The organism is Bifidobacterium thermacidophilum subsp. thermacidophilum DSM 15837, assembly GCF_000426425.1.
GTDB classification, from domain to species: domain Bacteria; phylum Actinomycetota; class Actinomycetes; order Actinomycetales; family Bifidobacteriaceae; genus Bifidobacterium; species Bifidobacterium thermacidophilum.
In genome coordinates this window covers 1-57,671 of record NZ_AUFI01000012.1, presented here as the reverse complement: position 1 = coordinate 57,671, position 57,671 = coordinate 1, and the positions used below count along the sequence as shown (strand labels likewise).

Sequence of the window (57,671 nt, the reverse complement as noted above, 5' to 3'; positions counted from 1 at the left end):
ATACGGAAGTCGCCGTGCAGCTTCTCGAGAGCGGGCAGGAAATCCTTGCGCTTCATATGGCGACGCTGCGAACGTTCGATCTTCGTGCCGTCGTTCCACGTGACCATGATCATCAGGATCAGCAAGGTCAGCAGCATCGTGAACCAGCCGCCGTGCATGAACTTCGCCATCGAGGCGATGAAGAACATGATCTGGATGGACAGGAACACGATCGAGAACACGATTGCCCCGACTTTATGTCGGTTGTACCACATGTACACGGCGAGCAGCACAGTCGTGGTGATCATCGTGATGGTCAGCGCGAGGCCGTAGGCGGCGGAGATATGCTCCGAATCGCGGAACAGGAACAGCACGGCGAGCGTGGAGACGCACAGCACGCCGTTGACCACCGGGATATACAGCTGGCCGCGTGTACGGGCCGGGTAACGCACCTGCAGATGCGGCATCCAGTTGAGGCCGGTGGCTTCGGCGACCATGGTGAACGCGCCGGTGATCAGCGCCTGAGATGCGATGATGCCTGCGGTGACCGACAGCGCGGCCGCAAGATAACGACGCACACCCGGGCTCATCATCTGGAAGAACGGATTGAGGCTGTCCACATTCTCCAGAGCGGGATTGTGCTGGTTACGCAGCATCCACGCGCCCTGCCCGAAGTAGTTGAGCACAAGCGCGATCTTGATGAATGGCCAGGTGAAGTAGATGTTGCCGCGACCCACGTGGCCCATATCCGAATACAGCGCCTCGGCGCCCGTGGTCGACAGGAAGACCGTGCCCATCAGGGCGATGCCGGCGGCGTTATGCGGGCTGAACAGGAAACGGAGGCCGTACACCGGGTTGAGGGCAGCGAAGACGCTCCAATCATTGCCCAGGTTGAACACGCCCACGACGGCGAGGAAGCCGAACCACACCATCACGATGCTGCCGAATACGCGGCCGATGCTTTCCGTACCGCGTGATTGCACCGAAAACAGCAGCAGGATGATGATCGCGGTGATGATCATCGTCAGGTTCGTGTTCTCCCGGAACAGCGGTTCGAACACGGGGATGGTCTTCAGACCTTCGACTGCCGAGGAAATCGAGACGGCCGGGGTGAGTACCGAATCCGCGAGGAACGCGGCGCCGCCGAGCATCGCAGGGATCGCTAGCCAGCCGCCATACTTACGAATCAACGAATACAGGGCGAAGATACCACCTTCGCCTTTGTTGTCGATGCGCATGGCAATCAGCACATATTTGACGGTGGTAATCAGGGTGATTGACCAGAATACCAACGACAGCACACCGAGGATCGCTTCCCTGTCGGCGTGCTGGATGCCGCCTTGGCCGTTGAGGAAGGTCTGCATCGTGTACAGCGGCGAGGTGCCGATATCGCCGTACACCACGCCCAGCGTGACAACCGCCATCGCGAAGGTGACCTTGTTCGGACCGGATTGCACCCGGGTCCACCAGCGGCCGATAGCCCCCTTGGTCGCTGTTTTCGCGAGCTTTTCTGCTTCCTTATGTTCTTCTTCTTGCTGCTGGGCGATTACCTCACGCTCTTCTTTGGTCGTCGTCTTGCGAGAGACCTTGGGCGCGTTGGTGAAGGTATCGGCCTTCAGCAACGTCTCACGCATACGTTCATCAGCTTGCTGCTCTTCTGATTGCTTGGGCTGATTGGCGGTATGCGAAGATTCACGCTGCCGTGATTCCGCCATAACATTCCTCCATTGGCAGGGACCCTCCCCGCTCGTGAACACTCATGCCTGGCAAGCGAATCGTAGTACCATCACGATTCCTTTACAGACAGCCGCAAGTCTATACGACGGTCACGAGATATTGCAACAATCCGGACGCAAAATGGTGGTATTTCACGGTTCTGTCTAATTTTCATGGTGATTGGAAGATCCGCGCGCAACCGCTCAATGCCGACGACACCGGCATGCAGGAACCCGCGACCGCGAGTGCAACCGCCGATTCCCCCAAAGATAGAGACCCGACCCACCGTCCCTGAAACGCCAGGAAACCGGCGATTCGAAGATACACACGCAACCGCCGGTTCCCGGCGACGCCGATGTACAGGAACCGGGAGACACCAGCGTAACGGCCACTATCTGCCGTAGATACGTGCGCAACCCGCCGTTCCCGTGGCACCCGTCACACGGCCACCCCGAGATACCCTCACAACCGCCGAACCCCGGCAATGCCAACGCACAGGAACCCACAGATGCCAGCACAACCACCACAACCCGCCGCAAATACGAGCACAACCCGACGCCCCTGTGACCCCCGCCACGCAGCAACCCGAAGATACGCCACCATCGGCAACTTACTGCGCATCCCTGAGGCGCCGGGCAATCCGCCGCTCAGATGCCGTACACCTTACGCGTAGTGCGACGGGTGGCGCGCGCGACCTCAGCCACCGGCAGGTCGAAGACCTCAGCGAGCGCGGCCAGCGTGTACGGAATCATGTACGGCGCGTTGGTACGCCCGCGGTAGGGCATCGGGCTCAGATACGGAGCATCTGTCTCCACCATGATGTGGTCGAGACCGACGAGCCGCGCCGATTCGCGGATCCCGTCGTTGCCCTTGTAGCTGACGGTTCCCGAAAAGCTCAGATACCAACCGTGTTCGGCGGCGATGCGCCCCATCTCGGTGTCGCCGGAATAGCTGTGGAACACCGTGCGTTCGGGGCTGCCGTCCGCAAGCAGCGTGTCGATGACTTCCCGATGCGAGTCGCGGTCGTGGATCTGCATGGGCAGGCCCAACTCCTTGGCGAGCGCGATATGGTCGCGGAATGCTTGTCGTTGCAGCTCTTTGGCGCCTTCACCAGTACGGAACAGGTCCATGCCGGTCTCGCCGATCGCTACCACTTCGCGCGGGTGGTCGAGGGCCAGCCGGTGCACTCTCGCGAGCGCATCCTCGAAACTGACGTCATGGTAGGGCTTGTAGCTCAGTGGCAGACCGTCCGGCCCGGGAACGCCGCGGTGACCGTGCAATACGGCCTCATTGGGGTGGATGGCGAGCGCCGCATGCACGACACCCGGGTGGTCGAGGGCCATCTGGACAGCGGTGCCGAGATTCGGATATTCGCAGCCGACATCGATGACCCCCTCAACGCCGACGGCCTGCGCCTGTGCGAGCAACTCATCGACCGAGTACACGGGCACCGGCGGCTGGTCGCGTTCGATGGCCTGCCGGTTCATTTCGCGGGAGAAGGGGACGACGCTCGCCACATGCGTGTGATCGTCGATGACGCGCGCGTCGGTGGGAAGCGGCTCAGGGGCTGGCGCCCAGCTGCGGTCGCGATGGTGATGCTTGGACATGGCTTCCAGTCTAATCGGGGGCGGCATTGATGGGCCATGGTATTGACTGATTGGCTGATTGGCTCCCTGACCGCTTGACTGTCCAACTGCCTGATTGCTTGGCTACCTGATCGCCCAGTTGTCCAGCAGCCCAACTGCCCAGTTGCCCGAAATATTCCGCCCGGTTGCGCATGTGATGTCATACGCAACCATGCGTAAGTCACGAACGGACGGCGAGGCCCCTTGATATCCGTCGGCTCGCGCATGTCCGGACATACGCGGCAACGCACAAGCGACATCTGAGGGCTGCCGGACGCTTGCTTTGACGCGCGACGTATGTCCTGACATACACGCGATACCGCACGCAACCGACAGCACACGACCGACAGCAAGCAACCGACAGCCCGGAACCAGCCCGGAGTACGATGAAGGTTTTGGACATATACGCATGGCACGCGTACACACTCAACACCGACACACACAAGCAAGGAGCATCATGGCGAAGAACGACACCACCAATCCGGCCGATTCCAAGGCGTTGCGGCCCGAACAGCTGCACGAATTCTCCCAGCGGTTCAACGCCGACCGGGCGAACGCGGTCGCGGCGAACGCAGCCACCAGCGTGGGCGTGCTGAAGGCCGCCACCGATTACCATGGCGTGCGTGCGCTCCCGCGCGACTTCTCAATCGAACTCAAGCAGGGGTCGATCACGAATCAGGAGCATTCCGGCCGCTGCTGGATGTTCGCCTCGCTCAACACCCTGCGCTATGAGCTCATGCATCGTTGGAAGCTTGAGGATTTCGAGTTCTCCGGATCCTACCTGTTCTTCTGGGATGCGATCGAGAAATCGAATACGTATCTGGAGAACGTGCTCGCAACCCTTGACGAGCCGACCGACAGCCGCGTATTCGAAATCATCAACGATACTGTTGCCGACGACGGCGGCTGGTGGCAGATGTTCGTTGCGCTGGTCAACAAGTACGGTCTGGTCCCGAAGTCCGCATACCCGGAATCCGCGAATTCCCGCAATTCCGACGCATTCAAGCAGTATCTGAACACCAAGCTGCGCGAGTTCGCCGCCGATTTGCGTGACCGTCATGCGGCGGGCGAAAGCCTGGAAGCGCTGCGCGCGGCGAAAACCGAGGATATGGCGACCGTGTACCGCATCTGCTGCATCGCGCTGGGCGAGCCGCCGGAACGCTTCGATTTCCTGGCCCGCACCAAGGGCGACGATGACGCCGACAGCAAGAAGACCGCCGACAAGTCCTCCAACACCACCGTGGACGCGCAACCCGACAAGGATTCCAAAGGCGAGGACGGCCGCGATGACCGCCCGCAGATTCGCGAATACGGCATTACGCCACTCGAGTTCATGCACAAGTATGTGCCGGTGGATGTGAATGACGCCGTCACCCTGTGCAACGCGCCGATGACCCGCACCCCGTTCGGCAAGCGCTACCGAATCAAGTGGACGGCGAATGTGGCGGAAGCCGGGGATATGGAGTTCGTCAACGTGCCGCTCGACGTGTTCCGCAAGGCGGCCATCGACCAGCTCAGCGCGGGGCATCCGATCTGGTTTGCGTGCGATTGCATGCAGTTCTCGCTGCGCGACGCCGGGATTTTCGACCGCGGCACCGTGCGCGTGGACCAGCTGTTCGACACAGAGTTCACCTTTGATAAGAGTCAGGGCTTGGAATACTGGGATTCCGCAAGCAATCACGCGATGACGCTGACCGGCGTGAATCTGGACGCCGACGGCAAGCCGAATCGTTGGAAAGTCGAGAACAGCTGGGGCAAGGACGCCGGCAAGGACGGCTATTATGTCGCGTCGGCCGACTGGTTCGACCGGTTTGTCACCGAGCTGATCATCCGCAAGGAATATCTGGACGAGGCGACGAAGGCGATTCTCGAAACCGAGCCGGTGGATATCGAGCCGTGGCAGCCGCTGACCCACCGCTGCGACTGAAATCCCCGTCATCCTCACAAACTGGCTACGCTGAGCGAAATCCCAGCGTAGCCAGTTTGTAAAAGGGAACGGCGGTCTGGCACTCGACGCCACACTTGGCTGTCGTGCCGCCGCGTGACGTGCCGCCGCGTATCGCGTCACTACGTGCCATGCCGCCGCACGTCATGTTGTCGCAAGAAAGAAGAAACCCGGCGGTGAGAAGCCGCCGGGCGAGAGAGAAGAGAGAAGAAGGGGTTCAATTATGGGGCCGACCTATGGGCCTCGCCACCGGTCGAACCGTTGACATGTATTATGTAACCGCTCGATTCTTGGAATAACGATGCGCGTTTCTGAAAAAACTCTGGCAAATATGTAACGAAACTGTGTAGACGTGGTCACATTCCAGCATGTTGTCGCATTTACCAGCCCGAAACACACTACCGCCCGGCGGCAATCCTCTTCTTATAGGCCGTGCCCCACTGCTCCATCGCGTCGAGGACCGGCTTCAAGGTGCGCCCCAGTGGCGTCAGCGAGTATTCCACACGAGGAGGCACTTCCGCGAAGACATGCCGCTCGACCAAGCCGTCGGCCTCCATCTCACGCAGTTTCGACGTCAGCACTTTCTGCGAGATGCCGCCGATGGATTGTTTGAGCTCACCGAACCGCTTGGTGCCGGGCATCAAATCGCGCAACACAAGCACTTCCCACTTGTTGCCGATCAGCTTGAGCGTGGTTTCGACCGGGCAGGCCGGCAAATCCTGGGGCGACACGCCGAGAGCCGTCTTTTCGGTCATGATTTTTGCTCCTCGTTTTCCTTGAAACTATCAAATTGTTACCGATTAGTACCCAAGGCACTTTCCCTTGCTTGGTTTCTTTTTGTAACTATACGCGCTATAGTCAATAGTGCCAAAAAGAAACAGAGGTTCAAAAAGATACTGACATGCTTCGCAGCGCGGTCGTCCGACCGGCAGCGCGCCACGGATCGGACTTGAGCCAACAAACAGTAAGGAACACCAATGACCTCCACCGCAGTTGTTGCAGCAAACGGCAAGGCCGGCGAGCTCATCGTCAAGGAAGCCGTCGATCGCGGCTTCGACGTCACCGCCGTCGTGCGCGGCGAGAACAAGACCGCCGCCCAGCACGCCATCATCAAGGACCTGTTCGACCTGACCGCCGACGACCTCAAGGGCTTCGACGCGGTCGTGGACGCCTTCGGCGCCTGGACCCCCGACACCCTGTCACAACACTCCACCTCGCTCAAGCACCTGGCGGACATTCTCTCGGGCACCGACACGCGTCTCATCGTTGTCGGCGGCGCAGGCTCGCTGTACGTGGACCCCGAGCACAAGACACAGCTCGTTGACACCCCGGACTTCCCGGACGCGTTCAAGCCGCTCGCCAAGGCACAGGGCAAGGCCCTCGCCGAGCTGCGCGAGCGCAAGGACGTGCGCTGGACCTTCGTTTCTCCGGCCGCCGATTTCCAGGCTGACGGCGAGCGCTCCGGCAAGTACATCCTCGCCGGCGAAGAGCTGAAGCTCAACGATCGCGGCGAATCCATCATCAGCTATGCCGATTATGCCATCGCCATCGTTGATGAGATCGCCGAGGGCAACCATATCGGCCAGCGCATCTCCGTGGTGCGCGCCTGAGCCTGAGCCGCGTTCTTACCGCTCTTCGCGGTAATCGACATCAAGCCAATGCCCACCTTCCACGACCGGTACGATACCGTCATGAGAGGTGGGCTTGTCTGTCACGCGATGTTACGAGCACGCCCCGGACACGAGACACACCAACACGGGAGCCCCACCCCCAGAAAGGCATGACATGAACCAGCTTGCGCAACGCTTGACACCGCTGGTGAGCTACCTTGCCAACGAACGCGCCCACACCGGCGGCTGGACGCCGGGTATCCGCACCGATGAAGCGGCCCTGTCCGCCATGACCGCGCAGGACCTGTGGGCGCTGTTCCGTGCGTTCGTGAACACGCGCGAACCGATTGAGCCGGACAGGGGGTGGCTCAAGGACCAGGACGCCCTGTTGCACGATATCATCGCAGACCGGGGTGTCACCGCCATCGACGACGCCTGCGTTATCTCTTCCGCGACCGACCCGCGGCTGCGGTTGTGGCGCGGCGATATCACCGCGATCCGGGCGGATGCCATCGTCAACGCGGCCAACAGCGAGATGCTGGGGTGCTGGGCGCCGGGGCATCTGTGCATCGACAACGCCATCCACACCTTCGCAGGCGTCGAACTGCGCTTGGAATGCGCACGGATTATGCGTGAACAAGGCACGCCCGAGGCGCCCGGACGCGCGAAAATCACGCCGGGGTACAATCTGCCGGCGGCGCATGTCATCCATACCGTCGGCCCAATCGCCGCCGGACACCCCAGCGACCGCGACCGCGAACTGCTCGCCTCGAGCTATCGCAGCTGCCTTGACCTCGCCGCCGCACACCGCCTGCGCAGCATCGTGTTCTGCTGCATCAGCACCGGGGTGTTCGGCTTCCCACAGCAGGAGGCGGCTGAAATCGCCGTGCGCACCGTGCGTGCGTGGCTTGACCGGCATGCGGACACAAGCGCCAGGGCCGACCGCTCAGGCGAACCGGCCGATTCAGACCATGACAGCACTCCGACAACGCCGACCGTCGTCTTCGACGTCTTCGGCGAGACGGACGAGCATATCTACCGCCAGCTGCTCGGCATTCCCGGGAGCCAGGCGGCATAGGCGGCAAGCACACCGCCGGACCCTACACCGCGCCGGCACCCATCACAACCCCGCGGAACCCGCAGAAAGAAGCCACCATGCCGTTCACGTCACTGTTCACGTCATCAGCTATCAATCCACCGGCAACGGACAACCGTGCCACATGCGAGGATGCCATCACCCGTCTCACGAATGCCATCCGCAATGCGGACACCATGGTGGTCGGCGCAGGTTCGGGCATGTCCACATCCGCCGGATACACGTATTCGGGCGAACGCTTCGAGCGGTATTTCAGCGATTTCGCGAACACATACGGCATCGGCGACATGTATTCCGGCGGGTTCGCCGAATACCCGGACCTCAACACCTACTGGGCGTGGTGGAGCCGCCACATCTACATCAACCGCTATATGGCCCCGCCCAAGAATACGTACGGGCTGTTGCGCAGTCTGCTCGACGGCCATGACTACACGGTCATCACCACGAATGTGGACCACTGCTTCCAGCGGGCCGGCTTCCCCGACGACCGCCTGTTCTGCACGCAGGGCGATTACGGGCTGTTCCAAAGCTCACGCACCGGCACCTCCCGCACGTACGATAACGAGCGGGATGTCAAGCGCATGCTACTCGCGCAAGGCTTCACCTTCGCGCACATGACCGCCGACACCGCCGACGACTGGGGTGAGCTGATTGCGCCAGACGAGGCCAGCGGATGGGCCGGCATCGGCATGACAATTCCGGACGACCTCATCCCGTATTGCCCGGATGATGGATTCCCCATGGCGCCGACCCTGCGCTGCGATGACACCTTCGCTGAGGACGAGACATGGCATGAGTGCGCGGAACGATACCAGACTTTCCTCGACACCCGCCGGGCATGCGAGGCTGACGGCAGTCAGACGCTGTTCCTTGACTTGGGCAGCGGCGGGAACACGCCGATCATCTTCAAATTCCCGTTCATGCAGTGGACTTCGGTCAACCGCAACGCAACCTACGCCAGCATCAATCTCGGCGAGGCCGTCACCGCGCCGCAGATCGTCGACCGGTCGGTGCTGATCGACGCCGACATCGACGCCACGCTGCGCGATGTGGCTTCGAGAAGGTGAATCGGTTCGCAGAATATCAGGCTGAAAACCATCATAAAATCAACCAGGCGGCGGGACCCACCTCACAGGGCAGGTCCCGCCGCCTGGCATATTCGCATGATTTGCGTGATTCACGCAATCCGCAATTGTTCAGCCGGCGATTATTCAGCCGTCTTGGCCGGCTTGTCAACGGCCTCTTCCTCAGCCAGCTGCGCCTTCGCCTTGGCCAGACGCTCGGCTTCCGCGGCCTTGCGCTGGGCGAGCTGCTCCTCGAAGCGGTCCAGCTCCTCCTGCACGGCCTCCTGCGGAATCTTCGCGAAAATCGGCTTCGGCTTGGCGACCGGAACGCCGGTGTCAATGGCCTCGCTCTTCCACGGGTGCACGTTCACGCCGAGCTTGTAATCGCCGGTGATCACCGGGTAGTGGAAGTCCGGATTATCAAGATCCTCGACCTCCTCGATATGCGGCAGCGGCGAGAACGTGCCCTTGCCGCCGAGCGCCTCCCACACCTTCTGCGCGGAATGCGGCAGGAATGGAGCGAGCAGGTGGTTCGCGTCCGCCACGGCCTGCGCGGCCACATGCAGCACGGTGGCGAGATGCTTCTCGTCATCCTTGATCTTCCACGGTTCGGTGGCGGAAATGTACTTGTTGATATCGCCGACCACGCGCATCGCCTCGTTCAGCGCATTCTTCTGGTGGTGGCGCTCAATCAGCCCGCCAACCACGTCGAAGGCCGCCGACGTCTCCTCGAGCAGCGCACGGTCCTCGGAGGTCATCGAATCCTCGTCGAGCTCCGGAATCGCACCGAAGTTCTTATAGATGAGGTTGGCGACACGGTTGACCAAGTTACCCCAGCTGGAGGCGAGCTCCTCATTGTTGTGCCGCACGAATTCGGTCCACGTGAAATCGGAATCCGAGGTTTCCGGGCCGGCCACGGAGATGTAGTAGCGCACGGCGTCCACCGGGTAGCGTGCAAGAATATCCTTCACGTAGATCACGATGCCGCGCGAGGAGCTGAACTTCTTGCCTTCCATAGTCATGAACTCGCTGGCCACGACCTGCTCCGGCAGGTTGAGCGGGCCGAGCTTGCCGGTCTCGCCACCCTTTGAGCCGGCGCCGTTGTAAGCAATCATTTCGGACGGCCAGATCTGGGAGTGGAAGGTGATGTTGTCCTTGCCCATGAAGTAATAACCCGGGGTTTCCGGGTCGTTCCACCAGGCGCGCCACGCCTCGGGATCGCCCTTGCGACGGGCCCATTCAATGGATGCCGACAGGTAGCCGATCACCGCGTCGAACCACACGTACAGCTTCTTGTTCGGGTTGTCAATCCAGCCCTTGACCGGCACGGGGATACCCCAGTCGATATCGCGCGTGATGGCGCGGGGCTTGACTTCCTTGAACAGACCAAGCGAGAAGTTGATGACGTTGGTACGCCAGCCTTCACGCGTCCTGAGCCAAGCGAGGTTCGCTTCGGCCAGCGCCGGCAGGTCGAGGAAGAAATGCTCGGTTTCCTCGAAACGCGGGGTTTCGCCGTTGATTTTGGAGACCGGGTTGATCAGCTCGTCCGGATCGAGTTCGTTGCCGCAGTTGTCGCACTGGTCACCGCGTGCACCGTCGGCGCCGCAAATCGGGCAGGTGCCTTCGATATAGCGGTCTGGCAGGGTACGCCCGCTGGACGGGGAGATGGCGACTTTCTGCGTGCCCTTGTAGATGTACCCGTTCTTCAGGCACTGTTTGAACAGTTCCTGCACGACATGCTCGTGGTTCGTGGTGGTGGTGCGGGTAAACAGGTCGTAGCTCAGGCCGAGATCGCACAAATCCTTGCCAATCACGCGGTTGTAGCGGTTCGCGAGTTCCTGCGCGCTGACCCCTTCTTTATCGGCCTCAACGAGAATCGGGGTGCCGTGCTCATCGGTTCCGGACACCATCAGCACGTCATTGCCCTTCATGCGCTGATAGCGCGCGTACACATCCGACGGGACGCCGAAGCCGGCGACATGCCCGATATGGCGCGGACCGTTCGCGTACGGCCACGCAACATTGACCAAAATATGACTCATACGCCCGATTATCAGGCCCAGCGCGGACAGAGGGAGCCGCGCACAAGGGCGCGACAGACGCCACGCGTGCCCCGCACAGGCTTCACGAGGGCCTCACACACGCTCGGCATGCCTGATACGGGTCTGACACGGTCGCCACGCTGCGGTGCGTTGACCGGAACGGACCGTCACGACGGCAACCCTGCCAAGCGTGCGGAATCCGCATCAGCAATTTTGCGCAAAATACCGCCAATCCGTTCTGCGGCTCGCAAGTTATCCACAGGGCAGACGGTTGTCGTACAACGGGTAATCACGGTTATGCACATTTCGGTCCGACGTCGTTGCCGGCGTGAAATCCCGCCGGTATCTTTCCTCGTATGACTATGTTGACAGGAAACGCACCGCCAGGGTGCACACAGGCACACCGCCGACCGGAGGTATCCGAGCGGCGTCATCAATCATGTCCGGCGGCATCGGGGCACGCCGGCGATTACGAGGGGGATGCGCGATATCGTTTGGGCGGCGAGGGGACGCCGGAACGCCGTCGCGTGATTCAGCGCGGTCATCCGATCATCCGCACATGCCGCCTGCCCGGCCCGATGTGCGTCACGCGCATGACCGATTATGGCGTGCTGCACAATTTCGATGACATCAGCGCATATCTGGGGGAACATTCCGATACTCCTGACGGCAGAGGGCTGATTTGCCGGCATGCGTCGCCGATGAACGTGGTCGCCTGCGCATCGCTCGCCGCTTGGATCTGGGTGGGAGGGGACTTTCCCTCGACCATCGACGTGGTGTCCGACGCGCATTACCGTTCGCCGGCGCACGGGCGCAGAATCCGGCCGTTCAACCGGCAGATCGACAGCCAGTACATCATCACGGTCGGGGGTATGAGAGTCACGTCGCCGGCGAGAACCGCGTGTGACCTCGCATTGGTGCAGATCGACGCGTCAGACGAACAGCTTGAGGTGGGAGGAACCATCCGATGCCTGATGAACCGCTACTCATTTGGCATGGCCGAATGCCTTGCCATCTTCAATACGGACAGCCGACACTGGCCGAATATCCGGCAAGCCCGCGAGCTGCTGACCGCCGCGGTGAGCACACCGAATGGCAGACAGGAGCCGACATGAGCATACGACGACGATTATCGGCGACATCCAAACCGAACAGGACAGCTGAGGCGGCGGGAACGACGGGACCGGCGCAACGGTTGCGACAACAACGATGGACGCCTGCGGGCTCTGCGGGACATCTGGGTGCGGACCTGGATGCCGTGCCGATCGCCGCGACGGATGTGCTGTCTCCCCCGCCTCCGCCGCTGGTGGTTACGCCCGCCATGGCTTGCGACCCCGATACCGATATGCCCACGCTGTGGCTGATTGCACGCGAGCACCCGCATCTGCGAAAATGGCTCATCGCCAATCCCAAGGCGGATGCCGCCCTGCTTGAATATGTGTCGCAAGCGGGCGGCCCCGGTATCCGCGACGCGTTCGGCATCTTGTTCGGGGAGGCCACGAGCGGGGAGGCCACGGGATGAACATGACCGCATGATGGACAAAACGTGAGACGGGCATGGTTGCTCAAGACGGTCGGACGGGCAGACGGCCGATTGCCACAGAGACGGGGCGGACGGGAGCGACCGGCACACAGTCGGACGATGCCGGGGACGCGCCGCAAGACAGCGCAATCAGCGAGCGCACAGGTCAGGAACGCATCTCAAGCACAGCAGAATACACCTGCTTGCGATTGGCGAGTGAGCCGTCCGGCAGTGGGTGTTCCTGTACAACCTGCGCGATGGCGTCCTTGATGCGCAGCCCGTCTTCGCGTGCGCGGTCTATTGACAGCACGGCCAAATCCTCCACGCTCAACGCGGAAGGCGCGCTATCCCGCGCCTCGTCGTCGCTCGCGCCTTCAATGACCAGCACGATTTCGCCGCGCGGCGGGTCGTCATCCACCGACTGCTTGATCTGCGCAATCGTGCCGCGTCTGATTTGCTCATAATCCTTGGTCAGCTCGCGGCACAACGCCATCCGACGATCCGGCCCGAATTCCCCCAGCAGGTCAGGCATGGTCTCAGCAATGCGGTGCGGCGTCTCATAGAACACGATGGTGCGCTGCTCGGCACGCAGCGAACGCAGACGCTGCATACGTTCGGCATGCTTGCGCGGCACGAAACCCTCATAGCAGAACCGGTCTGTAGGCAACCCCGACAGCGCGAGCGCATCCAGCACGGCGCTCGGCCCGGGTGCGCATGTCACCGGCAGGCCACGCTCGATGGCTCGGCGCACAATCGCGAGGCCGGGATCGTTGATGGTGGGCATGCCGGCGTCCGAAACCACCAGCACCGTGGCACCCTCCTCAACACTGTCCAGCAGCCCGTCCGCCTTGTTGCGCTCATTGTGGTCATGGTAGGCGACGACTTTGCCGCTGACATGCACGCCGAGGCGGTTCGCCAAGTCGTACAGACGCCGGGTGTCTTCCGCGGCGACGATGTCCGCGCGCTCCAGCAGGGCCACCAGCCGCGCCGATGCGTCGCCCACATTGCCGATCGGCGTGGCTGCAAGTACCACCGTCCCGGCGGGCACTTCGACACGCACACCGGCGGATGTCTCCGTGCCCATGTCGTTTTCCGCGTGTTGGGGTCTATCATGTAAGGACTGCGGCGCCGACTGGCGTCCTTCGATGTCACTGGTCATATATCCAGTATCCTCTACCTTTGGGAGTGATGGTGTTGAGTTCCGTGAATTCTGGGCGAACACGCCCGTCGGCGAGCGTCGGCGGAGCCCTGCTCCGCTTGCGTGCGCGGCTCGCTGCCGCACCCCGTCTGGTTTCCTGGCTGTTGACTGTGCTGGTGGCCTTCTTCGGCGGCCTGCTGAGGTTCATCCGGCTCGGCGAGCCACGCGCTGTGGTGTTTGACGAAACCTATTACGTCAAGGACGCGTGGACGATGCTGCTGACCGGCGAGCCGCGCAACTGGCCGGAGTTCTTGACACGCCGCAAGCTGGATTTCCCTGTCGATACCTTGTTCGCGCAAGGCGACACGAACCGGTGGCTGAGCAGCGCCGAATATGTCGTGCATCCGCCAGTCGGCAAATGGTGCATCGCACTCGGGCTGAAACTGTTCGGCGGCGCCGGCAACACCTTCGCATGGCGTGCGAGTACGGCGATTGCGGGAACAATCGCGATCATCATCATGATCCGCGTGGCGTTGCGGCTCTTCAACAACATGTCGATCGCGCTGTCCGCGGGCCTGCTCATGTCCGTCGACGGCGTGGGCATCACACTCAGTCGCACCGGCCTGCTTGATATCTTCATCATGGTGTTCGTGCTCGGCGCGTTTGATTTACTGCTGATGCACCGCGATTGGGCGCGGGTCAAGCTCCGGGCGCATTACGCGGTCGATGCCGCGCGTCGGGATGCGCACTGGGTCCCGGACACATCCAGTCGTGCACGGCGGGCGCAGCGCAAGGCAGCAGACGGCGATTCGAGTGTTGCCGGCGGCGACGCCAACGATACGACCGGTACCGCCGGCGCCGCAGTATCGTCATCGGCCAACACGGCCGGACGCAACCAAAGCATGCTGCTTGACGCGCGTGGCCCGGTCATCGCGTTCTCCTGGTATCGTGCCGCCGCCGCGATTCTTATCGGTCTGGCGACCGGCGTCAAATGGTCCGGCATCTACTTCATGGCAGCGCTCTGCGTCATCAGTGTGCTTTGGGACGCATGGGAACGCTACCGCGCAGGCTACCGCAGCTGGCTGTCCACCGGGCTGCTGTGCGACGCGCCGCTGACCGCGCTGTATATGCTCCCGCTATGGGCGGGCACGTATCTTGCCGGATGGATCGGCTGGTTCATCCACCCGGATTCGTACATGCACGACTGGGCGCGCAACAACCCCGGCCAAGGCATCACCTGGCTGCCGGAGGGATTGCGGTCGTTTGTCGAATATCACGTGGAAATGTGGCAGTTCCACACCACGCTCGACACACCGCATGATTACAAGGCGAACCCGCTCACATGGCCATTGCAGGTACGTCCGACCAGTTTCTACTGGCAGGAGCTTGACGGGCATCCGGGGCTATGCTCATTGGCACCCCACTCCAAATGCGTTGCAGCCGTGACATCCCTGGGCAATCCCCTGATTTGGTGGCTTGGCTCCCTGTGCGTGATCATCGGAATCATCATCGCCATCGTCAAGCACGGTGACTGGCGCATATGGGCGGTGCTCGCCGGCTTCATCGGCGGGTGGCTGCCGTGGGCGCAATACCTGCACCGCACCACCTTCACGTTCTACTCGATTGTCATCTTGCCGTGGATTATTCTCGCGATCTGTTATGTCGGCGACCATGTGCGCCGACGGGTCAGCGCCGGAACATGGCGGATTACGCTGGCGGCCACGCTGCTGCCGATCCTGCTGGTGTCGGTGTTCTTCTACCCGATCTGGACGGCGATGCCCGTTCCGTACGAGTTCTGGCTGAGCCACATGTGGTTCAAGTCGTGGATCTGACGGGCTGGGCGCAGCCTGTCAGGACGGCGGGAAACGCCGGGACGCTCGGAGACACTGGACGCTTGCTAGGCTGCGGCGCTAGGGAGCGCCGGCCATCAGGGCGCGCCCATTTCTTCCCAAACTGGTTACGCTAACGAGGGTCCCAGCGTAACCAGTTTGAATGAAGCCAGCAATCGCACCACAACCAGATATCTCACCACACCAAGCCACAACCCGCGGCAACCAGCCCGTCATGCGACACCCCAGTCGCACCGCAGCCAGATGATACCAGCCAACCGACGGCTCACACCGGACGGGATTCGTAAATCATCTTGCGGTCGCCGAAATACAGCACATCCTTCCACGACGGATTGTCCGTCTTCCTGGCCTTCACCGGCTGTTTGACCGGCACAAAGAACCACCGCACCAAACCGACGACCATATCCTGGATGGAATGCCAAATGCCGATATACGACACCAACGCCCACGAGGTCACCACCGCGTTGAATCCGGCGAAAATCGCATTGCCCCAGTTGGCAGACAGGTAATCCGCATACAGCACAAAGCACGAGAACACCACAATCGCCCACGGCATGGCGACATACAACGGCGGCGAGGCGGTGCGATTGCTGACCTTCGGCGTGCGCACGAATGGGATCTTGGTGTTGGTCATGCCCTGCTGGATCGATTTCAGCGTGCCCGCAAGATTCACGGTCAGCAGCACAATATTGAACCCGTAAATGCGGAAGATGTCAGTACGCTTGTATCCGTTGGATTTCAAGTCGTTCGCATACGTAATGAAATAGGGCATAGATGCGGCGACCACCCATGGGCTGAGCAGCCGCTGGTCGAATGGGTATGCGAGCAGGAACAGCAACCCGAAGCTTGACCATGCGATCGAGGCCATATAGTTGACCCGCAGGCACCATTCGCCCAGCCGTACCGGATTGCCCTGCCGCCGCCTGGCGCGTACGATCCGGAAGAACTTGCCGATGATCAATAGGCCGCCGTTCGCCCAACGCCGACGCTGGACCACCAGGGAGCCGAAATCCGGCGGCGTCGAGCTGTAGCTCAACCGCTCCGGATAGTTCACCAAATGCCAGCCGTAATAGCCGAGGTCCACACTGGATTCCGTGTCCTCGATGACGGTCCTGTCCTGAATGTACGTGCGTACGGTTCGCATGCCTTCCGTCGACACCACGCAGATGTCATCGAGCGCGCGCTTGCGGATCACGGCGTTCGCCCCCACCCAGAAGGTGGCGTCGTAGTAGGTCATCCCCTGATGCAGCACATGCTGGATGTCGGTGGTAGCCGCGGCGATGCGCTCGATACGCGTCGGCGCCCCGCGGTACGAGGAGTACGGTGTCTGAATGACCGCCACATGCTCGTTTCCGGGCTGCTCAAGCTGGTAGACGAGCCGGATGCAATAGTCGCGCAGCAGCATGGAATCGGCGTCCAGGGTGAGCACGTATTCGGAGTCGCGCAGCACGAAATCGGGCACTTCCCCAGGCCTGACGTCACGCAGCACCACGCCGTCGGCGATTTCCTCACGTTTGACGCGGTGACCCATCAGCCCGATGAACGAGTTGAGGTTCATCGCCTTGTTGCCTTCCTGCGACAGGGAGATGTACTGCTTGCGCTCGAACGACCAGCCTTTGACGGTGAAGATCCATACGAGCCGGTTGTACAGCTGCACGATACGCTCGGCGGGGACCGGGTCGTGTAGGTTCACCGCGTCGTTTAGCGCGTCCTCAGTCTGTCGCAGGTCGCGTGCCAGACCACGCAGCACCTGATCGCAGAAGAATTCATCGGTATGGTCCTCAATCGGCCAATAGTCGGCTTTCGCATCCAGCCAGCGCACAGCCGCACGGTAGTCGTCCGCGCATCTGGCGACGATGCTGCGCCGGGCGTGCACCTGCCCGGCGAGCGCCTTGGTGGCCAGATTGCGATGTTCGGTGAACCGTTTCGCGGGACGCGCGAGTTCGTCGAGAATACTGGGGACCAGTGAACGGCAGGCTTCGAGGATTTGTCTGGATTCGTCGTTCTTCGGATGCGGCGGATCGTCGATCAGCAGGACGACCGCAAGGTCAGGGAATTCCTGCAATGCCGCGGACCATATGGTTTTCGCGACGACTTTCGGCTGTTCCACGTATGAGGGGATCAGCACGGTAATGCCTTTGTCGTACCCATGCGCGTAATGCTCGTCAAGCACCGCGCGCGGCACCCGCTCATGGGTGAGGAACCTGCGCATCGCTCCCTGCCGGGTCACGAGATACACCATGGCGCTGAAAATCAGCGTGGTGACAATGACCAGATACAGCACATCCTCGATAACGAACCGCAGGGTGATATCAGGATTGTTGACGAACATCGTCAAAATCATGGTGACCATGTACACGGTGTAGGAGATGACGGTGGCGCCCATCGCGACATATCCGAGGATGATTCGCATGCCGGATGGCTTCGCGTGCATGATGGCCAGCGGGCGCGTCGAAGTCTCTGCCCCCCATTGTCTGCCATGCCGTGCGTTCTTGTGTTCTGCCGTTTTCCTCATACCTGCCGTATCCTGTCTTCGCCATGCGAACGCATCCGATGCCCTGTGAAGCGCGCAATCCATACACGAATCACATCAACAAACCGCCTGCGTATCGTTCCACCTGAATGCGACGAATGCTTATCCAACGGTATCGCGAATACTGGTCACTCGAGGTGTCTCACCGGTCATTGCGGACGAATACTCCCACATTCCCGACACTTCTTGGCATAGTGTCGAACCCGTTCGCTGTACGATAGGGATATTGGCCCCCGTCGATGCCCCCATCAATACCCCCGATGGGATTGCCAATCCCGTCTGCAGGCATCACCACCGGGTTGCAGGACAACGAAAGGAACGCCCTATGAGCGCACGGAAACCCCTGTTCCCCGGGCGTCGTTTCTCGTTTCTGAGACTGGGAATCGCCCTCATCTCCACCGCCCTGATTGTGACCGGCGTGTGGGGGTGGCTGACATACACACAGACGGCATCGAAAAAGCTGCCTGCGCCATGGTTCGGCGGATACGCCGACGTGACCTCGACACCCAGCTACACCTTCGAATCCGATGTCGGTTCCGCCTACAACAACGTGATTCTCAGCTTCATCACTGCCCCAGACGGCTGCACGCCGACATGGGGCGGGTATTACTCGCTGAACGAGGCGTCATCCCAGCTTGACATCGACAGCCGCATCGCCCACGCATTCCGCGCCAATCGCACGGTCACCATCAGTTTCGGGGGCCAGCAAGGCACCGAGCTCGCCGAACAATGCACTACGGTGAGCTCGTTGAAAAAGGCATATCAGACGGTCATCTCCCGGTATCATGTCACTTCGGTCGACTTCGATATTGAAAACGACAATCTTGATGGCTACAGCGAATCCGCGGTCAGACGCGCACAAGCCGTCGCCGAGATACAAGATGAAATGAAGTCGCGCGGGCAACCGCTTACCGTCTCCCTCACCCTGCCCGCAAGCACGTCAGGTCTGACGCCCGACGGCCTCGACACCGTATCCTCCTTCATCGACGCAGGAGTAAACCTGTCGACATTGAATCTGATGACCATGGACTTCAATATTCCGTCCAATGTCACGGCACAGTCCGAGCTCATCAAGAAAGCGCTGAATGCCGGGCACAAACAGTACAAACAACTGCTCTACAGCAAGCGGAAGCTGTTCAGCGACTCGCAAATCTGGGAGATGATGGGCGCGACCGTCTTGATTGGACAGAACGACACCGACAACGAATATCTCACGCTTGACGACGCCCAAAGAGTCAACACATTCGCCATGCAGACGAATCTGGGCCATCTGGCCATGTGGTCACTCAACCGCGACCAGCAGTGCGGGGAGAATTCCGTCACACAGACCATCCAGACCGGATGTAGCGGCATGAAGCAGACCGCGGGCGAGTTCGCCACCCTGCTCAGCTCGGGCTTCAAGGGCACCCCCGGCACCATAGTCGATATGGATTCCGCGACCTGGTCCACGCCCAGCGGCAAATACGAGCAGTGGAACGTCACCACCGAATACACCGAGGGTGACAAGGTGGTCTGGAAACACAACTTGTATGAGGCGTTGTCAGACAACACCGGCGAGCAGCCCGACAGCACCGCATCCGGCGCGGATTCCCCGTGGCGGCTGATCGGGCCGGCATGATGACACCGGCAACGACGACAGCGGCAACAACGGTCGCAACAGCGGCAGCGACGGCAGAAGCGGCGCATCCCGATAGAGCACATCGTCAGCAACAGCACATCGATACATCGACCAAGAGAAGCTGAAGGAACAGGTACCATGACAGCACAACAGCAGGGCGTCATCACGACAAGCCCGGACGACACGCGCAGGCCGCGCCGCACCAGAACCACCATCCTCGCCGTGATGTGCCTGGTCATTTTGGTCGCGTTGTTCATCGGATATTTGCCGGGGCTCCAATACGCCATTCACTGGACTTCCACCGACGTGGTGCTCGCGGGGATCAGCTTCCTGATTTGCATGGCATACAGCACCGAGCTCAGTTCAGTGCCCGTAGCCAGCCGCCACACCGCGATTCCGCTGTTGACCACCATGCTGCTCATCACCGGTGGGTTCGATCACCTGTTCAGTCTGCTGATTGTCATTACGCTGATTTGCACCACGATTCCGGCACGCAGCCTGAGCATCGGCGCCATTCGCGCATGCACCGCGCTGGTGCCGATACCTGTGGTACGACTGGTGCTCGGTGAATTACCAGCACATCTGCGCGAAATCTTCACCTCGTCGGTGCCAAGAGCGGAAGCGTTGAACTACATTCAATCCGACTGGGTTTTCCCGCTCATCGTCCTCACAGCGCTGCTGCCTGTAGCGCGGTTGTTGTGCGATATCGTCGTGTATCTCATTAGCGGCGTTCCGGTAGCCAAATCGCTCAGCGAATATTCCATCACCCGCATCACCGCATTGTCGTTGGCCGATCTCGCCGCCATTGTGCTGACAATCCTGCTGCCTGCCGTATTCCAGTATTCGGACGTGCAGATAATCGATTCGTCCTTGCGCTCGACATTCTCCATCTTGCTGGATATCTATGCGCTGCTGCTGATGAGCTTCTACATGCTGCGGCGCATGATGCGCGCGGAGAATTCGCTGCGCTGCCTGCTCAACATCAGCGACGCCCTGCCTCTGCCGAACGCCCGACCGGAACACGAAGTGGCGGAGATCATCACCGGATCCCTGCCAAACATCCGCTGCATCATGATGACGGACGACGAGATGCACCACCGGCGATTCCACTCGTACCGCCACTCCCAGCGCATCAAGGAACAGGGCAGCCAGTACTCCATCGTGTTCGAGCGCAGCATGCTAAACCGCCCATTCCTGCCTGCGGACGAGGAAGTGCTCGCCGCGGCCACGTCAATCCTCAATGAGGAACTGCGTGTCAACCGCGAAGTGAGCACGCTACGCTCGGAATCCGAGACGGACCCGCTGACCGGCGCATACACGTATCCCGCGTTCATCGCGACCCTGAAGAGCCTGCAAACCGAAAACGCGAGCAACAAGGTCGCGGTGATTTACCTGAACATCGACCAGTTCAGGCGCATCAACGAACGCTACAGCCGGCTCGTGGGCAATCTGGTGCTGCGGACCACTGCGGACCGAATCCGCGAAATCCTGCCGGAAGACGCGTTCCTGTCGCGTATCGGCGGTTCGGAATTCGCCACCGTGCTCACCGAATCCGCCAGCGAAGACGATGTCGAGAACCTCGCCGATCGCTTGCGCGACAACACTTCCCTGCCCATCCAGACCGACAACGGCACGATTTCGATCGCCACGACCACATCGCTGTCCTTCGCCTCGTCGGAGGAAGGCGCTACACGGCTGCTGATTGACGCCGGCCTCCATGAGCTCACTCCGGCCATGGCAGAGCAGAACCAGGAACAGTCAGCGAAAGATCATCTGGAGATGTCCGACGCGCTGCGCGACGCCATTGAGAAGAACCATCTGGCGCTGCTCTACCAGCCGATATTCTTGCTGCAGCAGCATCGTATCGGCGCGCTGGAGATGTTCCCGCTCATCACCGACAGTCGTAATCATCGTCTCGATTTCGATTTTGTCCTCTCCGAAGCGCAGCGGCTCGGCCTGGGATGCGAACTGTCGATGGGTATTCTTGACCGCGGTGTCAAGGATCTGCTGGAATTCCGCAAAATCGCGCCGGATCTGAACAACATCTGCTTGACGCTCAACGGCAGCGAACTCGGCAACTCCCAGTTCTACGAGCATCTCGAATCCTTGCGCGAGCGCCACCCTAACATCTCGGTCTGCCTGCAATTCGGCCAAGCCGCGTTGAACACGGCGAGAATCCAGTTCGACGATGAGCTGGAGGATCTCACCTCCATGTCCAACGTGCACATCGCCATCACCCAAGCGGGCACCACGTACTCCGAGGTTTCCGCGCTGGGGAACATCCCGCTCGACATCATCAAACTCGACCCGAGCATCGTCAACGGGTACAGCAATCCGCTCGCCGTGACCATCATGAAGCGTACGGTCCAGTTCGCGCACCGGGACGGCATCCATCTCGTGTTCGACGGCATTGACACCGTTGAACAGACCCGGCTGCTCCACGAAGTCGGCGGCACGGAGGCCCAAGGCACGATATATGCGAGCATGATGACTGCCTCGGAGATGCGTATGCGGCTTGAGACCATGGGGATTGATATGGGTTCTGCGGAATCTGGAGAAGCCGACGTACCGTCCGGCATTTCCGACGTACCCGGTGCAGCCGGTGTCGCGGGCGTTTCCGCTGCGGCCGATGCATCCGGCTCGACTTCGGCTGATGCATCGCCGGAAGCCGTCAATCGTCCGGGTGAGAAAAACGACGGGAACGACATCACCAAACCCTCATACGATTTGTAACCCCAGCAGCACCAAGGGTTTACCCGCAATTGCAATACGATAATCGTGTGAAACTGCGGGGTGTCGCGGCCGCGAAGCCCCCTGCGCGCGATAGTCTTGAACGGCAGTCATGCAATCGACAGACATACCCGAACGACGGATGGGTACTGCCGTCGAGTATATGGCACCAACATCCGGCAAGGACATTCGACAAGGATATTATGGGGTTCATTGATTTTCTGATCCGGCTGCTCAAGGATCCGCGCGCGGCCATCGCATCCTGGATCGCCATGGGCGTCGCGCCCACGTTGGGGTTCATCTTCCTGATTGTGTTCATCGAGACGGGCGTGGTGTTCTTCCCGTTCCTGCCCGGTGATTCGCTGCTGTTCGCCGCCGGGTGCTTCGCCGCCGCGGATGCGACGACAGGCAAGGCCGCGCTCCCGCTCAATATGCTGCTGCCCGTCGTGTGGGCCGCGCCGATCATTGGCGACCAGTGCAATTACTTCATCGGTCATTTCTTTGGTCGGCGGATCATCGAATCCGGGAAAGTCAAGGCGATGACGCCGGAACGCCTCGCACGCACCGAAGGCATGATCGACAAGTGGGGTCCGCTCGCCGTGTTCCTGGGGCGTTTCTTCCCGTTCATCCGTACGTTCATGCCGTTTATTTCCGGCATTTCCGGCATGAAATGGCGTCGTTTCACCCCGTTCTCCGTGCTGGGCGGCCTGACCTGGTCGACCCTGTTCACGCTGCTCGGGTATTTCTTCGGCGGGATTCCGTTCGTGCAGAACAATTTTGAGCTGGTGATCGTCGCGATTCTGCTGATTTCGTTGACGCCAACCTTCGTCGGGCTGATGAAGGCGCGGACCGGCAAACAGCGCGGACGCGGACGCGATGCGGAACCGGCCAGGCATGCGGCCGCTGACGCCGGTATCGGTGCCGGTGCCGAGATGCTTTCCAGTGACTTGTCAGGGGCAAACGTGCTCAGCGCGGAAACCATCGCCGCTGCAACCGTCAAGGACGCCGCCGACCTGACCGAAGCGACGCCGCAGGACTGACACAGGCGAGCTCATCGTCGTCGTTGACGCGATGGCGACTTTGTGCATGGCCATTGTTGTGTTGCGGCTGGTTGCCGGTAACCCGGGCACAGTCAGACGCAACACGCCTATGGCACCGTGCTGGATTGCACTTGGCGGCATCTTGTACTAGACTTTGGTGAGTTGTCTCGATGAGCAATCACCGGACACGGGGCTGTAGCTCAGTTGGTAGAGCGCTTCGTTCGCATCGAAGAGGTCGTGGTTTCGATTACCATCAGCTCCACGAAGAACCCTTCTGCATTCCACCGCAGGAGGGTTTTTCTTTACCTCTTTTCAGAACAGCAGCATGTGCAACGCCAACATGCCGGGACTATGGGTGGTGGTGTCAGTCGTCGCGGGAGAGGACGTCGATGTCGCGCACGCCGTCGACTTGCGCGATATCGCCGATGCAGTCGTGCAGATCGCTTTTGTTGCCGGCAAGCCGCAGTTCGACCGCAGCGCCCTGCCATGAATCCCCGTCGACATCGTGCGTGGAGACGACCTGCGTCTCGAACCCATGCCGCGCGGCAATCAACAAGGCTTGACGCAACGCACCTTTGCCGTCCTGGTAGGTGACCCGAATCACGTAGTCGCGGTCGCGCTTAAGCGCCCAGACCACAAAAGGCGCAATCGCCAGCACCACCACGAAATACAGTCCCGTAATCAGTAACGCCAGCGGGAACATCCCTGCCCCGCACGCCATACCCACGGCCGCCGCAATCCAAATCGCGCATGCGGTCGTCAACCCGCGAATCGTATCGTGGTTGAAGAAAATCACGCCCGCACCGAGGAATCCGATACCCGTCACCACCTGAGCGGCGATACGCGAAGCATCCCAAGTGACAGAAGCCCCGACGACCGCCGGCACACCCTCAATCGACACCATGGTGAACAGGCAGCTGCCCAGACCGACCAGAATATGTGTGCGGATTCCCGCGTCCTTGCGCCGCGCCTCGCGCTCGAAACCGATGAGACCACACAACACCAGCGCCGCTACGACGGCGACGACATCCATCCATGACAACGACACCACTCGCATATGGTCACCTCCGCTTGCTTGACAGCAAACCTCCTGATTCCAAGCCTAGCGCGGATTCGAAGCCGCCCCGGCTGCCCCGGACATTCCAGCAGTTCCGGACGCTCCAGCAGTTCCGGACGCTCCAGCAGTTCCGGACGCTCCAATCACACGCTCCCGCACGAACCGTTCGAACGTTTCGGTAGTGACTCCCTGATAGCCGCGTATCGACGCATACTGCGGTCCGTTGGACGTATCCGCCCGCATATATCCAGTCTGGGCGACGGTAGTCGCCCCGGATGCGGCGGCCGAACGCAGACCACTCATCGAATCTTCGACGGCAACGCAGTACGGCATCATATCCGCCCCGATACCAAGCAGCTTCCCTGCCGCAAGGTAAGGCGCCGGATCTGGCTTCTTCGCGACATCATCATCCCCGCAGATATAGCCGGCGAACACGCCCTCCGGCGCCTGCGCGACCAGGTTTTGTGCAAGATTGCGCGGCGATGTGGTCACCAGCACCGAGGGGATTCGCGCGTCAGCCAGCGAGCGCAGTACATCCAACACGCCCGGAATCCAAGGCATGCGCAGGCGCTCCTGCTGGGCAACATAATCAACCATACCTTTGGAGATTTCCTCAACCGTCAGCGCCGTCCCGCGTTCGATCATCTGCCGGGCGACTTGGGGCACGGGGGTTCCGGAGCCTTGCCAGGCGAGGTCCTCGTCCCAATAGCCGCCGTGCGCTGCGGCGAGACGCAGCTCGGATTCATGCCAGTACGGTTCTGAGTCGATAAGCGTGCCGTCCATATCCCAGAACACTGCTTGCAACATGTCTGCCTCGCTTGTGGAAAGTCATGCGGATGCGCGGCCGCCTGCGGGACATTGCCCGGGCAACCCACCGTCGCCATCTTCTCATATGGCACGTAGAAGCTGGTTCGGTTAAGCTGTCAGGGCGTGCAGGAGCCATCGGCATGGACAGCAGCCCCGCACAAAGCCTTGCAGACGTAATTCTTCCGGGAGAACTGGCGGATTTTCCCGATCCTCGCACAAACTCCCACATCGAGCGCGGGAGATTGCAGGGAATCGGCCATCCTACGGACAAACTCCCAACAAGAACGTTGGAAATCCGCGATTCAAGAAAAACACCCCAGAAACCCAAAACGGGAGAACACCGACGAATCAGTGCATCCGCGACAAACTCCCGCACAAATCCGGGACTTCATCACCCACCAGCCCATCTCAAGGCCATCTCCCGAAACCATCCGGGACTTCTTCTCCTGCCCGCAAACGCCCTACATGCCCAATGCCCCAAGCCGATGCGGCAACAAAAAGCCGCACACCCGAATGGGTATGCGGTAGATGCACGATGAGACTGCCGGGACCACCAACGGCATTCGACGCGTCAGCGACATGCGGTTTCCCCATAGGCATGGATTACCGGTACCCCCAGATGACCATGGACCGCGATGTGGAGCGTTGCACGTCCGTCCCGCTTGACGGCAATGCACGGGTGTCCTCGTGAATATCGCGCCGCCACATACGGGCACGTCGTGAACGCTTCACTTGCATGATGCCACCATCCGCGTCAGCTGCGAAGATACTGGAATCCTTCGGCTCACGCAACCGTTTGTTCTGTCGGCGCAATTGGCGGTTTTCCTCTTCAAGCTCCAGAATCCGCGCGACACCGGCCAGATTGACACCTTCATCCTGGCTGAGCCGCTGCGCCTGAACCAGCCGGTGGATGTCGCGCAGCGAGTACCGGCGGGCGCCGCCTTCCGTACGTTGCGGCGTGACCAGCCCCAGCCGATCGTACTGCCGGAGCGTCTGCGGGTGCATGTCCGCGAGCTGCGCGGTATGCCCGGCGGTGAACAGCGGCATGTCGATATCGAAACCCACATCGTCCGCGCCATCGAGGTCGGCACGACCTTCGACCAGCGCTATCGCACACATGTCGTACAGCGCGCGCACCTGTGGTGTCACCTGTGCCATGATTCCTCTCTTCATTACGAGTCGGTATGTGCCGCACGTATCGCCACGCATCGGCACATATCAATGTCAACGTCTCAGCGTCCTTCGGCGAGTTTGTCCACGAAATCGCCGGTCGCGGAGTCGAATTCCTTCGCCGCGCGTTTGACGCCCAGACCCGGCTTCGACGGCACCTGGATCTGTACGCGGGCGACCAAATCGCCGTCATGCCCGGGAACGCCATGTCCACTAATCCTGATTTCCGTGCCGCTCGAGGAGCCGGCAGGCACCTTGAACGTCACGTCATTGCCGTCAATATCCGTCGCGCTGATTTTGCCGCCGCACACCGCCTGGCCGACGCTGATCGGCAGGTCCATGACGATGTCGTGCCCACGCAGCGAGAACTTCGGATCCGCCTTGACATGGACGGTGAGGTACATGTCGCCCGGCTTGCCGCCGTACAGTCCCGGCTTGCCTTTGCCGGGGATACGAATCTTCTGTCCATCTTCGACACCCGCCGGCACATGGGTCTTGAACTGCTTGCCGTCCACGCGCAAGGAGACCGTGGCGCCTTTGACCGCTTGACGGAAGGTCAGGGTAATCTTCGACTTGCGGTCGGCACCCTGCTGCGGGCGAGGCGTCTCCTGGTATTCGCTGCGCGCCCCGCCGAACGGCGAACCTGCGCCGGCGCCTGCACCGCCGCCGAACATTGAGAAGATATCGTCCATATTCGGCTGGCCGCCCCCGGATGTCGAGAACCGGATGCGCGTGCCTCCGTTGCCGGAACCACCTCCGAACATTGACCCGAAGATGTCGGAGAATCCGGACGCGTCGAATCCGCCTTGCCCGGAGCCGCCGGCGAACCTCGCACCACCCATACCGAACTGCCTGATCGCGTCATACTTCTGACGCTGATCCTTGTTGCTCAGTACGTCGTACGCTTCGGAGATGTCCTTGAACTTCTCCTCCGCTTCCTTGGTCTTGTTCAGATCAGGATGATATTTGCGCGCCAGCTTGCGGTACGCCTTCGTGATATCGGCTTCGCTGGCGTCCTTGGAGACACCGAGGACTTTGTAGAAATCCTTGCTCAGCCATTCATTCTCAGCCATCTATGCCTCCAATCCCCATAGATTTGCGCGGTACGTGATTGCGTTTCCGCTCCTGTTGTTCCACACGTGTAGTGTTTACTTGTTTGATGCCGGGCCGCGCCAATCCGTTGAGCTGGATCGGCGCGGCCCGGCGAACGTATATCCGGCCGTCGGCCGCATCTGTCAGGAAGCGTATGGCGCCACCCGCGGGATGCGCGGCGACCGGCATGGCGGGAATATGGTTCCCGCCACTTCGGTCAGTTCTGAGGCATGGACACCACGACGCGGGCCGCCCTCACGACGCGATCGCCGATTCGGTACCCCGCCTCGACGACGGTGTCTACTGTCTCTTTCTTGGCTTCGGGATCCGGCTTCTGCAGAACCGCCTCATGCTTGGTCGGATCGAAATCCTCGCCTTTCTCGCCGAATTTCTCGACGCCGAATTTGGCGAAGGTCTTGTCGATCTTGGTGGCGACGGCCTTGAACGAATCGTCCATCTGCCCGTGTTCACGGATTCGGTCGATATCGTCCAACGCCGGCAGTAGCGAGGTGAGCACGTCCACAATGCCGTATTGGCGGCTTTGTTCGCGCTCCTTGTCCATGCGGTTGCGGTAGTTGATGAACTCCGCCCGCTCACGCTGCAACGCCTCCAAGTACTCGGCGGCTTCCTTCTTCGCCTGACCCAGAGGGGTCAGGGAGCCGTCCTTATCATGGTCGGCGTCACCGTCCTTGCCGTTGTCGGCAGCACCGGCGGAAGCATGCTGCGCGTTATCTTGCGCATGTTGCGCGGCTTGCTTCTTGCCGTCTTCATCTGCGGCAGACTTGGCGTCTGATGACGCTGCACTGCCCGCCTTGGCGGTGTCCGATGCCTGCTCGTGCGACTGATCGGCGGCGCTGCCGGCACCTGCGGACTGTCCGCCCGCGGATGCCGACGCATTCTGCTCATGCGACCCTCCGGCCTGGCCGGACGCGCCCTCGCCGCCGAGCGAGTCGACATCCGGCAGGTCCTTGAGGTAATCGTCCTTGTTGAAGTCGGACATTACTTGTTGTCCTTCTTGTCGTCGTCATCGTCCACGACTTCGGCGTCAACTACGTCGTCGTCGGAGGACGAAGCCGCACCGGAAGCCTGGCCTGCTGCACCAGCGGCACCAGCGGCACCTTCAGCGCCCTGCTGGGCGTACAGCGCCTGGCCAATCTTCTGCGCGGAGGTCATCAGCTCGCTCTGGGCGGTCTTGACCTTCTCGATGTCGTCGCCCTTCAGGGCTTCCTTGAGGGCGTTGACCTTCTCGGTGACTTCCTTGACCACATCGTCGGACAGCTTGGCCTTGTTGTCGTTGACGAGCTTCTCGGTGGAGTAGGCGAAGGATTCGGCCTGATTACGGGTCTCGGCCTCTTCCTTGCGCTTCTTGTCCTCGGCCTCGTGAGCCTGCGCTTCCTTGACCATGCGGTCGATCTCGTCCTTCGGCAGGGCGGAGCCGCCGGTGATGGTCATGGACTGCTCCTTGCCGGTGCCCTTGTCCTTGGCGGACACGTGCACGATGCCGTTGGCGTCGATATCGAAGGTGACCTCGATCTGCGGGACGCCACGCGGGGCCGGAGCGATGCCGGTCAGCTCGAAGGTGCCCAGCGGCTTGTTGTCGCGGGCGAATTCACGCTCGCCCTGATAGACCTGGATGAGCACGCTCGGCTGGTTGTCCTCGGCGGTCGAGAAGATCTCGGAACGCTTGGTCGGGATGGCGGTGTTGCGGTCGATGAGCTTGGTCATGATGCCGCCCTTGGTCTCGATGCCGAGGCTCAGCGGGGTCACATCGATGAGCAGCACGTCCTTGCGGTCGCCCTTGATGACGCCGGACTGCACGGCAGCGCCGACGGCGACAACCTCATCCGGGTTGACGGACTGGTTCGCTTCCTTGCCGCCGGTGAGTTCCTTGACGAGCTCCTTGACGGCCGGCATACGGGTGGAACCGCCGACGAGCACGACATGGTTGATGTCGCTCACGGAGATGCCCGCGTCAGACAGCACGTTGTTGAACGGCGTGCGGCAACGGTTAAGCAGGTCGGAGGTCATTTCCTCAAAGTGCGCACGGGTGAGCGTCTCGTCGAGGTGGACCGGGGTGCCGTCAGGCGTCATGGCCAGGTACTGCATGGAGATCTGCGTGCTGGTGGCGCTGGACAGTTCCTTCTTGGCCTGTTCGGCGGCTTCCTTGAGCCGCTGCAGTGCGATCTTGTCCTTGCTCAGGTCAACGCCGTACTTGTTCTTGACTTCGCCGACGAGCCAATCGATGATCTTCTGATCCCAATCGTCGCCGCCGAGGTGGTTGTCGCCGTTCGTGGCCTGCACCTGAATGGTGGAGAAGCCGTCGTCGTCCTTGCCGATTTCCAGCAGGGAGACATCGAAGGTGCCGCCGCCGAGGTCGAAGACCAGGATGCGTTCATCTTCCTTGCCCTTTTCGAGGCCGTAGGCCAGTGCCGCGGCGGTCGGCTCGTTGATAATACGCAGCACGTTGAGGCCTGCGATCTTGCCGGCGTCCTTGGTGGCCTGACGCTGGGCGTCGTTGAAGTACGCCGGGCAGGTGATGACAGCGTCGGTGACGGGCTCACCAAGCTTCTGTTCGGCGTCCCTCTTGAGCTTCATCAGGATCTGCGCGGAAATCTCCTGCGGGGTCCACTTCTTGCCGTCGATCTCGACCGTCCAGTCAGTGCCCATGTGGCGCTTGACGGAGCTGATAGTGCGATCGACATTGGTGACGGCCTGGCGCTTGGCGACTTCGCCGACCAGGATCTCACCGGACTTGCTGAAGGCGACCACCGACGGGGTGGTGCGAGCACCTTCCGCGTTCTCGATAACGGTGGGCTCACCGCCTTCCAGCGTTGCGATGCAGGAGTTTGTCGTACCCAAATCGATACCAACTGCGCGTCCCATATATTCTCCTTTATTGGTTGTTCTGTTGTCTACGTCTTCGCTCAATCGGCACCGCCCGGAGGCCGTGCCGTTGGATGCTTCCAAACTTGAGCCTACATCGCTCAACTTTGGATGGTCAACTTTTATTCCCACGTGTCACGATATTTTTTTCGGCTCCGCCGAAACGTCGAGATAAACGACGCAAACGCCGCCGACACGCCGAAACAGACACACCTCGGGGAGGCCTCCGTTCCGCCGCCACGACAGACAGCAAACGCCGGCCGCCCGCCACCGCAAGGGCGAGGGCGAGGGCGACCATGACCGTACCGAGGATGCGGGTACCGGTCGTACCGAGGGCAACCCACCAGGGCGCCGCCCAGGCCGGCCTGCTTCGCGTTGTCAGCGGCCTTGTCACCGGTCTTCGGCGCGATCACGACGTTGCTCGCGCCGTTGCCGGTGAGGCCGAACTCGGTCGCGATCTTCGTGCCCGACTGCTTGCCAGTGGCGGTCAGCGTGTAAGTCGAGGCGCTCGGGTCGAAGCCCTTGACACCGTTGAAATCGATGGTCGTGGTTGTGCCGGTGTCGACTCGCACGCCGGAGACCGGAGTGTCGTCGTTCGAAGCGGCGAGCACGGTGCCGGTTTCCGTGTCCTGCAGCTGATAGCCGAGCACCGCGTCACCGTCGAAGCCGGTGACCTGCGCCACGCCGTCCTTGACGGACACCTTGGCGCCCGAGGACAGCGCGTTGATTTCCTCGGTCGAGCTGGCCAACCCGAGCGTCTTGGCGCTGGTGGCGTCGGCCTGACCGATCTTGTCGATACCCTCGAGCGTGCCGCCGGGGCCATACAGATAGTCACGGGCAACGGTGATTTCGGAGTCGCCCATGCCATCGCCGATGAACAGGATTACGTTCTTCGCCTTGCCGGCCGCCGGCGTATTGGCGATGCGCTGCGCACCACCGTGGCTGCTCAGCGTCGCAAGGCTCGGGGTGCCCGCCGCGAGCGCGCCGGGGGCCAGGGCCACGCAGACGGCGCCGGCCATCAGGGCCGAGACACCCGCCATGATCTTTGATCGAATTGGTTGCTTCACTTCTATTCCTTTCCTCGACGGAAACCGGCAGGCTCCTGTTCGTTCGCCTACGAACCATGTGGTTGTCGATCCGGTTTTCGTTCCGGTTGCACGCTATGACGGCAAAGCATCGGGCAACGTTCGCACAGTCGAAGGGCATCCCAACCCTTGGTGAATTCTCAGAGAATTCGTGCTTTCTCGCGATTTTTGAAAGATGGTGACGCAACCATCGGCGCCGAAAGCTGACAACGTTTGCAAATATTATGAAACAGCAGTACAATAGCGAGACGGAATCAGCGTTGAATCTTGATGGCACGAGCATGAAGCAAAGGGGCAGGAATGGCAAAAGCTGGCATTCGAGATGTCGCCAAAGTGGCGGGAGTATCCATCTCAACGGTTTCGCGCGCCTTCACGCGCCCAGAGCTGGTATCGGAGAAAACCCGACGGAAAGTGCTCAGTGCCGCGGACAAGCTGGACTTCAACATCTCCCGCTCCGCCACCGCTCTGAAAACCGGTCAGGCATACCGTGTCGCGCTCCTGATGAACGAGGAGATCACCAGCTGGTTCAACACCGAAGTCTTCGCCGGAATCAACGACATCCTTCACGATGCCGGATATGACATCTCCCTGTTTCAGCACATCGACACAGCCGAGAACCGCAAGGAGTTCTTCACCACTCTGCCGGTCCGGCGCAACGTCGACGCCGTATTCGTCAACTCGTTCTCCATCGACCCTTACGAGGTCGAACAGCTCAAACGCATCCACGTCCCGATCATCGGCATCAACACGCCGTCCACCTCGAATTTCGACGCCTCCGTCAGCATCAATGACGAAGAGGGCATGTTCATGGCTGCCCAGCATCTGATCAATCTCGGGCACCGTCACATCGTGTACACGTGCTCGGAATCTGCCGAAGGCATCACATCAAGCATCGACGACCGCGGGCGCGGATTCATACGCGCGTGCAAGGCCGCCGAACACAATCACGACTTGCAATGGCAGGTATTGTCCGTCCCCCGCGGCCGTGAGTTCGCCGATTCCGCGCTCACGGCGCTGCTTGCGCTCGACGAATTCCCGGACGCCATCTGCTGCCAGATGGACATGATGGCCATTCCGCTGGTGCTCAAGCTCGAGCATTACGGCCACTTCACGCCGAAGGACTACTCAATCATCGGTTTCGATGACAGCCCGTACGCCGACACGATCAATCTGACCACCATGCGGCAAAATCCGCGCGATATGGGACGGAACGCCGCCATGAAGGCGCTCAAGCTCATCGCCGACGAACCGTTGGACAACCCGCACGAGACGATACAGCCCCAGTTGGTGCTGCGCGGGGCGGACGCCGTGTTCAAGAAGTAACGGCAGCGCAGCTCGGCGGTTCACACCACCGGCAGCGCGCACAGCAGCAGCGTCACCGGGTACAACGCGTAGAACACCCACTTCGTCCACGGATGGCTGTATCCCAGTTCGTCGCGCCGCGTGTGCAGCATCGCCACGCCGACCGCCGGCATGATGAAGAACACCGCCCCGAGCACACCTGCGGTCATCATCATCGTGTTCTCGTGCGCGTCCAACGCGTAAAACACCAACGCCATGCCGATGAGCAGCACACCCATATTGAACATGCCTTGGCGCAGACCGACATGCAGGAGCAGCGCCCAAGCGAGCCCTGCGGCGGCAACCAGCACAATGGCAGCCCATTTCGCCGCACCTTGTAGGTTCTCGCGCACCCAGTCGACCGCCGCGATCACGATCAGCGCAATCACCAGCGCGAACACCGGGTTCTGCGAGTTCATATCCCAGACTTTGCCAGATGTCGCCATATCGTATGGAACTTCGGAGATGATGGCGAGTGCCAGCAGACGTATCCCGTATTGCACGACGCTATGCGTGTGGCGATACCCTTGCACCAGCAGCCACGCGTACAGGGGCACGGCGGTCCAAGAGACCACTTCGCAGATGACCAGAACCGTCATCGCGACCATGTCGTCGGATCCGGGCTGATACCCGAGCATGGACGGCAGGATGGTCGTGCCGATGGTGGCAAGAAGCACAAACAGCCACCCGACGGTTTTCACGCGGAATGTCGTCATTCCCCGCCGGCGGTTACGCCCTCCGCGCGCCGCCTGATTGTCCGCGTATTCCTCCGTCACGGTGTCTTCCATATCCGGTTTGCACCACCTATCCGTCAGTCGTGTCCATGACTCCGGCGGCGTGGCCTGAATGCCGCGGCCGCCGGCAACTGGGGGACATTATCCCATACAGTACTGGAGGCCGTCTGCAAATGCGGTGTTTTCACTCGCCAAGCACAAAAGCGGTCAGCGCACCGTAATCGGCGCCGTTGAGGGAAAGCACCGCCTGTTCGCAGATTTCAGGATCGTCCTGCCGCGAAATCGCGGTGTGCAAGTAGACCCCGTCGATGCCTACAGAGGCGGCACCCTGGATGTCACACCGCTCCTCGTTGCCGACCATCAGCGCACGATCAGGCGTCGTGTACTCGTATTCCAACGCGCGCAGGAAGAACTTCGGCGATGGCTTGCGCATGCCTTCCTCACTGGAGATGACAATGCGGTCGAGGGCCTTGTTCAGTCCGGTCACCTCGATTTCAGGACGCGTATAGCAAGCTTGCGCGTTGCTGGCGAGCACGGTGCGGATGCCGGCTTCGCGCAGTTTGCCGAGCATCTCGAGGGCGCCGGGGTACAGGCCGAACTTGCTGGTGCTGGCCTTGCGGAACACCCACGCGGCCTTCGCAGCGAGCTGCGGCGAAGCCATTGAACCGCCGGCCGCATACAAGCGCTGGAAGACCGGTAACACGTCAGGCTCCACCCAATCGGGGTGTTCCGCGCCCTTGCGCGCTTCCTGTACATTGACCGCATTGAGCTGGTCGAAACTCGCTTTCAAATGGGCTGCGTCATCGTAATGGGCGCCCGTGGCATCGAGGAACTCCCACAACTCCTGCCACGGCTTCGCCGCCTGTTCGTCCGTGTGGATGTCAATCAATGTCCCGTACAGGTCGAATAGCACCACCTCGTATCGCATAGTCACGCTCCTCGCTCCTCCAAATCATGTGCTTTGCAGTACCCACCAGATGACGGACGTCGTGACGGCCCGCTTCAATTCAACCGGTTTTCCTGCCATTGTACGCAGAACAATGATGTCATGACGCGCATATGGGCGGTTTTGTGGAATGACGGCGGGCGGATGCATGTTAGGTCTGAACGGCACCATGCACCAGACCACGCTGGAACACTGGCCGAACCGTGTGGCATACCGCCGGGACCTGCGCATCCGCCCGCAATCGGACGATCAAACGACCAAACGGCCAATAACGGCCGAACGGTCGCAAACAGCCAGGCAACCGTCACACGTGTACAATCACGAAACTCTGCGGTCCCAAGGTCACTTCGCTGCCGCGCGCCTGCGCATTGCCCAGACACAGCAGAACGGTCGGGTCATTGGCCTTGTCGCCTTGCGCGGGGACGGTGATTGTTTCGGTATTCAGCCCCGGGTTCATCGCGACGACGAGACGCTCCGAACCGTCTTCCGCCACCCGCGAATAGGCGAAGGACCGCCCCTGCTCGGGTTGGGCGAGCACGACGAGCGGCGCCTTGGCCCGCAGCGCGCGATGGTCGGCACGCAACGACAGCAGAGCGCGCACCCATGCGAGCATGGAATCGGTCTCCCGCTCCTGTTCGGCCACGTTCGGCGCATCCTCAGCCGGGTCGACCGGCAGGTAGAGCAAATCCGAGTCCGCGCTGGAGAATCCCATGTTCTTCGACCTGTCCCACTGCATGGGCGTGCGGCTGCCGGTGCGCGCGTACCCGCCTTCCTTGGTCGGCAGATCGCGGTAGCGCATGCCGATTTCGTCGCCGTAATAGATGAACGGCACGCCCGGCATGGTCAGGAACATACCGAACGCCACCTGCTGCTCACGTTTGGTCAGACGCGGCGCGAGACGCGGCGTGTCGTGATTGCAGGTGATGAAGCAGAAATACCCTTTGCCGCGGATCGCCTGATACTGCGGGATGTACTGGCTGAGGAACTCCTGCACACTTCCGCCGCCCTTGGCACTGAAATAGCTGTGGTCGTCCGCGGTGTCGAGCGCATTGTCCGTGTTCCGCGCGAGCAGGTTGTAGCCGTTCGGATTGCCGCCGAAACGCCAGTCGAGGTAGAAGTCCATATCGAAACCGGCTTCCAGGGCCTGTTCGGGCACGCCCCACTCGGAGACGAAAGCCGCCTGTGGGAATTCGGATTTGATGGTGCCGAGCATCTCCTGCCATGCCTTGATAGTCTCCGGCTTGTCCTCACCGTCGTTTTTGACCAGCGAGTTCGCCATATCGACGCGGAATCCGTCGCAGCCGCGCCCAAGCCAGAAGCGCATGACGTCCACCATCGCGTCCCTCGTAGCCTTCGCCGCGGCCGAATCGGTGGAGGACTGCCACCGCCGGTCACGCTTCGCAAAGCCGTAGTTCAGTGCAGGCTGGCATTTGAAGAAGTTCAGGATATATGTGGCGTTGCGTTCGCTTTCCCCGCCGATGAACGGCATCGAGTAACCTTCGAACGCGCTGTCGGTCCAGATGTAGCGGTCGGAGTACTCGTTGCGTTCGGCGCGCTGGCTTTCTTTGAACCACGGATGTTCCTCGCTGGTGTGCCCGGGCACAAGGTCGAGCAGCACGTGGATGCCGCGCGCATGCGCCTGGCGGAACAGCTCGACCAGATCGTCGTTGGTACCGTAACGCGGGGCTACCTTGCGGTAGTCACGCACGTCATACCCGGCGTCCTTGAAAGGCGAGTCGTAGCAGGGGTTGATCCATAACGCGTTGCACCCCAGCGAGGCGATGTAGTCGAGCTTGCCGGTGATGCCGGGAATGTCGCCGATGCCGTCGCCGTTCGTGTCGCAGAAACTCTGCGGGTAGATTTCGTAGAACGCGGCCGTATCCAGCCATGCCGGCCGCGTGAATGTTGTCGTCATGTCGTTCCCTTCTGTCTGGCTTCCGCCGTCCGGCCTGTCTGCCTTGCCGGCACAAGGGCGGATGCCGCGTATGCGACGCTGCGCACGCTTGGGGATGCGCCTTACCAGCACGCACCCGTCTGTGTCTGTTGCACCACTTTGTTCAGTAGTTCAGCAAACGCTAGCACACGAGATGCACTTCGACACTCGCAGACGGTGCAGACATCTCGGAAGGAGTCAAAAACCGCATAATATCAACCCGTAACCGTTGTACCAAAATCATTTCGCCAGGCCCCCACCGCAAAAAGACACGCGAAACCGTGAAATTTGCATCGTTTCTGCGAACGTATGCAAATCCATGTATACTGTGTTGTGGTTCGGAGGTACGCAACAATCCGCCCACTTCGGTGAGCGGGCGTGCATCCGGTCAGATAGCCTGAAGGGGCAGAAGGCCGGGTGCGGACCGCTGCACCGAAAACACACTCGCTCCGCGAAAGCGGGGCGGAATTTTAGGAGGTCAAGGATGACATACATGAAGAAGATTCTGGGCGTCACCGCCGCTGTGGCGATGCTGCTCGGAGCGAGCGCCTGCGGTTCCAGCAACAATGGCGGCACTGCAGCGAAGAGCACCCAGGCAATCAAGCTGACCGTGTGGGGCCCGTCCGAGGATCAGGCGAAGTCCAGCTCCTGGCTGCCCACCATGGAAAAGCAGTTCGAGAAGGCTCACCCGGAGTACAAGATCACGTGGAAGAACGCAGTGGTCTCCGAAGGTGACGCAGGCACGACCGTCAAGCAGGATCCGTCCGCTGCGGCCGATGTCTACATGTTCGCGAACGACCAGCTCGGCACCCTGCTCGGCGCCCAGGCCATCGGCGAGGTTTCCGATGACGCCAAGGCCCAGATCAAGAAGCAGGACGACGACGCCATCATCAAGTCCGTCACCGGCACCGATGGCAAGATCTACGGCGTTCCGTTCACCGGCAACACCTACTTCATGTACTATAACAAGTCCAAGTTCTCGTCTGACGACATCAAGTCCCTCGACACCATGCTCCAGAAGGGCAAGGTTTCCTTCAACCTTGGTAACTCCTGGTACCTGCCGGCCTTCTACACCGGCGCGGGCATGACCCTGTTCGGCAAGGACGGTTCCAACGCGAAGGACGGCATCAAGATGGATTCCGCCGCTGCGACCGACGTCACCAAGTACCTCGTTGACCTGGTCAAGAACCCGAACTTCGTCGTGGACAACGACGAGGGCGCCGGCCTCGCCGCCATGCAGAACGGCACCGTGGACGCCATCTTCTCCGGCACCTGGTCCGCCGCTGACGTGAAGAAGGCCCTCGGCGACAACTACGCCGCAGCCCAGCTGCCTTCCTTCACCACCTCCGCTGGCGAAACCTACCAGATGAAGGCGTTCTACGGCTCCAAGGCAGTCGCTTTCAACCCGAACTCGAAGTATCCGCAGGCTGCTGCTGAGTTCGCCACCTACCTCGGCTCCACCGAGGCTCAGAAGGCCCACTACACCATGCGTCAGATCGTCCCGACCGACAAGTCCCTGGCTTCGACCTACAAGAACGATCCGGCTGCCGTGGCTCAGAACGACACCATCGCGAACACCTCGATCCTGCAGCCGACCATCGCCGCGATGGGCAACTTCTGGGATCCGTGCAAGACCTTCGGCACCGCCATCGTCAACGGCGATGTGAACGCTGGCAACGCTCAGGCGAAGGCTCAGGCTTGGCTCGACGGCTACAAGAACATCGCTTCCACCAGCAGCAGCTCCAAGTGAGCAGGCTCGCGTAAGCGAATAATGTAACAGTGTCTGCAAGACGCCCCGCCCCCGGCTTTGCGGGGCGGGGCGTCTTGCATAGTACCCATCAAACAATCGAAAGGTCGTCCGCATGACAACTGCGACAGCCGCGGCGGGACGCAGAGTGCGCAAGCGTAAGCGCAGCAACTCTGATGGTCTTCAGCCGTCACCATACAGATTCTCCGTGGCGTGGAAGAACGGGGATGTCCTGACACGCCTCTCACTCTTCATCTTCGGCCTCGGCGATCTCGCCCGCAAGCAAATCGTCAAGGGTCTGGCGTTCTTGGCCAGTGAAGTGCTCATCATCTTGTACCTGATCGACAAAGGCGGCACCTATCTGGGCAAGCTCACGACACTGGGCACCGCCAAGCAGACCAAGGTCAAGGTCAACGGCTTCTGGGTCTACCAGGCCGGCGACAACTCGGTCATCATCCTGCTGTACGGCGTCATGAGCGTGTTCGTGCTGCTTCTGCTCATCCTGCTTGCCTCCCTGTCCCTGCGCAGCGCGTACAAGGCGCAGGTCGCCATCAAGAACGGCGAGCGTCCGAACACCATCGGCCAGGACCTGCGTTCCTTGTTCGACCAGAACGCGCACGTCGGCCTGATGTTCCTGCCGACCCTGGGCATCGTGGTCTTCACCATCCTGCCGCTGGTGTTCATGATCTCCATGGCATTCACCAGCTACGACCAGAACCACACGGTCCTGTTCTCCTGGGTAGGCCTGAAGAACTTCGGCACCGTGCTCGGCAACAGCGGCGGCGACGTGAACGCCAAGCTGTTCTTCTCGGTGCTCGCATGGACGCTGATCTGGGCGTTCTTCGCCACCTTCCTGAACTTCTTCCTCGGTATGTTCATGGCCATGATCATCGAGCGCAAGACCATCAAGGGCAAGGCCTTCTGGCGCGCATGCTTCTCGATGTCCATCGCAGTGCCGCAGTTCGTATCCCTGCTGGTTATGCACACCATGCTCCAGCGTGACGGCGCGATTAACCGCTTGCTGGAAAGCTGGGGTTGGATCAGCGGCCCGCTGCCGTGGCTGTCGAACGCCACATGGGCCCGCGTCACGGTTATCGTGATCAACCTGTGGATTGGTATTCCGTACACCATCATGCAGATCACCGGTATTCTCCAGAACGTGCCGACCGAACTGTACGAGGCGGCTGAAATCGATGGCGCCAACTGGTGGCAGCGGTTCCGCAACGTGACCATGCCGTACATCTTCTTCGTGCTCACACCGTACCTGATCACCACCTTCACGGGCAACGTGAACAACTTCAACGTGATCTACCTGCTCACAGGCGGCGAACCGACCCCGGTCGGCGCGTCCGCAGGCAAGACCGATCTGTTGATCACCTGGCTGTACAAGCTGACGGTCGACAAGAACAACTACAACCTGGGTGCGGTCATCGGCATCATGACGTTCATCGTCCTTGCCGTGGTCTCGCTGCTGACCTACCGCAGCTCCGGTTCGTACAAGAATGAGGAGGGCTTCCGGTGAGTAATCCAACTTCTGACACCACAGTCGCCAAGAAGGCCAAGGACAATTCGTACAAACGCCGTATCGCCGGCGATGTCGTCGCCTACATCTTCCTGACCGTCATGGCCGTCATCTGGCTCATGCCGATCGTGTGGGTGTTCCTCGAAAGCTTCAACAAGAACACACAGCCGTACCAGAGCACGTTCTTCCCGACGAAGTACACGTTCCACAACTACGTGCAGCTGTTCACGGAGACCGACGTGATGAACTTCCCGCGCATGTTCCTCAACACGCTGGTCATCGCCATCTTCGTGTGCATCATCTCGCTGTTCTTCGTGCTGTCCGTGTCCTTCTGCATGTCCCGTCTGCGCTTCCGCGGACGTAAGACCTTCATGAACATCGCCCTCATTCTGGGCATGTTCCCGTCCATCATGGCCGTCATCGCCATCTACTTCATCCTGAAGGCCTTCGGCCTGACGGAAGGCGGATTCGTGATCATCGCCCTGATCCTCGTCTACTCGGCGGGTTCAGGCGCAGGCTTCTACGTCATGAAGGGCTACATGGACACCATCCCGATGTCGCTTGACGAGGCCGCCTACCTGGACGGCTGCACCAAGTGGCAGGTGTTCACCAAAATCATCATCCCGATCTGCAAGCCCATGATCGTGTACCAGGCGATTATCGGCTTCCTGACCCCGTGGCTCGACTTCGTCATGGCGAAGGCAATCGCCCGTACCCAGGACAACTTCACTGTCGCCCTGGGTCTGTGGCAGATGCTGCAGAAAGAATACATCAGTCAGTGGTACGCCCGCTTCGCCGCCGGCGCAGTGTGCGTCTCCATTCCGATTGCGATTCTGTTCATCGTCATGCAGCGCTTCTACCAGGAGTCCATGTCGGGCGCAGTCAAGGGCTGATTCCCGGCAATACCAATCAAGGGGGCGGATCCGGGGCATTTAGGCTCCGGGCCGCCCCCTTTCGTATGCGGCCAACAGCCGCGCATCACACACACCATTCAATCTTGACCGGGAATACCCCTTTCTGGGGCAGATACCCGGTATTACAAGGGGAACTCATGTCTTTTGCCGAAGCATCGTGGCCTGATTACGCAGGCCCGCTCGGGTCCCAGCTTCTTGACCACGGCACGGTCTTCACCGTGTGGTCGCCTTCCGCGGCGGCCGTCACATTGCGATTGTTCGATACCAGCGACCCGAAGGACAACCCGTCGGCGACCATCGCGCTGGAACGTGCCCAGGATGGGGCTTGGCAGCATCGCAGCGCCGAGCGGCTCGCCGGGACCTACTACGACTATATGCTGACCTTCCCGGCATCCGCGGTCAGCAACGTGCCCAGCGACGCCATCATCAACGCCGCTGAAGGCACGGTCACCATCCGCACCGCCGACCCGTGGGCCAAGGCGAGCGGTGTCAACGGCGAGCACAGCATGGTTGTCAATCTCTCTTCGACCAATCCCGACGGTTGGCTGTCCGACCGCTCCCCCGACATTCCCGCTTCCCAAACCGTGATCTGGGAGACGCATGTCGGCGATTTCAGCAACGACCCGCACGGCGGATTCCCCGAGGGGCATCGCGGCAAGTTTCTCGCGTTCACCGATGCGCATACGACCTTGGACAACCAGCCCGGAGGATTTCCCACCGGCATCGCGTATCTGAAGCGTCTGGGTGTCACCCACGTGCAAATCATGCCGTTCTACGACTACGGGTCGGTCGATGAGGCGACCGGCAGCCCCTACAACTGGGGGTACGACCCGGTCGCTTACGATGTGCCGGAAGGCTCGTATAGCACCGACCCGTATGACGGGGCGGTCCGCATCCGCGAGTGCAAGGCGATGATTGCAGCGCTGCACCGGGCGGGCATCCGTGTGATCATGGATGTCGTTTACAACCACATGTACGAGAACGACAACGAATTCGAGCGTATGGCCCCCGGTTATTTCTGCCGTCGTGACGATGCCGGCGGGTTCGCCAACGGTTCGGGCTGCGGCAACGACATGGCCAGCGAACGGCCGATGTTCAGCCGATTCATCGTGGACTCGCTCGTTTATTGGGCACGCGAATACCATGTGGACGGATTCCGCTTCGATCTGATGGGCCTGCTGGACACGCAGACCTTGAATCGTGCGCGCAAGGAGCTGGACAAACTGCCGGGCGGCGAATCCATCCTCATGTACGGTGAACCGTGGTCCGCCGACAAGACGAACGCCGAACCGTCGTTCACACTCGCGGACAAACAGGGACGCAAGCTGCTGGACGCGCGAATCGGCTGGTTCTGCGACGAGAGCCGTGACTCCATCAAAGGCAATGTCATGCTCGAACGCAAGCCCGGGTATGTCAACGGGAAACCATCTGAATTCGCTGAACTGGTCCGTCACGCGCTCAACGGCTGGCGCGGCACCGAGGCTCAAGGCAAGCAGGTCGGGCAAACCATCCAGTATGTGTCGGCGCATGACGATCTGACGCTGTGGGACAAACTCTGCCTGACCATGCGCGACGACCCCGCACACGCCGATTATGACGCGACCGGTGATGTGCAGGATATCCTCGCGGCCAACGCGATCGCCGCCGGGCTTGTGCTCACGTCCGCCGGATTGCCGTTCATGCTCTCCGGCGAGGAGTTCACCCGCACAAAGTATGGTTGCGACAATTCCTTCGACCGCAGCGCCGAGCTCAATTGGCTGGATTGGGGCAGGGCGTCCCGCCTGTCGTCGTTGATCGAATGGTACCGCACCTTGATCGGCGTGAGGAAAACCCATCCTGCCTTCTACGACGGGCAGCGCATCGCTTTGGATTGCCCCGAGGATGTGGTTGCCGCACGCGTCGGCGACAGTCTCGCGGTGTGCGCGAACCCGACTACGGATACTGTGACGATTCGTCTGCCTGAGGATGTGCCCTCATCGGGGAAGCATTGGGGTATCCTCGCCGATTCGACGGATGTGGCCGCGCTGTCCGCGGATTTAGGCGCGCGCATTGCCAACGGCGTTGAGCTGTCGGTGCCTGCCCGCACCTTCGTGGTATGCGAGTACGCCGATAGCGGTGTTCTCCAGTAGCGCCATTTTCCGGTAGCGCCTCCAGCGCAGGGCAGCTTCTCAGCCCCGTGTCCGGCGTGTCGTGAGCATGGCGACACGCCGGACACGGGGCTGTTCTCATCGTGGAATGCAAACGATAGTAGGTTTTCACCTTCAAACATGCGGGAATCGCAGGAAGTGACCCGCCATTCATCAAGCAATTCAACGCTCCGCGCGCATTGCAAACGATTTCAATACGCGCTAGAATATCAATATCCAGATTCGGCGGCTGTCCCAATGACGGTCAAAGCCGCCGGCAGGAACCTGTCATCGCATACTCGAGAGGAGCGAAGGAGCGCATTATGTCCGATCAGACGGTATCGTCGCCATCCAGCCAAGACGCCCGGCGGGAAGAAAGCCTGGAACGTCTCGCGCGGCCATTAATCAGGCTTGCCAAAGCAAGCGGAATTTCCACCTCGTATATCGACCAGCTCGGCACATACGTTGAGATCAGGGATGAAGTGCTGGTGAGCGTGCTTGCCGCACTCGGTGTCGACGCTTCCAGCGACGACGCCATCGAAGCGTCGCTGGAAGCCTCCCACCGCGCCTCCTGCGACCAGCTGGCGCCGCCGACGGTTGTGGTGTTCTCAGGCGCCGCGACCCGCGTGCCGGTCCATGCGGCCACGGCGGCCCCCGAACTGTCGCTCACCCTCGAAAACGGCGAAGCCTATGACGGCGATCTCAACGCTCTGCTCATCAAGGATGCCGACGCAGATCCCGCGATTCCCCACGCGTTCACGCTGACCATGCCGGACGATCTGCCGACCGGCTACCATACCCTCCATGTGACGGACGGCGACCGGTCCGCCGATGCCACCGTTCTATCCGCCCCGGCGCGAATCCCCGTTCCCGAGCCGGTCGCGCAACACCACCGTTGGGGCTGGATGACCCAGATGTACTCCGTGCGGTCCAAGGAATCATGGGGTGTCGGCGACTACGGTGACCTGCGCGAACTGCTGCACGACGCTGGCAAGCAGGGCGCCGATTTCATGCTGATCAACCCGATTCACGCGGGCACCCCAATCCCGCCGATCGAACCATCTCCGTATCTGCCAGAATCGCGCCGATTCCTCAATGTCACGTACATCCGCCCCCAGCAGATCGAAGAGTACGCCGAGCTGAACGCCGAGGATCGCGCACAGGTCGATACTCTGCACGACAGCGTCAAAGCCGCCAACGACAATCCGGATCCATTGGATCTCAACGCGTCCTGGGCCGCCAAACGCAAGGCGCTGTGGGTGATCTACAAACACGGTCGTTCCACGGAACGTCAGGCGGCATTCGAGGCTTTCGTCAAAGCCGCCGGCCCGGACCTCGACGCATTCGCCGCATGGTGCGTGGCGTTCGAAGTGTGGGGAGCGCCTTGGGAAGAGGACAAGAACCCCTGGTTCTCGACACTGAACCGTGATTCGCCTGAAGTGGCCGCGCTCGTTCGCGAGCACCAGGACCTGTTCGACTTCCAGCGTTGGCTGCAGTGGATTGCCGACGAGCAGGTCGCACAGGCGCAGGCTGCCGCGAAAGATGCCGGCATGGCGCTCGGCCTCATGCAGGATATGGCGGTCGGCGTGCACGCGTACGGCGTGGACGTGTGGTGGAATCCAGAACGATTCGCGGTCGGCAGCGTCACCGTCGGCTGCCCGCCGGACTTCTACAACCAGCAAGGCCAGGATTGGGGCCAGCCGCCGTTCAATCCGCGATATCTGGAGCGCACCGGCTATCGTGTCTACCGCGAGATGGTGCATAATGTGTTCGCCCATGCGGGTGCGGTGCGTATCGACCATGTCCTCGGCCTGTTCCGCCTGTGGTGGATTCCGAAGGGTGAAGGCGCCAAGGGCGGAGCGTATGTCACGTACAATTACCGCGCGATGCTCGCCGTATTGTCGATTGAGGCGAGCCGAGCAGGCGGCATGGTCATCGGAGAGGATCTTGGAACGGTTCCCGCCTACGTGTCCCAAGTGCTTGCCGACCATGGCGTGCTCGGCACGGTGGTGGAATGGTTCGCCCGTGTCAACAACTCCCCGACCGCCGGCGACCCGTACGCCGACCCGTCCACGTACCGCAAGTACGCGCTGGCTTCCGTCACTACGCACGATTTGCCGCCAACTGCCGGGTATCTCGAGTTCGAGCATGTCAAGTTGCGCGAAGAGTTGCACCTGCTGAGCGAACCTGTGGAGGAGTTCCAAAAGGCAGCAAGCGCCGAACGCGATGCGATGCTCAAGCTGCTGGTCGACGGTGGCTGGCTGGATGCCGACGCCGCACAGGATGTTTCCGCCCATGAGCAGGAAATCGTCGAGGCGATGCACCGAATGCTGCTCAACGCCCCGTCTCTGCTGCTACAAGCAGCGTTGGTCGATGGCACCGGTGAACACCACACCCAGAATCAGCCGGGTACCAGCACGGAATACTGCAACTGGCGCGTGCCGCTGCATGATGCCGATGGCAATCTGGTCCATACGGATGAGGTGTTCAAGAATCCACGCGTGCTGTCGCTGGCTGCCGTGATGCGCGGCGAGTGATGGCGTAATCCGCGGCCGGTTGCGGGTCGTGAATCGCGCATCCGTGAATCGCGGGTCGCAGGTCGCGGATGCGCTCGAGAATCCGTTCCAGCGCGGATTGATTACGCTCAGGGCTGCCTGTCTTCTTCCTCCTTGAAGACAGGCGGCCCTGTTTGCGTATGTTGCGGATGCTGCGGATGTCCGGGATGTATAAGGGCGTCCGGGATGCGCCGATGTCATGCCTGTGTTCAGGCGTGTTGTTCCGACTTAACGTCTACAGCATGATTATCAGTTTCCGCGGTGTCGTCGGGCTGATCAGTTCCGCCGTTGAGCCAGTTCGCATCATCATGGGCTGTTGCGGATTGGCGGGTATACGGCGCGAACACGCGTTCAAGAAGCGGGATGTGCAGCATCACGCACGTGCCATACCCCATGAGCAGCAAGAGGAACAGGCCCTGCGGCATGTACCGCCAGCATGCGGCGATCAGCGCCAGATAGACCGCATCGATGGCCACCATGCCCAGCGTCGCGACAACGTGGGATACACCGAATACATACGCGTTACCGAGCGTGCGGCCGAAGCTGTTCTCGAATCGTGCCTGCAATGCCCATACCCATTCGAATCCGATAATCCAGACGATGGTGAACGCGAATTTCGGTATCAGCAGCGGGGTGATCTGCAAGAAAATCCAAGCTGCACCAATGCCGGCCGCAACAGGGCCGAAAATCAGCCACATCAGCGTCGATTTCGCGAAATTCTGACGGAATGCACGGAAATAGTTCGATGTGACGTGCCCCTCGCCGATGATGGCGCGACGAGCGGCATCATGCCCGGATGTGAGCGCGGCGCCGATGGTGATGACCGGAATGCTGGTGACAAGCATCAGGATGTTGATCCAGATGGCGTCGACGAGGTTGCTCAGCCCACGCATGAATGGGGAATCCGGGGACAGAAAATGCATGAAGACTCCTTGATGTCGCTGGTTCTCACTCATCCTAGCAACCGCTATCAGCAATCGTTGTCATATGATGCGCCCGTTGGCCCAAGGCTGACACCATCGCATGAGCGATTCCCGCACGCATCGTCAGCCACACCCCCTTTCACAAACTGTCTACGCAAACACCCGCCCCAGCGTAACTAGTTTGGGAGAGACCGGTGTCGTGTGAGCGAATCCTCACACGACACCGCAAAACACCGCAAACACGCTGAAGGCGGGCCAGTCGAAACCGGTCCGCCTTCATTGTTAGGAGTTCAGAGGAAGAATTTCAGCCCTTGACTGCGCCAGCAATCACACCCTTCACGATGTACTTCTGGCAGATCAAGTAGAAGATGATGATCGGCAGGATGGCCAACACCAAGCAGCCCATCATCGCGCCCATATCGACTGAACCATATCCGCCCTTGAGGTACTGCACGGCAATCGACATGGTCTTGTACTTGTTGAGGTCGAGGGTCAGGTACGGAAGCAGGTAGTCGTTCCAGATCCACATGGTCTCAAGGATGGCCACGGAGATGATGGACGGCCGCATGATCGGCACCACGATGTTGAAGAAGATGCGCGGCACGGATGCACCGTCGAGCATTGCAGACTCCTCAAGCTCCTGCGGGATGCCCTTGACCACGCCGGTGAAGATGAACACCGCCAGGCCTGCGCCGAAGCCCAGGTATACGACCCACAGACCCCACGGGGTGTTGAGGCTCAGCATATCGGCGAGCTTCGAGAGGGTGAACATCACCATCTGGAACGGCACGATCATGTTGAACAGGAACAGCGTATACAGCAGACGCGCAGCCCAATTGTCCACACGGACAATCCACCATGCGCACATGGAGCAGCACAGCAGAATCAGCGCGACGGCGCCGACCGTGATGAACACGGTCCAGCCGAAGCTGCCGATGAGGTTTGTGCGCTCGATGCCGGTGGTGTAGTTCTCCCATCCCGCGAAGGACTCCTTGTTGGGCAGGGAGAACGCGTTCTTGGAGATGTACACCTTCTTCTTGAAGGAGTTGATGAACACCAGGACGATCGGGTAGATCCACACCAGGCTGAGGATGCTGAAGAAAATCGTCCAAGCCCATGGGTGATGGACGCGCTCCGAGGCGTCGATTTCCTTTTCGTCGTTCATGCCTCAACCTCCTTGCTGGAAGTCAGACGGTTCTGGATCAGGGCCACAACCGCCACGATGATGAAGAACACAACAGCCTTCGCCTGGCCGACGCCTTCGAAGCCGATGCGGCCGTAGAAGGTGCGGTAGATGTTGAGCGCCACGAGTTCAGAGGCGTTGGACGGGCCGCCGTTGGTGAGCGCGAGGTTCTGATCGTACATCTTGAAGCCGTTGGTGATGGTCAGGAAGGTGCACACGGTGATGCTCGGCATCATGAGCGGGATGATGACGTTGAACAGACGCTGGCGCCCGTTCGCACCGTCAACCTCGGCTGCCTCGATGACATCGGTAGGCAGGGACTGCAGGCCGGCGACGTAGATGATCATCATGTAGCCGATTTGCTGCCAGCACAGGAGCATGACCATGCCCCAGAAGCCGTATGTTGACGAGTATGTGATGGACCTTGCCCAGTGAGCGAGCACGCCATTGAGCAGCAGCAACCACACATAGCCCAGGATGATGCCGCCGATCAGATTCGGCATGAAGAACACGGACCTGAAGACGTTGGTGCCCTTGAAGGCCTTGGTGAGCATGTACGCGATGGCGAACGCCACGACGTTGATGATGATGGTGGTCACGATGGTGAATGCCGTCGTGTACCCCATTGCATGCCAGAATTCCTTGTCCTGAAGCGCCACGCGGTAATTACGCAGACCCACGACATGGGCATCGGTGACCGTCGTGAATTTGCAGAAGCTCAAGTAGACGCCCAAGATGAACGGCACAAGGAAGCCGATGATGAACGCCGCGAAGGTTGGCAACGCGAACAGCGCCCACCAGCGGCGAATGGACTTGCCGGCCATGGTGATCATCTTGCTCTCTCCTCTCTATCTCTCTCGCCGTCACCTCGTAGTGACAACGCTTGCAAAACTAACCTATCCAGCTCGTGGGCGAGCTACTTCGACCCACTCCGCGAGCCAACAATCCTTATGGTACGCGCGTTCCGAGAAAAATACAAACGTTTTCATTTCGGCGTGGCGCTTTACACTTAACCGCCTAAGTGTCTGTAATATAAGACATTCACCAATATTATATTCCAACACTGCTATACTGAGATTATTGATTTTTTCGGGAAATGATTGCAACCGAATGCAAAATGCGCGCCGAGGCGGAACCATTTCCGCCGCGAACCGCAAGATATGAAGGAGCCCACTACGACCGCTACAATCCAAGACGTCGCCAACCGTGCGAAGGTGTCCATCTCCACGGTTTCGCGCTCATTCACCCGCCCCGACCTCGTATCCCCGAAGACGCGTGCGAAGGTGCTGTCCATCGCCGACGAACTGAACTTCTCCATATCCCGTTCAGCAGCGGCACTGAAAACCGGCCAATCGTTGCGTATCGCACTGCTGGTCAGCAACCACATCAGCAACTGGTTCGCCGCATCTGTCATCGAAGGACTCAACGCCGAGTTCTCCGCAGCCGGCTACGATCTGTCCATCATCCAAATCGAAAGTCGCGAGCAGCGCAAGGAATTCTTCGACACTCTGCCCGTGCGCCGGAACGCCGACGCCGTAGTCATCGCATCCTTCGACATCGACAAAGACGAAATCGACCGGCTGAGCAGCATCGACGTGCCAATCATCGGCGTGAATTCCGTGTTGCAAGACGGCTTTTCAGCAACCGTCAACATCGATGACCATCAGGGGTCGATTCTGGCCGCGCGGCATTTGATCCAGCTTGGGCATCGCAGGATTCTGTATATCCGCACGAACCCGGCGCAATCCCTGCATTTCAGCGTGCAGCAGCGTATCGAATCCTTCCTCGGATACTGTCGGGAACAAGACATCGAGCCATCGGTCATCACCGCCGAAGAAGGCACCTACCGCATCGACAATCTCATCACCCAGATTCTGAGTCTGCCGCAGATGCCCACGGCCATCGCGTGCCAGGAGGACGGCATTGCGATTCCGCTGATTTTCCAGCTGGAACGCAACGGATTCTCCGTCCCGTCGGATATCTCGGTGATCGGCTACGACGACAGCACCTACGCGCACGATGTCGGACTGACGACCATCCGCCAGCTTCCCATCGATATGGCGCGGGCCGCCGCACGCAAGACGCTCAAGCTCATCGAGGGCGAGACCGTGGACAAGCCCAACGAGCTGTTCCCGGCGCACCTCGTGGTCCGTTCCTCGACCTCACGAGTGGAAGAACACTGAACCAACCCCACACAGGTTCTAACAAGATTTACGCAAGTTTCGAGTACGAAAACCGGTTATGCCAAAGGCTCCTAGGCATAACCGGTTTTCTATTGCAGCCGATTCGCACGAGCCAGATACGTGCTTTCACGCCGTAGCCACAGCGCACCCGAGTGGATACCTCACAAACTAGCGACGCCCAGACCCAGACCCGCGTAGACAGTTTGTAAGACGACAGCCCGGCACGTCGACACTCATACCAACCGCAACCGCCCGCGACCCACACCACGCCCCAGATACCCCACATAAAGAATGACCCCCACCGCGATCACGGTGAGGGTCATTCCAACCATCAAACAAAGAAGAAAGGAGAAAAACAGGGAGGGCCGGCCGGAAACCAACCGGCCCTCAGATTATCGGGAATCAGCCTTCGTGAGCCGCGGCGTACTCCTTAGCCCAGCCATCCACGAACGCGGTCTTCACAGCGTCCCAGTTGCCGGTGCCCTGAGCGTACTCGAGGAGCGCGTTGCCGAGATCGTTCTTCCACTGCTCGGAAGGCATGAAGGCGAAGTCCCAAGCGACCTGGGTCTTGCCGGACTTCTGATCGTCAACAGCGGCCTGGGTCAGCGGGTTGGTGATCTTCACGCTGTCGAAGGACTTGAACGGAGTGGTCAGGCCCATCTTGTCGCTGATGGAGTTGATGCCGGTCTTCGAGGTGATGACCCACTTGAGGAAGGCAGCGGTGGCCTTCTGGTCAGCCTCGGAAGCCTTGGAGTTGATGCACCAGTAGTTCTCGGAACCGGTGACCAAGCCCTCGTTCTTGTCATCAACACCGAAGTAGATCGGCAGCATGCTGACATCGTCGGCCTTCATGCCGGCCTTCTGCAGGTCGGACCAAGCCCAAGTGCCGTTCTGGTAGAAGGCTGCCTCGCCGAGCGCGAACTCGGAGTTCGCGTCGTCACCGGTCTTGGAGCTCAGCTGCGTCGGATCGGTAGTGGAGTCCTTGAGATACATGTCGAACACGTTCTTGTACTCCGGCAGATAGGTGCCCTTGATGGTGGCCGGCTCGGTGGTCACCTTGTCCTTCTCGAACTCGTAGTAGAGCGGAAGGTTGGCCAGATGGGTCTTGAAGCGCCAGTCGGAGCTGGAATCGAAGCCTGCGGAGGTGAAGGCGCCCTTGATGCCCAGCTCGCTCTTGCGGGCCTGCATGTCGTCGGCGACGGCCTTCAGCGTATCGAAGGAGTTGATGTCGTCGATGGACTTGGCCTTCGCACCGTCAAGGCCGAAGTACTTGTTCAGGATGCTCTTGTTGTAGATGAGGCCATAGGTCTCCATGGCATACGGCACGCCGACGACCTTGTTGCCGTCCTTGAGGGCGACCTTCTTGTTCACGAGCTGCTTGTACGGCTCGGTGTTGGACATGTCAGCGGTGTAATCCTTCCAGTTGGCATAGCCGACAGGGCCGTTGACTTGGAACAGGGTCGGGGCGTTGCTCTTCGCCATTTCGCTCTTGAGCTGCTGCTCATAGGTGCCGGACGCTGCAGTGGACACGGTGACCTCGACACCGGTCTCCTTGGTGTATTCCTTGGCGAGGGCCTTCCACTGGTCTGCGGCTTCCGGCTTGAAGTTCAGGTAGTAGACCTTGCCCTTGCCGTTGTCGCTGCTGCTGGAGCTGCCGCAGCCTGCGAAGGCGCCAACCGACATGGCTGCCACTGCTGCGATGGCGATCGCTGACTTGACTGTACGATTCATCATCGAACCTTTCTCTTCCGCTGTCGTTCCGATATTGCTCGGAAGTCGGCACTTACGTCGTGCCGTTCTGTTTTCGACGTTTCCTATTATGCACGTTCCCCCGGATTTTTGCAAACGATGGCAAGAAAAGTTGTCGGCGTGTCGTGTCTTTCAGCGGACAAAGCGAGCACAAATGGCTTGTTTCAAGGGATTTGCAGAGTTGCACAACATGCAACCGTTTGCTGACACGGCGTTTCTTCTTTGTCCCCTGTCTGAACTGCAATCAACGACGGGCATCAGGCATCATGACGCAGGTTTAACCACCGGGCTGAGCGCCCCGCGACCCCGGCAAACCAGCAGCCCCTGTGCCACTGACTGTCTCGGCAACCTTGAACGGACGAAGCAGCGTCTGCCGCCCGGGCAGAGTTAGCAGTTCCAGTGCACAATCACATGGTCGCCATGATACTGGCCCAACACGCAATAATGCGCCGTGTCAAGCCGAAGCAGCCTGCCGTCGTGCGGATCCACACCCAGCCATTGCGTGGTCAAAATGCGCAGAATATGCGCGTGGGCGACAAGCAATACATCATGCCCGTCATCCAACGCAGCCGAGACCTGCCGAATGACACCGCGCGTACGCTCCGCCGCCTCCGCTAGGGTCTCACCCTCACCGTTGTGCACGGGCACCTGCTCGCCCCCAGGCAATGTGGCGGTCCAGTCGCCGGCGAGTTCCATGCTGACCCGGCTCGGGCCGTCCCGCCACACATCCCATGCGAAACCACTCGCCTCACTGATTTGTTGCCGGGTATGGCCCTCCGCCCTGCCGTAATCCCACTCGGCAAGCCCGTCAAGCACTGTGGCCTGCGGATACCCGGCGAGCGCCGCGGTCTGCCGTGCCCTGCGCAACGGGCTGACGAATACGTGGTCCGGTGCGAATCCTTGCGGGAACGCCTGCAACAGCCGCGCACCGGCCTGCCGCGCCTGATCCTGCCCTGTTGGTGTCAGGGGGATATCGGTGCGTCCGGTGTGCTGCCCCGACACGCTCCACACAGTCTGCCCGTGGCGGAGCAGAATGAGATGACCTTGTTTCGTGGCGTCGTCGCCAAGGAGATGAATTGCAGTCATAGGGGCATTGTACCGCTCAAATGGCCGGATGTCAGGGAAATACCGGAAAACATAAATCGGCATGGCTTTCGGCATGGGACGCGATGCGCAGACCCATGTCCGAGGCCTTTTGCGATGGCTATATTCCCCGCGTCATTGCCACATTGGACGATGGGGATGGCATATCATGAACATATGAGCACAGGCAACGAATCGACCGGACGAGACACGGCCAAGGCAGTTCCAACGTCAGACGGCGCAGGCCACTCGGACCATGCCGTCAATGCGGCCAATGCCACCGGTGCAGGCGGCGTCAATGTGGATGCCATCATCGCGCGTCTGCAAACGGTGGACAATGCGATCGCCGCGTTGAAAGACCGCCGTGAGCGCGACCCCGAAACGCTCGGCGACAAAATCCTGCTGTTCGCACTGCCGACCATTGCCGGTATCGTGGTCGGGCGCATCATGCAATCAGTATGGACAGGCATCGAACGTCGAAGCATCGCCGGTGGAAACACGAAAGCCACGACAAGCCTGTTCGCGAGCTTGTCACGTACCGCGATATCCGCAGCGGTCGCGGCAATAACCAACCAATTGTCCAGCATGGCGGCGCAGTCCATTGTCGCTCGCCATCATCGCTGACGTACAGAAGGTTGGGGCGCGGCGCGTTCGCCAGCACCGCGCAATCAACGTGCAGGTTAGCGTGCGTTCAGCACCGCTATACGTACGCCAGCACGTAATCAACGCCACGGCGTAAATCGACTGCGTCGCAATCATCAGACAGCGCACGCAGACATACCAGCGCCACGACACCTCATTTCTGCAGTTCCTTGCAGATATCTTCACGGAGAGCAAAAGTCACCGGGCAGCCGTGACCTGAGCCTGAGACAATAGCTGTATGAGTACGACTATTTCTTCAAAGCCAGCCGTCGACGCCCTGCTCGAGCGTCGCTCAATCCGTAAATTCAAGCCGGAGGCGATTGACCCCGACACCGTGGACGCGTTGGAATCCGCAGCCCAGCATGCCGCGTCAAGCCAGTTCCTCAACGATTGGTCGGTTATCCGCGTAACCGACCCCGAGCTGAAGAGCAAGCTTGCGCGTATCGGGCATCAGGAGTACATCGCCACCGCCCCGCTGCTGTACGTGTTCATCCTTGACGAGCACCGCAACGCGATGATTGCGCAGGCCAAAGGCGTGGACGTCTCCCCCGAGCGCTTTGCCCTGCGGTACGGATATCGGTTCTCGCAGGCCCAGAACGACGCCGTTCTCGCCTTGCACGCCATGGAAACCGCCGCAAACTCGATGGGGCTGGGGTGTGTGATCCTAGGTTCGATCCTCAATGACATCCCCGAGCTGATCGCCGCGCTGAAGCTGCCGGAATACACGTTCCCGGTGCTTGGACTGGCCATCGGCAAGCCCGATCAGGAGCCGGCGTCCAAACCCCGCATGCCTCGCTCCATGCAGTTCTTCGACAACGCGTACCCTGCGGATGATACGCCAATCAAGGACCTCAAGGCATTCGACGCGGAAGTCCACCAATACTACGATTTGCGCAATACTTCGCGGCCCGTGGATGCGTTCAGCGACCAAATCGCCAGCATCGCCGAGGACGAATCGGCGCTTGATCGCGGGCTGTGCGACGCGCAAGCACAAGGATTCGACCTCTCGCGCTGAACCCTCGCACTGGGCCGTCCTGCTGAGTCGTCCTGCCGTTCATCGCATACAACGATTGAAGGCCGTAGACATCGGTTCCCTAATGTCTACGGCCTTCATAGTATGCACGGTCAGCACGGCGAATCACCGTCTGCGAGGTTTATACCCGCGTTTGCGCGAGTGGGGCTTGCGCGGCCCGTCCATATGGGGAACCGCGTCACGCAACGATGTGTCATGATGCGTCAAATGCCAACTGCCGCAATACTCGCACCGATACACCCACAGCTCGGCGCCACGTTCGCGCCAGCTCTGATCGGCCGCGCGCAACGCCTGCGCTTTATCGTGGTACATGATCTTGTTCGATTCAGTGCACCGTTTTGGAGTGAAGTAATGCATAATACAGCCGAGTGTACGTCGTTTCGCTGAAGAAACACAAGGATACAACGCACGGGAACGTACAGGGGTGCAGACAATGCCGGGCGGCCGGGGACAACAATCCACCGGCCGCCCGGAGCGTCAACTGAGAGCGCCCTCGCGTTTCATATATCTGAACGCATGAACCATGCACAGGCACGCGCAAATCACGACAATCGTGAGGAAGATGTAGCCGTGGTGGGCGCCGGCAACAGTCGCCGCCAGGTACGTGGCGGTTCCCGGCTCGCCATGCCCCGCCTGGGCGGAAGCGAGGAAGACGGACAGAATCGTCGTACTCACCGCGCCCGCAAGCTGCTGGAAGGTGCTGAACAGGGCGTTGCCGTCGACTTTCAACTGGGCGTCCACCTGGTTGAGGCCGCTGGTCATGGTATTGGCGAATGCCATGGAGAAGCCGACCATGAACACGAAGTAGAAGATACCCAACTCCACTGCCGTGGAGGACCCGTTGACGAACACGGAGAACAGCAGCACACCGATCAACGTGACGGCAAGGGCAGCGGAAATCGGTTTGACCGGCCCCTGGCGGTCAAGCAGCGAACCGGACACCGGGGCAAGCATAGCGCCGAACAACGCACCCGGAAGCACGAGAACACCCGAAACCAAGGCAGAAATGCCATACCCGAGCTGCGCAGAGTTCGGAATGACAAAGCTGAAACCGATCATGGAAATCTGCAGCAGTACATATGCAAGCAGATGCCAGCGGAACGGTACGCTGCGCAACACACCGAGCCTGACCAGCGGAGAGAACGAACGGCGTGACAGTTGGGCGAATACCACGAGCGCCACCACACTGACAATCAGCAACACCACGGCTAACACCGCGGTCTTCCCGGCGCCCGAAGCTCCTTGGCTGAATGCGGTGATCGCGGAGCCGCCCTCGTCAATCGCGAATACGAACGCCACGAAGCCCACCGCCATGAGCAACACGTGCAACGGGTTGAGATGCGCGTCAACCGTAGGCGACCCCTGCTGGATATTGGCGAGGCCCAATCCAAGGGCGATGAGCAGGAACGGCAGAAGAATCACGAAAATCCACCGCCAAGGCATGTATGTGCCGACCAATCCGCCGACCGTCGGACCGAGCGCCGGCGCCGTCGCCACAACCAGGCTGCCGACACCCATCAGCTGACCGATACGCGATTTTGGCGCCTGATCAAGAATGATATTGAACATCAACGGCAGGGCGATACCCGTACCACCGCCTTGGAGAATGCGGGCGAGCATCAGCATCGGGAAATTCAGCGTACATGCGCCGACAATGCACCCGACAATGCATAGCACGATGGCAATCAGGAAGATCCGCTTCACAGGAAGCTTGCGCTTGAGATATGACGACAACGGCACCACAAGCGAAACCACCAGCAAATACCCGGTGGTCAGCCATTGGACCGTGGACGTGCTGATATGGAACTCCCCCATCAGAATCGGGAACAGCACATTCATCAAGGTTTCAGTGAGAATGCCGATGAACGCCATGATTCCTGTCGCCAAAATCGAAAGAATCAAGGTCCGCGGAATCGGTTCTGGTTGTGTGATATGGGTATTCTCGGCAGACATGATCGGGGCGGCATCGTGGGATTGCTGCTCTGCGGCATCACGGTTTTGCTGTTGTTCAGTCATGCATAGTAAGGCTGTCCCCAGCTTTCCTTTCTTGGTCTGGACGGCGCAACCGCCAGGCGAGTTTGAACAGATCGTGCGTTCGCGCGACAAGAACATGACGGACAAGCCGTCTGCACTTTCCGTTGACATGCACGCTGCGTTACCGTCATATGGACGGCCTTGGGAAGAATCCTCATCTACCAGTATAGCGAGAGGCCAACGAGGAAGCATGGATGCTCTGGGGCGGCGACTACCCGTCTGCCGGCGAGATTGCCATTCGCCTCCAGCGGAAACGCGGCAACCTCACCGTTCCCACAGACAAGCGTGCTTGACTGGAACCGGCAGGTACGCGCGGCATGCCGTGCGTGCCATCGTGCCACGTATCAACAACCGGGGCCTTGCCGGCAAGACCCGCGCGACGATAGCCATCAAGACATCAGTTGTCACTCATCAGGAGGCATCATGCGATTCACGTCATGCACCGACACATTTACCCTATCGAACGGGACAGCAATCCCATGCATCGGCTACGGGACGTTCGAAACACCGGCCGATGAGGCCCGTACAGCGGTGCGCGAAGCCTTGGAAACCGGGTACCGGCACATCGACACTGCGGCGGTGTACGGCAATCAGGAGGCAGTAGGTGAAGGGATCCGCGATAGTGGAATACCTCGCGACCAGCTGTTTGTGACCAGCAAACTGTGGAACACCGAGCGTGGCTACGAGAACACCCTGAAAGCGTGCGAACAGACGCTCAACGAACTCGGGCTTGACTACCTGGATCTGTATCTCATCCATTGGCCGGCGAATCGCAAGCAGTTCGGGGAACGGGCACAGGAGCTCAATGCGGAGACCTGGAGGGCTTTCGAAGAGCTGTATAAGAGTGGACGCGTGAAGGCAATCGGATTGTCGAATTTCCTGCCCCATCATATTGCATCGTTGATCCCGTCGGCTGCCATCACGCCGATGGTCGACCAGCTGGAAGTGCATCCGGGTTGGCCTCAAACAACTGCTGTGAAGTACTGCCAGGATCACGGTATTCAAGTTGAGGCGTGGGGACCATTCGGTCACAAGGATGTGCTCACGAACCAGACGCTTGTGTCAATAGGCGAAAAGTATGCGAAAAGCAGTGCTCAGGTTTGCGTACGCTGGGCATTGCAACATGATGTGTTGCCGCTTCCGAAGTCAGTGCATATGAATCGGATGCGGTCAAATATAGACGTGTTCGATTTCGAATTGACGGATGAAGACATGCAGGTGATTGATGAACTGCGCGGTATCGGCGGCGCATGCAGTGATCCTGATGCTGTGGACTTCTGATTGCCGGGCTGGTGATTACCGTCAACTGCTGTATCCCGCGCGCTGGGGGCGGTCTCGGCTTTTCTCCCAAACCGGTTGCGTCGGCGGGTTGTCTGGTGTGACTGGTTTGGGTGGGGGTGGAGTCGGGCGTGTGTGTGGTT

Annotated in this window: 43 protein-coding genes and 1 tRNA gene (1 of these 44 running past the window's edge); 21 read left to right on the top strand and 23 right to left on the bottom strand. The window is 60.4% G+C overall.

From position 1 onward, the window contains the following. Both K315_RS0107990 and K315_RS0107985 read right to left on the bottom strand, forming a co-directional pair. Positions 1-1,613, bottom strand: partial view of a KUP/HAK/KT family potassium transporter gene (locus K315_RS0107990; RefSeq protein ID WP_425304047.1) — the 5' portion only. It extends 901 nt beyond the left edge of the window; the window shows 1,613 of its 2,514 coding nt (coding positions 1-1,613); it begins with the start codon at positions 1,611-1,613; its stop codon lies beyond the left edge, outside the window. A 729-nt stretch (positions 1,614-2,342) separates the two neighbouring features. Then, the gene (locus tag K315_RS0107985) at positions 2,343-3,302 is read right to left on the bottom strand and encodes a TatD family hydrolase (RefSeq protein WP_029576976.1); all 960 of its coding nucleotides are present in this window, start codon (positions 3,300-3,302) and stop codon (positions 2,343-2,345) included. A 475-nt stretch (positions 3,303-3,777) separates the two neighbouring features. Here K315_RS0107985 and K315_RS0107980 point away from each other — a divergent pair, with 475 nt between their 5' ends. Continuing rightward, a complete protein-coding gene (locus tag K315_RS0107980) occupies positions 3,778-5,247 on the top strand; it encodes a C1 family peptidase (RefSeq protein WP_044085604.1) in 1,470 nt (489 codons plus the stop codon). 416 nt (positions 5,248-5,663) lie between these two features. Here the strand turns inward: K315_RS0107980 and K315_RS0107975 are convergent, their stop codons facing one another. Beyond that, complete coding sequence (locus K315_RS0107975; protein WP_033507100.1) at positions 5,664-6,020, bottom strand: winged helix-turn-helix transcriptional regulator; 357 nt, start codon at positions 6,018-6,020, stop codon at positions 5,664-5,666. A 222-nt stretch (positions 6,021-6,242) separates the two neighbouring features. Here K315_RS0107975 and K315_RS0107970 point away from each other — a divergent pair, with 222 nt between their 5' ends. From K315_RS0107970 to K315_RS0107960, 3 genes are all read left to right on the top strand, one after another. Then, complete coding sequence (locus K315_RS0107970; protein WP_029576973.1) at positions 6,243-6,875, top strand: NAD(P)-dependent oxidoreductase; 633 nt, start codon at positions 6,243-6,245, stop codon at positions 6,873-6,875. Between the two features lie 175 nt (positions 6,876-7,050). Beyond that, complete coding sequence (locus K315_RS0107965; RefSeq protein ID WP_029576972.1) at positions 7,051-7,953, top strand: protein-ADP-ribose hydrolase; 903 nt, start codon at positions 7,051-7,053, stop codon at positions 7,951-7,953. A 77-nt stretch (positions 7,954-8,030) separates the two neighbouring features. Then, positions 8,031-9,038, top strand: coding sequence for an SIR2 family NAD-dependent protein deacylase (locus tag K315_RS0107960; RefSeq protein WP_029576971.1), 1,008 nt, complete (start codon positions 8,031-8,033; stop codon positions 9,036-9,038). 140 nt (positions 9,039-9,178) lie between these two features. Here K315_RS0107960 and metG read toward each other — a convergent pair whose 3' ends face one another. Continuing rightward, a complete protein-coding gene (gene metG, locus K315_RS0107955) occupies positions 9,179-11,077 on the bottom strand; it encodes a methionine--tRNA ligase (protein ID WP_029576970.1) in 1,899 nt (632 codons plus the stop codon). Positions 11,078-11,670: 593 nt separating this feature from the next. Here metG and K315_RS0107950 point away from each other — a divergent pair. Together K315_RS0107950 and K315_RS10780 are read left to right on the top strand one after the other, a co-directional pair. Further along, a complete protein-coding gene (locus K315_RS0107950) occupies positions 11,671-12,192 on the top strand; it encodes a hypothetical protein (RefSeq protein WP_211219735.1) in 522 nt (173 codons plus the stop codon). After that, a complete protein-coding gene (locus K315_RS10780; RefSeq protein ID WP_238556369.1) occupies positions 12,189-12,599 on the top strand; it encodes a variant leucine-rich repeat-containing protein in 411 nt (136 codons plus the stop codon). Before K315_RS0107950 ends, K315_RS10780 begins: the two co-directional genes overlap by 4 nt. A 166-nt stretch (positions 12,600-12,765) precedes the next feature. Here K315_RS10780 and rsmI read toward each other — a convergent pair whose 3' ends face one another. After that, the gene (rsmI, locus tag K315_RS0107940; protein ID WP_238556375.1) at positions 12,766-13,683 is read right to left on the bottom strand and encodes a 16S rRNA (cytidine(1402)-2'-O)-methyltransferase; all 918 of its coding nucleotides are present in this window, start codon (positions 13,681-13,683) and stop codon (positions 12,766-12,768) included. A gap of 104 nt (positions 13,684-13,787) precedes the next feature. On the opposite strand from rsmI, the gene K315_RS0107935 reads away from it, so the two are divergent. Next, positions 13,788-15,569, top strand: coding sequence for a dolichyl-phosphate-mannose--protein mannosyltransferase (locus tag K315_RS0107935; RefSeq protein WP_033520870.1), 1,782 nt, complete (start codon positions 13,788-13,790; stop codon positions 15,567-15,569). A gap of 283 nt (positions 15,570-15,852) precedes the next feature. Here the strand turns inward: K315_RS0107935 and K315_RS0107930 are convergent, their stop codons facing one another. Further along, complete coding sequence (locus K315_RS0107930) at positions 15,853-18,102, bottom strand: glycosyltransferase family 2 protein (protein WP_029576965.1); 2,250 nt, start codon at positions 18,100-18,102, stop codon at positions 15,853-15,855. 343 nt (positions 18,103-18,445) lie between these two features. On the opposite strand from K315_RS0107930, the gene K315_RS0107925 reads away from it, so the two are divergent. From K315_RS0107925 to K315_RS0107910, 4 genes are all read left to right on the top strand, one after another. Then, the gene (locus K315_RS0107925; RefSeq protein WP_029576964.1) at positions 18,446-19,738 is read left to right on the top strand and encodes a chitinase; all 1,293 of its coding nucleotides are present in this window, start codon (positions 18,446-18,448) and stop codon (positions 19,736-19,738) included. A gap of 138 nt (positions 19,739-19,876) precedes the next feature. Next, positions 19,877-22,471 (top strand): EAL domain-containing protein, encoded by a 2,595-nt coding sequence (locus K315_RS09760; RefSeq protein WP_029576963.1) that lies wholly within the window; start codon positions 19,877-19,879, stop codon positions 22,469-22,471. A 200-nt stretch (positions 22,472-22,671) separates the two neighbouring features. Beyond that, the gene (locus K315_RS0107915; RefSeq protein ID WP_029576962.1) at positions 22,672-23,508 is read left to right on the top strand and encodes a DedA family protein; all 837 of its coding nucleotides are present in this window, start codon (positions 22,672-22,674) and stop codon (positions 23,506-23,508) included. A gap of 189 nt (positions 23,509-23,697) precedes the next feature. Continuing rightward, a tRNA-Ala gene (locus K315_RS0107910) sits at positions 23,698-23,770 on the top strand. A gap of 102 nt (positions 23,771-23,872) precedes the next feature. Here K315_RS0107910 and K315_RS0107905 read toward each other — a convergent pair. From K315_RS0107905 to K315_RS10775, 7 genes are all read right to left on the bottom strand, one after another. Continuing rightward, on the bottom strand, positions 23,873-24,565 hold the full coding sequence (locus tag K315_RS0107905) for an MgtC/SapB family protein (protein WP_029576961.1): 693 nt from the start codon (positions 24,563-24,565) through the stop codon (positions 23,873-23,875). 45 nt (positions 24,566-24,610) lie between these two features. Continuing rightward, positions 24,611-25,372, bottom strand: coding sequence for an HAD family hydrolase (locus tag K315_RS0107900; RefSeq protein WP_029576960.1), 762 nt, complete (start codon positions 25,370-25,372; stop codon positions 24,611-24,613). Between the two features lie 603 nt (positions 25,373-25,975). After that, a complete protein-coding gene (locus K315_RS0107895; RefSeq protein ID WP_029576959.1) occupies positions 25,976-26,530 on the bottom strand; it encodes a heat shock protein transcriptional repressor HspR in 555 nt (184 codons plus the stop codon). Positions 26,531-26,604: 74 nt separating this feature from the next. Beyond that, positions 26,605-27,615, bottom strand: a complete 1,011-nt coding sequence (locus tag K315_RS0107890) for a DnaJ C-terminal domain-containing protein (RefSeq protein WP_029576958.1) — start codon at positions 27,613-27,615, stop codon at positions 26,605-26,607. Positions 27,616-27,851: 236 nt separating this feature from the next. Further along, positions 27,852-28,634, bottom strand: a complete 783-nt coding sequence (gene grpE / locus K315_RS0107885) for a nucleotide exchange factor GrpE (protein ID WP_029576957.1) — start codon at positions 28,632-28,634, stop codon at positions 27,852-27,854. Next, entirely contained in the window at positions 28,634-30,517 is a 1,884-nt protein-coding gene (gene dnaK, locus K315_RS0107880; protein WP_029576956.1) for a molecular chaperone DnaK, read from the bottom strand. The genes grpE and dnaK overlap by 1 nt, the downstream gene beginning before the upstream one ends. A gap of 122 nt (positions 30,518-30,639) precedes the next feature. Continuing rightward, a complete protein-coding gene (locus tag K315_RS10775; RefSeq protein ID WP_238556367.1) occupies positions 30,640-31,584 on the bottom strand; it encodes an alkaline phosphatase in 945 nt (314 codons plus the stop codon). Positions 31,585-31,902: 318 nt separating this feature from the next. On the opposite strand from K315_RS10775, the gene K315_RS0107870 reads away from it, so the two are divergent. After that, positions 31,903-32,925 carry a LacI family DNA-binding transcriptional regulator gene (locus K315_RS0107870; protein WP_029576954.1) on the top strand — a complete coding sequence of 341 codons (1,023 nt, stop codon included), beginning with the start codon at positions 31,903-31,905 and terminating at the stop codon, positions 32,923-32,925. A gap of 20 nt (positions 32,926-32,945) precedes the next feature. Here the strand turns inward: K315_RS0107870 and K315_RS0107865 are convergent, their stop codons facing one another. The 3 genes from K315_RS0107865 to K315_RS0107855 form a co-directional block, all read right to left on the bottom strand. After that, positions 32,946-33,731: a TraX family protein gene (locus K315_RS0107865; protein WP_029576953.1), complete on the bottom strand. Its 786-nt coding sequence runs from the start codon at positions 33,729-33,731 to the stop codon at positions 32,946-32,948. A 130-nt stretch (positions 33,732-33,861) separates the two neighbouring features. Next, positions 33,862-34,605, bottom strand: coding sequence for an HAD family hydrolase (locus K315_RS0107860; RefSeq protein WP_033520873.1), 744 nt, complete (start codon positions 34,603-34,605; stop codon positions 33,862-33,864). Positions 34,606-34,927: 322 nt separating this feature from the next. Continuing rightward, positions 34,928-36,538, bottom strand: coding sequence for an alpha-amylase family glycosyl hydrolase (locus tag K315_RS0107855; protein ID WP_029576951.1), 1,611 nt, complete (start codon positions 36,536-36,538; stop codon positions 34,928-34,930). A 502-nt stretch (positions 36,539-37,040) separates the two neighbouring features. Here K315_RS0107855 and K315_RS0107850 point away from each other — a divergent pair. The 5 genes from K315_RS0107850 to malQ all read left to right on the top strand — a co-directional run bounded on the left by K315_RS0107850 (position 37,041) and on the right by malQ (position 45,402). Next, the gene (locus tag K315_RS0107850; protein ID WP_029576950.1) at positions 37,041-38,306 is read left to right on the top strand and encodes an extracellular solute-binding protein; all 1,266 of its coding nucleotides are present in this window, start codon (positions 37,041-37,043) and stop codon (positions 38,304-38,306) included. A gap of 112 nt (positions 38,307-38,418) precedes the next feature. Next, positions 38,419-39,825, top strand: coding sequence for a carbohydrate ABC transporter permease (locus tag K315_RS0107845; protein ID WP_029576949.1), 1,407 nt, complete (start codon positions 38,419-38,421; stop codon positions 39,823-39,825). Beyond that, the gene (locus tag K315_RS0107840; protein WP_029576948.1) at positions 39,822-40,718 is read left to right on the top strand and encodes a sugar ABC transporter permease; all 897 of its coding nucleotides are present in this window, start codon (positions 39,822-39,824) and stop codon (positions 40,716-40,718) included. The genes K315_RS0107845 and K315_RS0107840 overlap by 4 nt, the downstream gene beginning before the upstream one ends. Before the next feature lie 158 nt (positions 40,719-40,876). After that, positions 40,877-42,868 (top strand): type I pullulanase, encoded by a 1,992-nt coding sequence (gene pulA / locus K315_RS0107835; protein ID WP_029576947.1) that lies wholly within the window; start codon positions 40,877-40,879, stop codon positions 42,866-42,868. Positions 42,869-43,188: 320 nt separating this feature from the next. Next, the gene (gene malQ / locus K315_RS0107830) at positions 43,189-45,402 is read left to right on the top strand and encodes a 4-alpha-glucanotransferase (protein WP_029576946.1); all 2,214 of its coding nucleotides are present in this window, start codon (positions 43,189-43,191) and stop codon (positions 45,400-45,402) included. A gap of 227 nt (positions 45,403-45,629) precedes the next feature. Here the strand turns inward: malQ and K315_RS0107825 are convergent, their stop codons facing one another. The 3 genes from K315_RS0107825 to K315_RS0107815 form a co-directional block, all read right to left on the bottom strand. Continuing rightward, positions 45,630-46,343: a YesL family protein gene (locus K315_RS0107825; protein WP_029576945.1), complete on the bottom strand. Its 714-nt coding sequence runs from the start codon at positions 46,341-46,343 to the stop codon at positions 45,630-45,632. A gap of 304 nt (positions 46,344-46,647) precedes the next feature. Continuing rightward, positions 46,648-47,508, bottom strand: a complete 861-nt coding sequence (locus tag K315_RS0107820; RefSeq protein ID WP_420796728.1) for a carbohydrate ABC transporter permease — start codon at positions 47,506-47,508, stop codon at positions 46,648-46,650. Continuing rightward, on the bottom strand, positions 47,505-48,359 hold the full coding sequence (locus K315_RS0107815; RefSeq protein ID WP_029576943.1) for a carbohydrate ABC transporter permease: 855 nt from the start codon (positions 48,357-48,359) through the stop codon (positions 47,505-47,507). The genes K315_RS0107820 and K315_RS0107815 overlap by 4 nt, the downstream gene beginning before the upstream one ends. Positions 48,360-48,686: 327 nt before the next feature. On the opposite strand from K315_RS0107815, the gene K315_RS0107810 reads away from it, so the two are divergent. After that, positions 48,687-49,709: a LacI family DNA-binding transcriptional regulator gene (locus K315_RS0107810; RefSeq protein ID WP_015451213.1), complete on the top strand. Its 1,023-nt coding sequence runs from the start codon at positions 48,687-48,689 to the stop codon at positions 49,707-49,709. A gap of 402 nt (positions 49,710-50,111) precedes the next feature. On the opposite strand, the gene K315_RS0107805 is transcribed toward K315_RS0107810, so the two are convergent. Further along, on the bottom strand, positions 50,112-51,443 hold the full coding sequence (locus K315_RS0107805) for an ABC transporter substrate-binding protein (protein WP_029576942.1): 1,332 nt from the start codon (positions 51,441-51,443) through the stop codon (positions 50,112-50,114). Between the two features lie 402 nt (positions 51,444-51,845). Next, positions 51,846-52,544, bottom strand: a complete 699-nt coding sequence (locus K315_RS0107800) for a histidine phosphatase family protein (RefSeq protein ID WP_029576941.1) — start codon at positions 52,542-52,544, stop codon at positions 51,846-51,848. A gap of 174 nt (positions 52,545-52,718) precedes the next feature. Between K315_RS0107800 and K315_RS09755 the strand changes: the two genes are divergently transcribed. After that, positions 52,719-53,165: a DUF4235 domain-containing protein gene (locus tag K315_RS09755; protein ID WP_029576940.1), complete on the top strand. Its 447-nt coding sequence runs from the start codon at positions 52,719-52,721 to the stop codon at positions 53,163-53,165. 256 nt (positions 53,166-53,421) lie between these two features. After that, complete coding sequence (locus tag K315_RS0107790) at positions 53,422-54,198, top strand: nitroreductase family protein (protein ID WP_033520876.1); 777 nt, start codon at positions 53,422-53,424, stop codon at positions 54,196-54,198. 123 nt (positions 54,199-54,321) lie between these two features. Here the strand turns inward: K315_RS0107790 and K315_RS10770 are convergent, their stop codons facing one another. Together K315_RS10770 and K315_RS0107780 are read right to left on the bottom strand one after the other, a co-directional pair. Then, a complete protein-coding gene (locus K315_RS10770) occupies positions 54,322-54,573 on the bottom strand; it encodes a hypothetical protein (protein ID WP_029576938.1) in 252 nt (83 codons plus the stop codon). 120 nt (positions 54,574-54,693) lie between these two features. Further along, positions 54,694-56,232 carry an MFS transporter gene (locus K315_RS0107780; protein ID WP_029576937.1) on the bottom strand — a complete coding sequence of 513 codons (1,539 nt, stop codon included), beginning with the start codon at positions 56,230-56,232 and terminating at the stop codon, positions 54,694-54,696. Between the two features lie 441 nt (positions 56,233-56,673). Here K315_RS0107780 and K315_RS0107770 point away from each other — a divergent pair, with 441 nt between their 5' ends. After that, a complete protein-coding gene (locus K315_RS0107770; RefSeq protein WP_033520878.1) occupies positions 56,674-57,531 on the top strand; it encodes an aldo/keto reductase in 858 nt (285 codons plus the stop codon). The last annotated feature ends 140 nt before the right edge of the window (positions 57,532-57,671 follow it).

What these genes read in the sequence shown, in the direction of transcription:
- K315_RS0107985 (WP_029576976.1), bottom strand. Translation starts at nt 3,302, where the DNA reads ATGTCCAAGCATCACCATCGCGACCGCAGCTGGGCGCCAGCCCCTGAG.
- K315_RS0107980 (WP_044085604.1), top strand. Translation starts at nt 3,778, where the DNA reads ATGGCGAAGAACGACACCACCAATCCGGCCGATTCCAAGGCGTTGCGG.
- K315_RS0107975 (WP_033507100.1), bottom strand. Translation starts at nt 6,020, where the DNA reads ATGACCGAAAAGACGGCTCTCGGCGTGTCGCCCCAGGATTTGCCGGCC.
- K315_RS0107970 (WP_029576973.1), top strand. Translation starts at nt 6,243, where the DNA reads ATGACCTCCACCGCAGTTGTTGCAGCAAACGGCAAGGCCGGCGAGCTC.
- K315_RS0107965 (WP_029576972.1), top strand. Translation starts at nt 7,051, where the DNA reads ATGAACCAGCTTGCGCAACGCTTGACACCGCTGGTGAGCTACCTTGCC.
- K315_RS0107960 (WP_029576971.1), top strand. Translation starts at nt 8,031, where the DNA reads ATGCCGTTCACGTCACTGTTCACGTCATCAGCTATCAATCCACCGGCA.
- metG (WP_029576970.1), bottom strand. Translation starts at nt 11,077, where the DNA reads ATGAGTCATATTTTGGTCAATGTTGCGTGGCCGTACGCGAACGGTCCG.
- K315_RS0107950 (WP_211219735.1), top strand. Translation starts at nt 11,671, where the DNA reads ATGACCGATTATGGCGTGCTGCACAATTTCGATGACATCAGCGCATAT.
- K315_RS10780 (WP_238556369.1), top strand. Translation starts at nt 12,189, where the DNA reads ATGAGCATACGACGACGATTATCGGCGACATCCAAACCGAACAGGACA.
- rsmI (WP_238556375.1), bottom strand. Translation starts at nt 13,683, where the DNA reads ATGGGCACGGAGACATCCGCCGGTGTGCGTGTCGAAGTGCCCGCCGGG.
- K315_RS0107935 (WP_033520870.1), top strand. Translation starts at nt 13,788, where the DNA reads ATGGTGTTGAGTTCCGTGAATTCTGGGCGAACACGCCCGTCGGCGAGC.
- K315_RS0107930 (WP_029576965.1), bottom strand. Translation starts at nt 18,102, where the DNA reads ATGAGGAAAACGGCAGAACACAAGAACGCACGGCATGGCAGACAATGG.
- K315_RS0107925 (WP_029576964.1), top strand. Translation starts at nt 18,446, where the DNA reads ATGAGCGCACGGAAACCCCTGTTCCCCGGGCGTCGTTTCTCGTTTCTG.
- K315_RS09760 (WP_029576963.1), top strand. Translation starts at nt 19,877, where the DNA reads ATGACAGCACAACAGCAGGGCGTCATCACGACAAGCCCGGACGACACG.
- K315_RS0107915 (WP_029576962.1), top strand. Translation starts at nt 22,672, where the DNA reads ATGGGGTTCATTGATTTTCTGATCCGGCTGCTCAAGGATCCGCGCGCG.
- K315_RS0107905 (WP_029576961.1), bottom strand. Translation starts at nt 24,565, where the DNA reads ATGCGAGTGGTGTCGTTGTCATGGATGGATGTCGTCGCCGTCGTAGCG.
- K315_RS0107900 (WP_029576960.1), bottom strand. Translation starts at nt 25,372, where the DNA reads ATGTTGCAAGCAGTGTTCTGGGATATGGACGGCACGCTTATCGACTCA.
- K315_RS0107895 (WP_029576959.1), bottom strand. Translation starts at nt 26,530, where the DNA reads ATGGCACAGGTGACACCACAGGTGCGCGCGCTGTACGACATGTGTGCG.
- K315_RS0107890 (WP_029576958.1), bottom strand. Translation starts at nt 27,615, where the DNA reads ATGGCTGAGAATGAATGGCTGAGCAAGGATTTCTACAAAGTCCTCGGT.
- grpE (WP_029576957.1), bottom strand. Translation starts at nt 28,634, where the DNA reads ATGTCCGACTTCAACAAGGACGATTACCTCAAGGACCTGCCGGATGTC.
- dnaK (WP_029576956.1), bottom strand. Translation starts at nt 30,517, where the DNA reads ATGGGACGCGCAGTTGGTATCGATTTGGGTACGACAAACTCCTGCATC.
- K315_RS0107870 (WP_029576954.1), top strand. Translation starts at nt 31,903, where the DNA reads ATGGCAAAAGCTGGCATTCGAGATGTCGCCAAAGTGGCGGGAGTATCC.
- K315_RS0107865 (WP_029576953.1), bottom strand. Translation starts at nt 33,731, where the DNA reads ATGGAAGACACCGTGACGGAGGAATACGCGGACAATCAGGCGGCGCGC.
- K315_RS0107860 (WP_033520873.1), bottom strand. Translation starts at nt 34,605, where the DNA reads ATGCGATACGAGGTGGTGCTATTCGACCTGTACGGGACATTGATTGAC.
- K315_RS0107855 (WP_029576951.1), bottom strand. Translation starts at nt 36,538, where the DNA reads ATGACGACAACATTCACGCGGCCGGCATGGCTGGATACGGCCGCGTTC.
- K315_RS0107850 (WP_029576950.1), top strand. Translation starts at nt 37,041, where the DNA reads ATGACATACATGAAGAAGATTCTGGGCGTCACCGCCGCTGTGGCGATG.
- K315_RS0107845 (WP_029576949.1), top strand. Translation starts at nt 38,419, where the DNA reads ATGACAACTGCGACAGCCGCGGCGGGACGCAGAGTGCGCAAGCGTAAG.
- pulA (WP_029576947.1), top strand. Translation starts at nt 40,877, where the DNA reads ATGTCTTTTGCCGAAGCATCGTGGCCTGATTACGCAGGCCCGCTCGGG.
- malQ (WP_029576946.1), top strand. Translation starts at nt 43,189, where the DNA reads ATGTCCGATCAGACGGTATCGTCGCCATCCAGCCAAGACGCCCGGCGG.
- K315_RS0107825 (WP_029576945.1), bottom strand. Translation starts at nt 46,343, where the DNA reads ATGCATTTTCTGTCCCCGGATTCCCCATTCATGCGTGGGCTGAGCAAC.
- K315_RS0107820 (WP_420796728.1), bottom strand. Translation starts at nt 47,508, where the DNA reads ATGAACGACGAAAAGGAAATCGACGCCTCGGAGCGCGTCCATCACCCA.
- K315_RS0107815 (WP_029576943.1), bottom strand. Translation starts at nt 48,359, where the DNA reads ATGATCACCATGGCCGGCAAGTCCATTCGCCGCTGGTGGGCGCTGTTC.
- K315_RS0107810 (WP_015451213.1), top strand. Translation starts at nt 48,687, where the DNA reads ATGAAGGAGCCCACTACGACCGCTACAATCCAAGACGTCGCCAACCGT.
- K315_RS0107805 (WP_029576942.1), bottom strand. Translation starts at nt 51,443, where the DNA reads ATGATGAATCGTACAGTCAAGTCAGCGATCGCCATCGCAGCAGTGGCA.
- K315_RS0107800 (WP_029576941.1), bottom strand. Translation starts at nt 52,544, where the DNA reads ATGACTGCAATTCATCTCCTTGGCGACGACGCCACGAAACAAGGTCAT.
- K315_RS09755 (WP_029576940.1), top strand. Translation starts at nt 52,719, where the DNA reads ATGAGCACAGGCAACGAATCGACCGGACGAGACACGGCCAAGGCAGTT.
- K315_RS0107790 (WP_033520876.1), top strand. Translation starts at nt 53,422, where the DNA reads ATGAGTACGACTATTTCTTCAAAGCCAGCCGTCGACGCCCTGCTCGAG.
- K315_RS10770 (WP_029576938.1), bottom strand. Translation starts at nt 54,573, where the DNA reads ATGCATTACTTCACTCCAAAACGGTGCACTGAATCGAACAAGATCATG.
- K315_RS0107780 (WP_029576937.1), bottom strand. Translation starts at nt 56,232, where the DNA reads ATGACTGAACAACAGCAAAACCGTGATGCCGCAGAGCAGCAATCCCAC.
- K315_RS0107770 (WP_033520878.1), top strand. Translation starts at nt 56,674, where the DNA reads ATGCGATTCACGTCATGCACCGACACATTTACCCTATCGAACGGGACA.